This window comes from Seonamhaeicola sp. S2-3, assembly GCF_001971785.1.
In the GTDB taxonomy this organism is placed as follows: Bacteria; Bacteroidota; Bacteroidia; order Flavobacteriales; family Flavobacteriaceae; genus Seonamhaeicola.
Genome location: NZ_CP019389.1, coordinates 3133922 through 3191592, shown reverse-complemented (window position 1 = coordinate 3191592; position 57671 = coordinate 3133922). Strand labels below are relative to the sequence as shown.

Genomic DNA, 57671 nt, shown 5'->3' with positions numbered 1-57671 from the left:
ATAATTTCACTTTGGTTTGATGCTAAAGCCCCCAATTGGCTACCACGTGGTCTAGATTCAAAATAACCATCGCTTAAATTTTCAGCAATTTTTTCAGCCTTCCCTTTAATAATAATTTGACGTTCTGCACCATGCCAAAAAAACGATAAACAAACATTAGGATTTTGTTCTATTGCTCTTCCCTTTTCACTTAAATAATTGGTATAAAAAATAAAACCTTCATAGGTGTATTTCTTAAGCAATACTACCCTATTTTTGGGGTATCCATCAAGGCCAAAAGTAGAAATTGTCATGGCATTAGTTTCATCTTCTGTAAAAAACTTATCCACTTCAAAAAACCATTTTTGAAACAATTCCATAGGGTTTTCGGGTACTTCATTTAATAGTAACTCACCCTTTTCATAAGACTTTCTATAATTACTTAAATCTGTTTCCATAATAATACAAAATAACAAAAATTAAATGTCACATTAGCTATTAAATATTAAAGAACTTTATTAAGTTTGATGCCCCTAATAACTAATTATGAAATTTAAAAATTCTAAGTTTTTTAACACCCTTAAGCATGTTGAAATTGTAAAACCTTTTGGAAATTTTTATTTTTTTGAAAAATTTATCTTGTCTGAAGTAAACGAAGGATTTCATTTTGATTGGAAAATGATAAAAGAAGTTATGGAAGAGGCTGTTGCTTTTTATGGAAGTGACGTAAAATTAGGCTATATTTCTAACAGGGTAAACTCATACTCTATAAATCCTCAATCATGGAATATGGTTAAGGAAGAATATAATATGATTGCGGCAGGAGCTATTGTTACTTATAGCACCATGACTTTTATGAATGCTACAATAGAAAAACAGTTTTCTGAAAATAGTATAAAAAGATGTTTATCTTTAGATGAAGCAATAGATTGGATAGTTAAACTGAAGGAGTTAAATTAAACTTCAAAAGTTTTACCGTCTTCTGCTAATTCAACAGGCTCAAATACTTCTTGCGCTTCTGTTTTAAAGCCATTAAGGTCTTTATAACGCGTAGAATAGTGCCCTAATAACAACTTGCCTACATTTGCTTTTTTTGCAATGGTAGCGGCTTGTTTTGCAGTAGAATGCTTAGTTTTTGGGGCTAAATGTGCTTGAGTTTCTAAAAATGTAGATTCATGATATAATAAGTCTACATGTTTTATTAATGGCACAATGTCTTCTTTATACATAGTATCGCTACAAAAGGCATAACTTTTTGGCTTATCACCACGTTTTGTAACGGTTTCATTTTTTATGATTACTCCATCTTCATTTTCAACATCAAAACCTTGTGTTAGTTTTCTATAATAAGCTACATTAATATTAGCTTCTTCAACTTCCTTAATATTTAATTTTCGCTTTCCTTCTTTTTCTTTAAATAGAAAACCATTGGTATATATTCTATGATTTAAAGGAATGGTATGTACTTCTACCTTTTCATCTTCAAAAATTAATTCAGATTCTGTTGAAGTTAATTCATGAAAAATAAGATTATAATTAGTCCAGGAATCGGCTAATTTCATCTGTAATGTAATAACTTCTTTAATGCCTTTTGGACCGTAAATATGTAAATCTGCTTCTCTTGTAAGTAGTCTAAAAGTTGAAATTAAGCCAGCTAAACCAAAAAAATGATCACCATGTAAATGAGAAATAAATACGTGTTTAATTCTATTAAACTTTATTTTGTGTCTTCTTAGCTCTACTTGGGTACCTTCTCCACAATCAATTAAAAACATATGTCCTTGCACCTCTAAAACCTGAGATGTTGGATTGGTTAAAATTCTTGGTGTGGCACTATAACAGCCTAAAATGGTTAATTTCATTAATTGTTTTTGTTCATTTGTTTACTGTTTAGTTAATCTAACAGTTAACAAATTTATATTTTAAAGCCCTAAATCTCGTTCCATTTCTTCCATTTCAATAATATCATAGGCTTCTTGTATGGTAGGCACAACTATAATTTCATCTGGAACTTCTTCTAAATCTATTTTATTAGTAACTATTACAAAAGATTGTTTAGCTGCTCTATGTGTATTAGATAGTTGTAAAAACTCAACTATTTCTTCTAAACTAATTTTGTTTAGTGTTGTTAAATTAACTATAATATTATTGTTTTTATACTTTGGGTATAAAGCCTGAAGTTTTTTAACTAACTCTATAATTGTGGCTTTTTCTTGAGTTACAATGGTAATATTTCCGTCTTGATCAAAAATCATAATTTACTGTTTTATTTTTGATGCTAGTAAGTAAATAACAGCCATTCTTATTGCTACACCATTTTCTACTTGATCTAGAATAATTGACTGGTTAGAATCTGCTACATCACTAGTAATTTCTACACCTCTGTTAATTGGACCAGGGTGCATGATTGTTATTTCTTTATCTAAAGAGTTTAACAACTCTTTACTAACACCAAACTGTTGTGTGTACTCTCTTGTTGATGGAAAATAACTTATATCCATACGTTCATTTTGTACGCGTAACATATTGGCTACATCACACCAATTTAATGCTTTTCGCAAATTTGTTTCTACTTTAACCCCAAGTTTATCAATATATTTTGGTAATAAAGTTTTAGGGCCACAAACCATAACTTCTGCGCCTTGTAATTGCAACGCAAATATGTTTGATAATGCTACTCTACTGTGTAAAATATCTCCAACTATTACTATTTTTTTCCCCCCTACTTCACCTAGTTTTTCTCTTATAGAATAGGAATCTAATAGCGCTTGGGTTGGATGTTCATGCGCTCCATCGCCTGCATTTACAATACTTGCATTTACATGTTTTGATAAAAATATTCCTGCTCCTGGATTAGGATGACGCATAACAACCATATCTACTTTCATTGATAAAATGTTGTTAACGGTATCTATTAAAGTTTCTCCTTTTTTTACTGATGATTGTCCTGATGAAAAATTTATAACATCTGCAGACAAGCGTTTTTCGGCTAGTTCAAATGATAATTTTGTTCTTGTGGAATTTTCAAAAAATAAGTTGGCAATAGTAATATCTCTTAGCGAAGGTACTTTTTTAATAGATCTATTAATAACCTCTTTAAAATGATCGGCTGTTTCAAAAATAAGTTGAATATCTTTTTGGTTAAGATATTTAATTCCTAATAAGTGATTAACACTTAATTCGCTCATTGTTAAGTTTAAAGTTTAAAGTTTAAAAACTTTAGTTAATATTTATGTTTCAATTAAGTAAACAGCGTCTTCTTTATCATTTTCTTTCCAGTTTACTTTAACTCTTTCTTTGTTTATAGCATCTACTTGACGACCTCTGTAATTAGGTTGAATTGGCAAATGCCTACTAAAACGCCTGTCTATTAACGTTAAAAGTTCAATTTCATTGGGTCTACCAAATGATTGAATTGCTGTTAATGCAGACCGAATGCTTCTGCCTGTATATAAAACATCATCAATAAAAACCACGTTTTTATTTTCTACCAGAAAGTCAATTTCAGTAGTATTGGCTTCAAGAATTTTTTCTCCTCGTCTAAAATCGTCTCTAAAAAACGTAATATCTAGATGTCCTAATTGTATGTTCTTAACTTTATAGTCTTCGGTTAGCATTTTAGCCAAACGATTTGCCAAGTATTTACCTCTAGGCTGTATACCAATTAAAACTGTGTTAGAGAAATCATTATGGTTTTCAATAAGTTGACAAGCCAATCGGTGAAGAATGATGTTTACCTCTTTTGCGTTAAGTAAAACTTTTTGACTCATATACTATCCAAACGTATTTGGCTTACAAAGGTAATGCAAAAAATTAGAAGTTAAAACATAAAACATTAATGATATACCTTATAATTGAAAACAAAAAAAGCCTTCAATTTCTTGAAGGCTTTTTATTTATTTAGAATATCTTATTAAGATTTTCCGTCTAATTTATCTTTAAGCGCTTGTAAAGCATCATTAGCGTCTCCTAAAGTTGGTTTAGCTTCTGCCGCTGCTGCTGCTGCTTTTTTAGCTGCCGCTTTAACGTTTTTAGCTTCCTCTTCTTTAAAGATTGCTGTATGAGATGCTACAACACGTTTAAATTCTTTGCTAAACTCAATGATTTTAAATTCAGCTTCTTCACCTTTTTTAAGTTTGCTACCATCTTCTTTTTCTAAATGACGAGTAGGCACAAATGCTACGATATCATCATTAAATTTAACAGTAGCTCCTTTGTCAACTATTTCTTCAATAGTTGCTTTATGAGTTGTATCTATAGCAAATTCTGTTTCGTATTTATCCCAAGGATTTTCAGTAGTTTGTTTGTGACCTAAACTTAATTTACGTCCTTCAACATCTAATTCTAATACAATAACATCTAATTTATCTCCTACAGAACAGAACTCACTTGGGTGCTTAATTTTCTTAGTCCAAGATAAATCTGAGATATAAATTAACCCATCAATACCTTCTTCTAATTCTACAAAAACACCAAAGTTTGTAAAGTTACGTACAACACCTGTGTGCTTAGAACCTAATGGATATTTACCAGTAATATCTGTCCAAGGGTCTGGAGTTAATTGCTTAATACCTAAAGACATTTTTCTGTCTTCTCTATCAAGTGTTAAGATAACTGCTTCAACTTCATCACCTACAGAAACAAAATCTTGAGCAGAACGTAAATGCGTAGACCATGACATTTCAGAAACGTGAATTAATCCTTCAACACCATCAGCTACTTCAATAAACGCACCGTAATCTGCAATTACAACAACTTTACCTTTTACTTTATCACCTACTTTCACCTCTTCTGCAAGAGCTTCCCATGGGTGTTTGCTTAATTGTTTTAATCCTAATTGGATTCTTGATTTATCTTCATCAAAATCAAGGATTACAACATTAAGTTTTTGGTCTAATTCTACAATTTCGTTAGGGTGATTAATTCTAGACCAAGAAAGATCTGTAATATGAATTAATCCATCTACACCACCAAGATCAATAAATACACCGTAAGATGTTACGTTTTTAACAACACCTTCTAATACTTGACCTTTTTCTAACTGACCAATAATTTCTTTCTTTTGTTCTTCAATATCAGCTTCAATTAAAGCTTTATGAGAAACTACTACGTTTTTAAATTCGTGGTTAATTTTAACAACCTTGAATTCCATAGTTTTGTTAACATACTGGTCGTAATCTCTAATTGGTTTTACATCAATTTGAGATCCTGGTAAGAATGCTTCAATTCCAAAAACATCTACAATCATACCTCCTTTAGTTCTGCATTTAACAAAACCGTTAACAATTTCACCAGTTTCGTGTGCTTTATTTACACGATCCCATGCTTTAATTACTCTTGCTTTTCTGTGAGATAATACTAATTGCCCTGTAGCGTCTTCACGTACATCAATTAATACTTCTACTTTGTCTCCTACTTTTAAGTTTGGATTGTAGCGAAACTCATTTAAAGAAATAACACCTTCAGATTTTGCATTGATATCAATAATTGCATCTCTATCAGAAATGTGAACTACTGTACCTTCTACAACTTCATCATTTAAAGTGTCTACAAAGTTTTCTGCTACTAATTTTTCAAATTCTTCAAGTTGTTTATCATCAACTTCATCAATACCTTCTTGGTAATTGTGCCAGTTAAACTCTTTTAAGAATTTTTCAGGATTTGCTTGAGCTTCAGATACTACTGGAGCTTCTTTTTCTGTTGAATTTTCTTGTGCTTCAACTTCAGCTTGTTTTGCTTTTTCAGCCATTTAATAATTAAACAATGTTTGAATTTCCGCTTATATACGGAAAAGCAATTACATTGTGATTTGTATTCTGCATGCTTGGAAAGAATTAAGCAAATAACACACAGAAGTGTTAATTTTACTACTATTCCGTTCCCTTTGTCTTTCCATAATTCGCCAAAAGGAGCGCAAAAATACACATTATTGACTTAATTACCTAAAAATGAACAAACAATATTAAATGTGACTATTTAAAATATCTTGTGTCTTAATTAACAGAAACTTAAATTTTAATAAGGTATTACCTTAATAAATTCATTATATTTAACCTTAACATTAATATAAATTTTTAAAAATGGCAGTAAAAGCAAAATATCAAGACGTTTTAGATTTAGGAGAATCTTTAAATATTAAAAACGGTGATGTGCAAGTAGAAGGCGATATGCTTAAAGTATGGGGTACAGCAAATACCCAGTATGAAAAAAACCTAATTTGGGATAAAATAAAAGAAATTGGTGGTGAAAATCCATCTGATATTATGGCAGACATTAAGGTTGCAGACGAAAGTGTTTACCACAGACATGTTGTAAAAAGTGGTGAAACTTTAGGTAAAATAGCTAAACATTACTATGGAGATGCCATGAAATACAAAGAAATTTTTGAAGCAAATAGCGATACTTTAAAGAACCCAGATTTAATTTATCCAGATCAAGAACTAGTTATTCCAAATTTATAGAAAATTTAATCTATCTATTTATACTAAAGCGGCTTTATGCCGCTTTTTTTATTTAGTGTTTTTTACAGATATTTAAGGTATTAACTTAATTTTAGAAAAAAAACATCTGTTTTCAGAAAATCCTTATTTTAAAACTAAGTAATATGTGATAAGTTTGTTTTGTGACTCAAAAAGGCCTTCAAAAATATTTTATTTTAATAGTATTACTTCTTAATACTTTCTCATTCTTGGGTCAAAACCCAACATATAATTACCTGCAAAATAGTTCTTATTTACCCGATGTTGAGTTTTATGATGTTGTTGAAGACCAACAGCACTACATTTGGTTGGCTGCAGATAAAGGACTTTTTAGATATAATGGTAAAGAATATGAAGACTTTAATCATCCTGAACAAAAATCAAATTCACTTTTTCAATTAAAATTTGATGCCAATGGAAATCTTTGGTGTAACAATATCTATGGACAAATTTTTTATATCGAAGACGATAGCTTAAATTTATTTTATGATGCCAGTAAATTGGTTAAAGGCCAATTAGCTCCTTATGAAATTTTAGAAAATCATATCAGATTATTTACCATAAATGGCATTTACAATATTGACAAATCTACAAAAGAAGTTTCTAAGGTTTTTGAAGGTATGTGCATTAGTAATGCTAGTGATAATCAAATTAACTACACTTTTGTGATTAATTTTGAAGGAGATGTAGAACATCATTGTATCTATAAGTTTGAACAAGAAAAAACAACAAAGATTCTTGAAATCAATAGTTTAAAAAGAATACAATCGCCAAAATTATTTGCATTTAAAGATGTTGTGGTTTTTACATACAAAAGCGATTACGGCAATGTTATTTATCTCATAAATAGAGTTAATGACTTGGCAAAAAAAATACAACTTCCAAAACAGATACAAGAAGAAACTATTTATGGACTTCTGAATTTTAACAATGAATATTGGTTTTTAACTAGTTCGGGAGTATTTGTGTTTGATTTAAATCAAAATCAATTAATATTTAAAGAACAATTATTTGAATCAGAATCTATTACAGATGTTGAGGTAGATTTCAATAAAAACTATTGGTTTACCACATTAGATAATGGTGTGTTTGTGTCTCCAAACTTAAATATTAGACGTTTTACTTTAGATTTTATTGAAGCAAAAGTTACGGCATCTATTGGTTTAAAAAATAATGAGTTTGTATTAGCTACAAACAATGGAAAACTATTGTTTTACGACAATGATATTTTAGTGAAAACACTGCAATTGCCAGGGAAAAAGATAATTGGTAAACTGTATTATGATTCAAAGAATGAACGATTAATTGTTAGTATTAATGCATCAGAATCTTTTATAGTTGATTTAAAAACTGAAAAAATTACTGATGTAAACAACTTGTTTTCGGTTGCCAAAACATTTTCAAAAATAGACGACAACACGCTGTTTTACGGTAATTATCGTCAAGGTATTGTGTATAAAAATCCGTTTAATCATCATAAAACACAAATTCTTAAAGAAAGTCGTGTGAAATCTTCTGTTGTTTTAAACAATCAATTGTTTGTGGCTTATATTGACGGATTTTACAAATACAATACCCAAACATATAATGCAGAAGAAATCACGTTCAACTCTAAAAGTTTACTAGTTAATACACTAACAAAAACCAACGGAACGGTTTGGATTGCAACCCAACACAACGGATTATTAAAATACGAAAATAACACCCTAAAACCTTCAGGAATAAAACTTCCTGAAAACCTTCAAATTAATGCTATTCATGCCGATGGTTTAGTGCTTTGGATTTCAACAGATGAAGGTTTATTTCAGTATCAATTAAAAAGCAAAACGCTTAGATTATTAAGTGCTCAAGATGGTTTAAATACTGCGGTTAATGATTTTTTGGTACTTAAAGATCAAATTATTGTAATCTTACCAAAAGTATTTTACACACTTCCTAAAACAAAAACATTATTTAAAAGTTTTAAAACTGCTAAAGTTAAGGTAGAAACAATTTCTATAAACAATCGAGATACCTTGGTGCAACACCATTATAAATTGCCTTACAGTTTAAATAAAATAGATATAACATTTAACTCTAACGGTTTTCAATCCAATCAACACGTCAACTATCAATACCGTGTAAAACAGATTGATACTAGCTGGCAAAATATTCCATTAAATACACACTTTGTTAATTTTAATAGTTTGCCAAGTGGAACTTATAAGTTTGAGCTAAGAGCAAAAAATGTAAGTGCAAAACAGCCTGTTTTTGCAAGTCCGATTACTTTTAAAATAACAAAACCATTTTGGGAAACGTATTGGTTTTATGGTGTAGTTTTAGCCACATTTTTTGGAGGGATTTGGTTGTATTTTAGATGGCGATTACAACAAAAAGAAGCACAGCGTATTGCCGAAATAGACAAAATATTAATCGATAAAAAAATTGCGAATTTAAGACTAGAAAATTTGCGTTCACAAATGAATCCGCATTTTATTTTTAATGCTTTAAATTCTATTCAAGATTATATTATTTCGAATGAAAAAGAACTGGCAAGCTCGTATTTAGTGAAATTTAGCCGGTTAATTCGCATGTATTTAGATTATAGTCAGCAAAATGAAATCACTTTAGAAGAAGAATTAAACGCTTTAAAACTGTATTTAGAATTAGAAAAAGTGCGTTTTGAAGATGAATTAGAATATAATATTACCATTGATAAACGGTTAAATACGAAACAAATAAAAGTGCCGTCGTTGTTTATTCAACCCTATGTTGAAAATGCTTTAAAACACGGTTTATTGCACAAGTTAAACGACAGGCAATTAAAGGTTGAAGTTAAAACCATTCAGCAACATAAATTACAAATCACAGTTGAAGATAATGGTATAGGTAGAAAACAATCTGAAAAATTAAAACGCTCCAATAGAGAATATAAACCTTTTGCTACTAAGGCTAACGAAGAGCGTGTTCATTTATTAAAAAACAAATTAAAACGCGATATAGCCATTGAAATTGAAGATTTATATGATGAAAATCAAATAGCTTTAGGTACCAAAGTGGTTATAACAATGCCCATATAATACAACAATGAAAGCCATAATTATAGACGACGAAAAGCACGCAAGACATTTACTATCTAATATCATAACCGAGCATTGCCCTAATATTTCTGGTATAAAGGAGGCTCATGATTTGGCGTCTGGTGTAGATTTGATAAAAGTATCTAAACCAGATATCGTATTTTTAGATATTGAGATGCCAAATCAATCTGGATTAGACATTTTAGAATACTTCCCAAACCAAATCGATTTTAAAATCATATTTGTCACCGCGTATAACCAATATGCTATTGAAGCCTTTAAGTTATCTGCAGTAGATTATCTATTAAAACCAGTTGATATCAACGAATTAAAAGAAGCGATTACAAAAGCTAAAGATGCTATTAAAGCCAACAACTTAAACGACCAACTAAACAAATTGCGAGATTCGTTAAAGCGACTTTCAATAGATAAAATTGCCTTAGAAATTCCTAAAGGCATCATGTTTGCCTCTCATAATGATATCTTATTTTTTGAAGCCGATGGGATGTACACCAACGTACAGCTGGTAAACGGAAAGCAGAAAACTATTTGCAAACCTCTAAAGCATTTTGTAGAGCAGTTAGAAAATAAAGCTTTGTTCTTTAAGTGTCATCGGTCTTACTTAATCAACCTAAAATACGTAGACGAATTAGTAAAAGAAGATGGCGATTATCTATTGATGACGAATAAAAAACGAATACCTATTTCAAAATCTAAACGCGATCAGTTTTTAGAAGTCATTAAGGAAACCTTTTTGTGATATTAGCTTAAAATTTCGTTTTCATTCAGAAAAAAAATCCACAGCTTTAGAAAAATCACTATTAAGAATGGTGGTTTAGTTACTTCTTTTGAAGTCTATTAAACACAATTCTTATGAAAAAAATAATTCTATTATTAGTTTTAGCATTATGCTACAATACATCCCATGCACAATTGGGCAAAATGCTAAAGAAGAAAGCCAAAGCTGCCGTAGAGAAGAAGCTGAAAAACAAAGAGGAGGCAAGCTCATCTTCAAAATCCGATAATGCTACAGGAATGGTTGGTAATACTTCAACTTCCAATCAAAATTCATCTACAACCGAATATACCGATGAAGAATTTAAAGCAGAATTAGCCAAAAAATACCCTAACGACCAAGCGAAGCAAGATTTATACTATCAAAAATATCTTGAGAAAAAACAACAGGAAGCCGACGCTAATAAACCTAAAACAGCCTCTAATATAAGTGATGACTTTTTATACATGTCTTATCCTTTTGCAATGACTAAAGGGATGAGTGCTGTTGGTGTAGACCGTGTAAAATTAAGACGTCAGATGACTGATATGGGCGATAATATCGATGTGTTACCAGCCCAAGATCCTGATTATGCCTGGTTACGTTTTTTAACAACTCCAGAGTTAGAAGCCATGTCGCCGGAAGGTTATATAGGTTACGAGCTTGTTTCAGGGATGTTTACCACCAAAGTAGGTGCAGACCGTTCACAAACGCTCGAGCTTGGTACAGGTATGCCAATATTGGTAAGAGGAATGCTTATTGCAGACGATGTGTTTGTTATTTACGCGGCATCGCATCAAGGTGGTCATGCGTTTAATGTACCATCGTATATGCATCAAAAAGATATTACCATTTTAAATGTAATTGGTAAAGGTGAGCAGCAATTTCATTTAGATTGGTTAGAAAAAGCAAAACCTATTGTGCAAGAATTTGAAGCGACCTTAAAAGCTAATTATGATGCCGCAGCAAAATCTACTATGGCGGCTATAAAAATGCCAAAAGCAGGCGCAATGAATAGTAACACATCATTAGTACGCTTTGCTAAACAAAATGTGTCTAAAACGATAGAAAAAGATGGCGCGCAACTTTTGAAGTTAAATATAGAATCTAACGATTGGAGTGTGGTTAAAAACAAATACACAGGTCACATTTTGTACCGTTGGATTAAAGGGGCATTTACCGAAAAAAATAAAAATAACGACTGCTACTTACAAGGCTTTTTAATTAAGCAGTACTATGATGGTTCTGGCTATGGTAGTTCTCAATTTGGTGGAATTATACACGGTCAAATGCCTTACGGTCAAAAAATGAACTGCGAGTAAAAGGAGTTATCATTTTTATGGGGCATTAAAGTCTGTTTATCAAAACAGGCTTTTTTTATGAGCTATAATGTAGGTATAAACTTTCGGTTTCATTTAGAAAGAAATTTCAGTTATTCAGAAAAAAGCAAATTGAAAACCTAATGTGTTGTTATTCTTTTGCTTCTAATTAATCATATTAAATCTCAACTACAATGAAAAAAACATTACTTCTATTTACAACCTGTTTATGTTTTGGTTTGTTTTCGGCTTTTGCTCAAAACGTATACATTCAAGATGATAATTTTAAAGCATATCTTGTTGGAAATACAGCTATTAACACAAATGGTGATACTGAAATTTCCGTGGCAGAAGCGCAAGCTTTTACAGGTGAATTATTAATTAATGGTTTGTCCATTTCAACTTTAAAAGGTATTGAAAAATTTGTCAATATTACACGTTTAGATTGCTATAACAATAATTTAACGTCTTTAGATGTAAGTAAAAACCTTGCATTAACGCGTTTACACTGTTCTGATAATCAAATAGAAACATTAGATATTAGTGCAAATACGCAAATTACAGATATTCAATGTCATAATAATGGCGTTTTAAGTGAGTTAAACATTGCCAATGGTAATAACAGCAATTTCACCTACATGAAAGCCTATGGTAATCCAAGTTTAACATGTATTCGAGTTGATGAAGGCTTTTCACCACCAGCAAACAGTGGTCAGTATAATGTAGGTTGGACTATAGATAATCAAACAAGTTATAGTGAAAATTGTATACCAGCAGTGTATTATGTAGATGCCAATGCAACAGGTGCCAACGATGGTAGCTCATGGACAGATGCTTTTACAAACGTAACAGACGCTTTAGCACTTACCAGTTTAAATGATGCTGTTTGGGTAGCAAAAGGCACGTATACATTGGCAGATAAAAACACGCCAATAAGCGTTAATACAAACGAAGTAGATATTATTGGAGGTTTTGCAGGAACCGAAACAACCATAGCAGATAGAGACTTTACAGCTATTCATACTACAAATGCAACCATTTTTACAGGTGATATTAATGGTGATGATATTGATGGTGATTTCTCTTCGAATAAAACCGATAATGCAGAGCGTTTATTTGAAGTAACAGCTAGTGATGTGACTTTTGATGGGATTATTTTTGAAAATATTTATGACACATCACAATCTGGTGGTGTTAATGAAAACGGCGTAATCTTTATTCCTAATAGTTCAAGTATTAATAACCTAAAAATTAAAAATTCGGTATTTAAAAATAACTATTCTAACGGTTATTTACTTAAAATGAGAACATTAAACGGAGGGTTGCTTGTTGAAAACACCAAGTTTATAAATAACACCATTGTTAATATGGGATTGGTTTACGTACAATCTGACAGCACAAACGGTTATATTTTTACACGATGGGCAAATGTTTTGGTGGCAGATAATGATATTAATCTTTCAGCATTAAACATTTATAGAGAAGGCTGGAATAATGGTAATACTTTAGATGTAGTAATAAATAACAGTACATTTGTTAATAATGATTATAATGGTACTTATGGTAATTCTATTACGGCATCAGGAGATGGAAATGTCAACCTAAATGTTAATAATTCTATCTTTTGGCAGAATACTGTTAATGGTTCAGCAGCTACTAGAGATATTTCTAAGGGTATTACGGCTAATTATAATGTGTTTATTAAAAATACTATTGCAGCAGTACCTTCAAACGCTGGAACTTACGGAACGTTTTCTACTACTAACTTAACAACTTTAGATCCAGCAACAGATAACTTAAATTTAGATGCTGATTACAAACCAACATCAGCTTCAACTTATATCATAGACGAAGGAGATAATTCACTTTATGATGTAGCTTTATTCGGTGATTTAGATTTATCAGGTAACAATAGAACCTTTAATACTACTATTGATTTAGGGGCTTACGAGTATAATTCTACCTTAGGAATTGATGATGTGTCTTTAAATACAAATTCAGTAAAACTATACCCTAATCCTGTAAGTGATAGATTATTTATTAAATCTACAGAACAAATTGAAAGCGTTACTATTTACAACATTAATGGTCAGCTTATAAAACAAGCTATTGAAGCTACAAACGGTGTTGATATATCTCAGTTACCAAACGGTTTATATATGGTACAAATACAAACCAATGCCAATACTATAACTCAAAAATTCCTTAAAAAATAAGTTTATAATTTAATATTTATATCAAAAGGCTCATCGTAAAAAGTGGGCCTTTTCTAACTTTTAAAATTTCTTATATATGAAAAATATACAACGTCTTGCATTAGCAATTTTAGTTATTTTAAGTGTGTCTTGTTCATCCGATGATGATAATTCAGGTTCTAACAACGAAAACAATATTACAGTAGGGGAATCAGTTTATGAAATGAAAACGGTAACTGTAGAGCCTTCAATAGGTAATACTGTATATTTAAGTTTAACCAATAGCACTGAGGCAGAAATAGTAGCCGCTTCTGATGGTACTACATTGAGTAATGTAGATTTGTTTACAGCACGAATTAATGCACCTAATCTTACGCCTAATGGAACTTATAATCTATCAGAAATTTCAAGTTTAGAGTTTGTAGTTAATGGTAATTTTATTAATGCTGAATTTGAAAACGGTTTTAGTCAATTTTACAAAAGCGGAAGTAATGCTGATTTAGAAGTTACTTCTGGTAGTATTACTGTTACAGATTACGATGTGGATGCTATTAGTTTATCGTTTAGCTTTACACGAGCAGATGGTGAAGAAATTACAGGAACTTATGAAGGTGCTTATTTATATCTGAGTTCAGATGATGAATAGGTTTTTCTTAAAAGCTATAATGTTAAGGCTCATCCATCAGTGATGAGCCTTTTTTTATGAATGAAAAAAGCACCACTATTATGGTGCGACTAATTAATTTAATTTAATCATTTTTGCTACTAACCCCAATACCTTATCATATTGTTCTTGTAGTGATAAATTAGAATTATCAATTTCTATAGCATCGTCTGCTTTTACCAAAGGAGAATCTTCGCGAGTAGAATCTAAATGATCGCGTTCTTGAACGTTTTTTAAAACATTTTCATACACAACATCATCACCTCTATTTATTAACTCTTTAAAGCGTCTTTCGGCTCTGGTTTCGGCTGAGGCTGTCATAAATATTTTAAGTTCTGCATTAGGAAAAACCACAGTACCAATATCTCTACCATCCATAACCACACCTTTGTTATTTCCTATTTGTTGCTGTATGGCTACTAGTTTTTTTCGTACTTCAGGTACTGCTGCTACTTTACTAACAAACCCTGAAACTTCTAAAGTTCTAATGGCTTTTTCCACATTTTCATCATTCAAATAAACTTCAGCAAATCCCAAACTTTCATTAAATTTAAAACTAATATTAATCTTATTTAATTGATTAATAAGCGCTTCAACATTAAAATCATCTTCATTAATTAAACCCTGTTTCATAGCATACAAGGTTACAGCTCTGTACATGGCACCAGAGTCTACATAAACATAACCTAATTTGTTTGCTATTTGTTTTGCAATAGTACTTTTTCCTGTAGAAGAAAACCCATCTATGGCAATTGTAATTTTATTATTCATTTACTGTAAATCTATTTGTAATCCGAAAAAGTTTGAGTTAGCAGCACTGGTATATTTGGCATGCGTATAACTAAATCGCATTTTATTCATTTTAATTGAAATACCCGCTGAAAGACCTGAGAAATTTCTTTGGTCTACAATTCTTAACTCCTCGCCTCTTCTAAAATTATAACCTAATCTAATATTAAATCCGCCTTCTGGAAATATTTCGGCACCTAAAATGGTATGCCTAATTACTTGACCTAAAAAACCTATTTTTTCACTAGTTTGGTTACCGCTTAAATCGCTAGTGGTTCTTGCTGGGTTTGGACTAGCAATAGGCCATTCTTGAAGGTTTTCAAAAGTAACATGCCAACGAATTGGAACATTTTCTAAACGTTGAGACATTCCGAAACTAACCTCAAAAGGTAAACTTTCATGAAGCCCTGCATAAGTTGTTATTTGAGTTCCCAAATTTCTTATAACCAAAGCTGCATTAAAATCTAAATAATCATTAATATACAACAATCCTACATCAACGGCAGCTCCAAATGAGGTGTATTGCTCTAATTTAGAGCTTATAAATTTTAAATTTCCACCTAAATAAAAATCAGAATACCCTATTTGGCGTGCATACCCAAAAGATAATGCGGTTTCGCCACCAGAAAAAGTTCCTGTAGAGTTACCATCTTCATCATAACCATCAAAAGAACCGTAGTTAATATAGGTTATGCCTGCGTGAAACGTTTGAGTTCTTCTATCTATTGTATATGCATATGAAGCTGTACCGTAACTAATCCCCCCTAAATAACTTGTATAGTTTAAAGCTAATTGGTTATCCATTTCAACATTAATGGTTGCTGGATTAAACATACCTTGAGTTACATCGTAATCAACGTTAGTAAGCACTTTGCCACCTAAAGCTGCTTGTCTGGGAGAAGAAATTAAGTTGAGAAACTGGTAGGTGTGCTCCCCTCCTAATTGCGCAAAGATTGAAGCACTAAAACACAGACAAAATAAAGAAATGATTTTTCTTAGCATATTTAGGTACAAAGAAAGTAAATCTATCTTAAAACGATAGTAAGTATCTTTTATTTTACATTATAAAAAAACCTGACTAAAATATAGTTAATCTGTTAGCCTAAAAATAAACTCAGACAGACAAACATTAATTTTTTAGTCAGGTCTCTTTTTATAACTTTTTAGCGTTTTTTACTTTCTGATTAGTTAATGCTATTTTAATAACATCACTCATGTCTGTAACGTAATGAAATGTTAGGCCTTTTAAATACTCTGGTTTTATTTCATCAATATCTCGTTTGTTTTCTTCACAAAGTAATATTTCTTTAATTTTGGCACGTTTAGCCGCTAGAATCTTTTCTTTTATACCGCCTACAGGAAGCACTTTTCCTCTTAGCGTAATTTCACCTGTCATGGCTAAACTTTTCTTTACTTTTCTTTGAGTGAATAAAGATACCAATGATGTTAACATGGTTACACCAGCGCTAGGTCCGTCTTTTGGAGTAGCTCCTTCTGGCACATGAATATGTACGTTGTATTTTCCAAATATTTCTGGATCTATACCAAACGCATCTGCATTAGATTTAATATACTCCATAGCAATGGTAGCAGACTCTTTCATTACAGTACCTAGGTTTCCTGTAATGGTTAGGGCTCCTTTTCCTTTTGATAAAATAGATTCTATAAACAGAATATCGCCACCAACACGAGTCCATGCTAAACCTGTAACTACCCCAGCTACGTTGTTGTTTTCATATTTATCGCGCTCTAATTTAGGACTTCCTAATACTTCAATAATATCTTCATTAGATACTTTAATGTTGTATTCTTCTTCCATAGCAATATTTTTGGCAGCATAACGTACCATTTTTGCTATTTGTTTTTCTAAACCACGAACACCAGACTCACGCGTGTAGCCTTCTACAATTTTTTCTAACTGAGGCTTTGCTATTTTTAAATCTTTAGTTGTTAAACCATGTTCTTTTAATTGCTTTGGAAGTAAATGACGTTTGGCAATTTCAACTTTTTCTTCAATAGTATAACCTGTTACGTTTATTATTTCCATGCGGTCTAACAATGCTGGTTGAATGGTAGACAAGCTGTTTGAAGTGGCTATAAACATAACTTTAGAGAGGTCATACCCCATTTCTAAAAAGTTATCATAAAACTCACTGTTTTGCTCTGGATCTAATACTTCTAACATAGCTGAAGAAGGATCTCCTTGATGTGAATTAGATAGTTTATCTATTTCATCTAAAACAAAAACGGGGTTTGAGGTACCTGCCTTTTTTAAACTCTGAATAATACGCCCAGGCATAGCACCTATATAGGTTTTTCTATGTCCTCTAATTTCAGCTTCATCACGTAAACCACCTAATGAAATTCTAACGTATTCTCTACCCAAAGCCTCTGCTACAGATTTACCTAACGATGTTTTACCAACTCCTGGTGGACCGTATAAACATAGTATAGGCGATTTCATATCATTACGAATTTTCAGTACTGCCAAATACTCTATAATTCTTCGTTTAACATCATCTAAACCGTAATGATCTCTATCTAGTATTTTTTTAGCACGTTTTAAATCGAATTTATCTTCGCTAAACTCATTCCAAGGTAAATCTAAAAATAACTCTAAATAATTACGCTGTATAGAGTATTCTGCTACTTGCGGATTCATACGCTGTAGCTTTGCTATTTCTTTATTGAAATGCTTAGCAACTTTTTCATCCCAAAGCTTTTCTTTTGCTTTGGCTTTCATTTCTTCAATTTCTTCATCATGACTTACCCCACCTAATTCTTCTTGAATGGTTTTCATTTGCTGATGCAAGAAATACTCGCGCTGTTGCTGGCTCATATCCATTTGAACCTTAGACTGAATATCATTTTTAAGTTCTAATTTTTGATACTCAAGATTCATATATTTAAGAGTAGTTAAAGCACGCTCTTTAAGGTCATCCATTTCTAAAAGTGATTGTTTTTCTGCAACACTTAAATTCATGTTAGACGACACAAAATTTATTAAGAATGAACTACTCTCTATATTTTTAATTGCAAAAGATGCTTCACTAGGAATGTTTGGATTTCCCTTAATAATCTCTAGAGCTAAATCTTTAATAGATTCTATTATAGCTTTAAACTCATCATTATCGAGAGTTGGTTTAACCTCGGGCAAATCTCTTATAGTAGCAGTCATGTATGGTTCTTCTGTAAGAACTTCGGCTACTTTAAAGCGTTTTTTACCTTGAATAATAACGGTTACATTGCCGTCTGGCATTTTTAAAACCCTCAAAATTCTAGCTACAGTACCTGTTTCATTAATTTCTTTGGCTGTAGGGTTTTCAATGGCTTCATCTTTTTGAGCTACTACACCAATGACTTTACTACCTTTATTAGCATCATTTATTAATTTAACAGATTTATTGCGTCCTGCTGTAATTGGAATTACTACACCAGGAAATAACACAGTGTTTCTTAATGAAAGAATTGGTAATGTTTCGGGTAGTGCTTCGTTATTCATTTCTTCCTCATCTTCGGGAGTCATTAAAGGAATTAACTCTGCGTTTTCGTCAAATTCCTGTAATGACAAACTGTCAAACGTTATAAAATTAGATTTCTTCATATATATAATTAAGTCAATCTGTCATTTAAAACAAATCAACTGTTCTACTTTATAGTATTAATAAATTTTAATTATTTGATTATCAATAAGTTAACAAAACCTAAAAGATAAATCACTTAAATAAAGTCAATAGGTGTGCCACAACTATGTTTATAGAGAAAAATTATATTTTTCCAGCCTTTCTTAAAATAAACAAGAGTATAATAGGTACTGCTAGAAGCCCTACCATAAGTAGGTTTCTTTCAAATATCCAAGTGGCTAAAAACAAGGTAATAACATAACCACCTATGGCACCACCAAAATGCGCATCGTGACCTATATTACCTATGCGTTTTTTCATTCCGTAAATAGAATATAATAAATACCCAATACCAAAAACATAAGCTGGCATAGGTACAAAAAACACAAGTAAATTCATCTCTGGCCTTAACAAAATGGCAGAATACAAAATTCCTGTAACGGCTCCACTAGCCCCTACTGCACTGTAGTGGTATTCATTTTTATGAAAATAAAGTGATAGTAAATTACCTAATAGCAAACTCCCTATATAAACTGCTACAAAACCTGCATTACCCAAATAATCTATCACAATATTTGCAAAGAAAAACAAGGTAATCATGTTAAATAATAAATGTTGCATATCTATATGCAGAAACCCTGAACTGAAAAGTCTTATTTTTTCACCTCTTTGAACTCCGCCTACATGAAACTTATACTTATCTAAAAAGCCATAGTCATTAAAGCCTTTTAATGAGACTAATACATTTGCTGCTATAATTACAATGGTTATTGCATCTAAATCACCCATAAGGTATTAACGTTTAAAATCAAATTAATATATATTTGCTGTTACAAATCTAAAATTAATTCATGCAATTACTAACTTATATTATTGTTTATCCGTTTTTATGGTGTATTTCTAAACTTCCGTTTAAATTGCTTTACTTAATTTCAGATGGTGTTTACTTACTTCTCTATTATATTATAGGGTATAGAAAAAAAGTAGTTACTAGTAATTTACAGCTTGTTTTTCCTAATAAATCTGAAAAAGAAATTATTTCTTTAAGAAAAAAATTCTACAAACATTTATGCGATATGTTTTTAGAAATGATTAAAACCGTGTCTATTTCTGAAAAAGAACTTAAAAAACGGTTTTTAATTACAAACCCTGAAGAATTTAAACGACTAGAAACTTTAAACAAAAGTATTATTTTAATATTTGGGCATTATGCCAGTTGGGAATGGGCTATAGTAGTACAGTGCTATATTAATTTTAAAGGATTAGGAGTTTATAAAAAATTACGAAATAAACATTTTGATAAGCTAGTTAGAAATATACGATCTAAATTTAATACTGAATTAATAAGTACTAAGGAAACCATTAACACCATAACTAATTATGAAACTTCTGGAATAAAAACTATTACAGGTTTTTTAAGTGACCAGTCACCTAAAATAAAAAAAGAAGTTTATTGGGGCAAATTTATGGGCATTGAAGTACCATGTTTTACAGGAGCCGAACGGTTAGCTAAAAAATTAGATTTTTCTACAGCGTATTTAAAAATAAACAAAGTTAAGCGTGGTTATTACCAAGCTGAAATAATAACTTTAGCAGAAAACTCTAATATTTATAAAGATTACGAGTTAACAGATATGTTTCTTAAAGAACTAGAGAAACAAATTTACGAAACCCCAGAGTACTACTTCTGGACCCATAAACGATGGAAACACCGCAACAAGAAACCTAATTAATTAGCTATTTCTTTAATTTCTGCAATAAATTTGTCTGCCAAATTGTTAGCTTCTTCTTGTGATTTTGCCTCGGTATAAATTCTTATAATGGGTTCTGTATTACTTTTACGTAAATGCACCCAATTTTCTGGAAAATCTATTTTTACACCATCAATAGTTGTTAACTGCTCGTTTTTGTAACGATTTTCTATTTCTTTTAAAATACCATCAACATCTAAATCTGGTGTTAATTGTATTTTCTTTTTACTCATAAAATAGTTAGGGTATGTCTTTCTAAGCTCACTAACAGACATATTTTTATCGGCTAGTAAACTTAAAAATAATGCTACACCAACAAGTGCATCACGGCCGTAGTGTGCTTCTGGGTAAATAATACCTCCATTACCTTCACCACCAATTACTACTTTATTTTTCTTCATAAGTTTAACCACGTTAACCTCGCCTACAGCACTAGCTTCATAAGTACCTCCATATTTCTCTGTAACGTCTCTTAAAGCTCTAGTAGAACTCATATTACTTACAGTGTTTCCTGGAGTTCTACTCAAAACATAGTCGGCACAGGCTACTAGGGTGTATTCTTCACCAAACATTTCACCATTTTCATCCATAAAAGCAAGTCTGTCTACATCTGGATCTACTACAATACCAAAATCTGCTTTGTGTTTTTTAACAGCTTCAGACAAATCTGTTAAGTGTTCTTTTAAAGGCTCTGGATTGTGTGGAAAATGTCCGTTAGGTTCGCAATGAATTTTAATAACATCAACTCCTAATCGCTCTAAAAGTAATGGAATAGCAATACCTCCAGTAGAATTTACACCATCTACCACTACTCTAAATTTAGCGTTTTCAATAGGCTTTACTGTTACTAAAGGTAAATCTAAAACTTCAATAATATGTAAATCTATATACGCATCATTTTTAGTTATTTTTCCTAAGCTATCTACATCTGCAAAATCAATATCACTACTTTCTGCTATTTCTAAAATTTTAGCGCCTTCAACAGCATCTAAAAACTCTCCTTTTTCATTTAATAATTTTAAAGCATTCCACTGTTTAGGGTTATGACTAGCTGTTAAAATAATTCCACCATCGGCATGTTCCATAGGTACTGCAACTTCAACTGTTGGTGTAGTTGAAAGCCCAATATTTATAACATTAATACCTTGACCAATTAACGTATTCATAACCAAATTCTGAATCATTTTACCAGAAATGCGTGCATCTCTACCTACAACTACTCGGTAGTTTTCTTTATTTGGTCTATTTTGTTTTAACCAAACACCATAAGCAGCTGCAAATTTTACGGCATCAATTGGGGTTAAATTATCTCCTACTTGACCACCGATGGTTCCTCTAATTCCTGAAATTGATTTTATAAGTGTCATATAATTTTATTCTTTATACAAACGTACATATTTTTTTTTAGCTTACATTTCAACATAACTTAAAATCAATTTGTAAATTTCACAAATGAACTACTTAGCACACATATATCTTTCTGGAGATAATAAATTAGTAACTATTGGCAATTTTATTGCAGATGGAATTAAGGGAAGTAATTACAAAAAATATCAGAAAGATATACAGGTAGGAATCCTACTCCATAGACATATTGATACTTTTACAGATGCCCATAAAACAGTTAGAATTAGCACCAAACGTTTACATGAAAAATATGGGCATTACTCTGGTGTTATTGTAGATATTCTTTATGACCATTTTCTAGCCAAAAACTGGAGTTCTTATTCTAAAATACCATTACATATTTATGTTGATGATTTTTATGATTCGTTAGAAGACAATTTTGAAATTTTGCCTCTAAGAATTAAAAAAATGATGCCTTACATGATTACTGATAACTGGTTACTAAGTTACGCTTCAATCAAAGGCATTTCTAGAGTTTTAGATGGTATGAATAGGCGTACAAAAAACAGATCTAGCATGAATGAAGCTGTACACGAACTAGAAGCGTTTTATAATGAATTTGAAAACGAATTCACTTCTTTTTTTGATGAACTCATTAATTTTTCAAGTATAAAACTAAAAGAACTAAATGCAATAGTAGTTTGACCAAATACAAGTTTAATAGATTACCTAAAACTTAGTATGCAGATTATCGAGAAGTAATTCACACTATCGGTTTTTAGTAATTTTCTTTCAGTAACTAAATTCTATTTAATAATTTTAACAATCAAAACACTCTAAAAAACAACATTTTGAAGCCAAAAAAAATATTAAAAATAATTCTTGGTACTGTTATTTTTTTAACCCTACCAAGCCTATTATTTTTTGGCTTTCTCTATTTTAAATATAACGAAGGTTTACCACAAGGAACAGAAGGAAAACAAGCAGATGCAGTAGCTACCAAAATGCTAATTGCCCTAAATTATGAGGCTTTTGTAAGTACCGAAGTTTTTGAATGGACGTATAAAAAAAGACATCATTATAAATGGGAAAAATCTAAAAACACTTGTGATGTTTACTGGAAACAGTATAAAGTTAATCTAGATTTAAAAGACAAAAATAACCATCAAGCATTTGTACACAGCTTTCAGGTTGATGGCGATTTAGCCGAAGAACTCATAGAAAAAGCCATAAAATATTATGAAAATGACTCTTTTTGGGTGTTTGCACCTTTCAGAATTTTTAATCAAAATGTAAAACGAGCACTTGTAGGTAATGATTTACTAGTAACCTATTCTAATGGCAATTCTTACTTATGGCAATTAGATGATAATGGCAAACCACATAGTTTTAAAATGTGGACATCAGAATTACCAATTAAGGGGTTAGAAGCCTCTTGGACAGATTGGACACATACAGAAACAGGCGTTTACCTGCCTACATTTCATAAAATTTTGTTTTTTGGAATGGAAATATCAGATATTAAAGTTACAGATTAACCTATTTAATATCTTATTTACTTCTTTGCCCAACAAAATTATGAGATTTAGACTTAAACAATACATTAAAACTGGTTAAACTGCCATAAATTCTAGTAATATATTGCTGTAAATCAATCTTTCCCTGTTCATCTAAATCACTAGCATTAATACGCTGTTCCATAACACGCAACCTATCTCTTACCATAATAATTTTATGAAAAAACTTATCAATAGGTAACTCATAAGGTTTTAAACTTTCATCCGCTGGTTGTAAAATTAACTTTCCGCCTTTATATTTATCTGCAATGGGTACAATTTCGCTAACATCACTCCATTTCTTCAAAATATTTACCAAACTAGTTTCTACATCATAAAAACTCACTGCATCAACATCATCATAAGCAGCCTCTATAACATCAAATTTACTGTCTAAATATATAGTTTCTAAACCTTTATCTATAAAAGTAACCCAATAATGTTGTGAGGTTACGTTGGTAATTACGCCTTTACCGTATTCATTATGATTAATTCTAGAACCTATTCCTAATAATTTCATTATTTACATTTTTATTAATTCTACCTACAATTATAATAAATCCGAAAGAAATCTTCACAGAAAATTAACAACTAAAATTGTAACTTTGCTCTTTTGCCAATTTATGAGCCAATTTGACGAATTTATTGAAGTAAAGGGTGCCAGAGTGCATAACCTTAAAAACATTGATGTATCTATACCTAGAGAAAAACTTGTTGTTATTACAGGACTTTCTGGTAGTGGAAAATCGTCATTAGCTTTTGATACTATTTATGCCGAAGGACAACGTAGGTATATTGAAACTTTTTCTGCCTATGCACGTCAGTTTCTAGGCGGATTAGAAAGACCTGATGTTGATAAAATTGACGGCTTGTCGCCCGTAATTGCCATTGAGCAAAAAACCACCAGCAAATCGCCACGTTCTACCGTAGGCACCATTACTGAAATTTACGATTTTTTGCGTTTATTATTTGCTCGTGCTAGTGATGCTTATAGCTATAATACTGGAGACAAAATGATTAGTTACAGTGATGAGCAAATAAAAGAACTCATTATAAAAGATTTTAACGGTAAGCGTATTAATATTTTGGCACCCGTTGTACGCTCTAGAAAAGGGCATTACCGTGAGTTATTTGAGCAAATTGCTAAACAAGGCTTTGTTAAGGTACGTACCGATGGCGAAATTCGGGATATTGTAAAAGGTATGAAACTAGACCGTTACAAAACCCACGATATTGAAATTGTTATTGATAGGCTAGTTATAAATAACTCTGCTGATAACGATAAAAGACTCACAGAAACTATTAATACTGCCATGTATCATGGTGAAGATGTTTTATTAGTAATAGACCAAGACACTGGTAATGCACGTTATTTTAGCAGAAATTTAATGTGTCCTTCCTCTGGCATTTCATACCCAAACCCAGAACCCAATAATTTCTCATTTAATTCACCCAAAGGTGCCTGTACAAACTGTAACGGTATTGGAGAACTTTACAAAGTAAACGTTAATAAAATTATTCCAGATGATTCCCTTTCTATTGCAAACGGAGCTTTAGCTCCACATGGCCCCAAAAAAAATAGTTGGATTTTTAAGCAGTTTGAAACCATTGCACAACGTTTCAATTTTAAATTAACAGACCCCTACAAAAGCATTCCTAAAGAAGCTAAAGACATGATTCTTTTTGGCGGCAATGAAAAATTTTCTATTGAAAGTAAAACTCTTGGGGTAACTAGAAATTATAATATTGATTTTGAAGGTGTTGCTAACTTTATTGAAAACCAATACAAAACAGCCGAATCTACTGCATTAAAACGATGGGCCAAAAGTTATATGGACAAAATTAAATGTCCTGAATGTAACGGCAGCAGACTTAAAAAAGAATCGCTTTACTTCAAAATAAACAACAAAAACATTGCAGAACTTGCTAATACAGATATTACTGAATTAGCAGATTGGTTTAATAATTTAAACGAACATTTATCTGATAAACAGTTTAAAATAGCTGAAGAAATTTTAAAAGAAATTAAATCAAGACTTCAGTTTTTATTAGATGTAGGCTTAGGATATCTGTCTTTAAACCGAAGTTCTAAATCCTTATCAGGAGGTGAAGCACAACGTATTAGGTTAGCCACACAAATTGGTTCTCAACTAGTGGGAGTACTTTATATTTTAGATGAACCAAGCATAGGTTTGCATCAACGTGATAATGAAAAACTTATAAATTCTTTAGTTGCGCTTCGTGATATTGGTAATTCTGTTATTGTTGTAGAGCATGACAAAGACATGATAGAACGTGCCGATTATGTGATTGACATTGGTCCCAAAGCCGGAAAATACGGAGGAGAAATAATAAGCACCGGCAATGTAAAAGAATTAAAAACACATAATACACTAACTGCAGATTACCTTAATGGGAATAAAGAAATTGAAATTCCTAAAAAAAGAAGAAAAGGCAACGGAAAATTTTTAGAACTTAGTGGTTGCACTGGTAACAACCTTAAAAATGTATCGGTTAAATTTCCTTTAGGTAAAATGATTGGGGTTACTGGTGTTTCGGGTAGCGGAAAATCTACCTTAATTAATGAAACCCTCTACCCTATTTTAAATGCTCATTATTTTAATGGGGTAAAAAAACCCATGCCTTATAAAAGTATTAAAGGTTTAGAGCATATTGATAAAGTAATCGATATAAACCAGTCTCCAATAGGAAGAACTCCAAGAAGCAACCCGGTAACATACACAGGTACTTTTAGTGAAATAAGAGCTTTATTTGCCAAAATTCCAGAAGCCATGATTCGTGGCTACAAACCCGGACGTTTTAGCTTTAATGTTAAAGGCGGACGTTGTGAAACTTGTCAAGGCGGTGGTTTACGCGTTATAGAGATGAACTTTCTACCCGATGTTTATGTAGAATGCGAAACCTGTCAAGGTAAACGTTTTAATAGAGAAACACTAGAAATTCGGTATAAAGGCAAATCTATTAGTGATGTTTTAAACATGACAATTAATGAAGCTGTAGATTTCTTTGAACATATTCCTAAAATTTACAAAAAACTTAAAACCATACAAGATGTAGGTTTGGGTTACATTACTTTAGGTCAACAAAGTACCACTCTTTCTGGTGGCGAAGCACAACGCATTAAACTAGCTACAGAATTAAGCAAAAGAGATACAGGTAACACCTTCTATATATTAGATGAACCCACTACAGGACTGCATTTTGAAGATATTAGGGTGCTTATGCAAGTACTCAATAAACTAGCCGATAAAGGCAACACAGTATTAATTATAGAACACAATTTAGATGTTATTAAAACCGTTGATCATATTATTGATATTGGTTATGAAGGTGGCAGAGGTGGTGGCCAAATAATAGTTGAAGGTACACCTGAAGAGGTTATTAAACATAAAAAAAGTCACACAGCTAAATTTTTAAGAAAAGAAATACTTTAAATAAAAAATTTAAATAAATGAGAAAAGAACTGCATCACAAAGGATGGAATGAAATTAAAACTAACGACTCTTGGGCAATTTTTAAAATTATGGGAGAGTTTGTTAGTGGTTTTGAGAAAATGAGTAAAATAGGACCTTGTGTATCAATTTTTGGATCAGCAAGAACTAAACCCGAAGATAAATATTATAAACTTACCGAACAGATTGCTCAAAATATTGTGCAAGCTGGTTATGGTGTAATAACAGGTGGTGGTCCTGGAATTATGGAAGCAGGTAACAAAGGGGCTCACCTTGGTGGAGGAACTTCGGTAGGACTTAATATTGAATTACCCTTTGAACAACATGACAACCCGTACATAGACCATGATAAAAATTTAGATTTCGACTACTTTTTTGTTCGTAAGGTTATGTTTGTAAAGTATGCACAGGGTTTTGTTGTTATGCCTGGTGGATTTGGTACTTTAGATGAATTTTTTGAAGCTCTTACATTAATACAAACACATAAAATTGGAAAATTTCCAATAATTCTTGTTGGAACAGACTTTTGGAAAGGCCTAATAGATTGGATTAAACAAACACTTTTAAACGGTTTTGGTAATATTAGTCCAAAAGACTTGGACTTAATTCATTTAGTTGATACCCCTGAGGAAGTTACTGAGATTCTTGATGGATTCTATGAAGAATCACAATTAACTCCTAATTTTTAGTTAGGTTTTTAACAGTTTCATCTGTTATATAATTATCTAAAGCATTGTAATACTTTATAATATCATATTTTATATATTGCACTGCCTTAAAAAAAAGAATTGTAACCTTAATTAATGTTTTGACTATAATTTGAATTTTCGCTTTCTAAATTTTATACTATATTGTTTTATTAGCATATATAGCTTGGGTCAAAATAAAATTGACCTAAAAGCTGTATTTGATGTTGAAAGCAAGAAAATTACAATTTCTCAAACTATACAATACCAAAACACATCAAAAGATACCCTATCTGTAGTTTATCTTAACAATTGGGCCAATAGCTACGCTACTAAAACCACCTCTTTAGCTAAGCGAATTGCAGAAGAATATATAAATGATTTTCATTTAGCTAAAAATGAAGACAGAGGGTATTCTATAGTTACATCTATCAAACAAAACAATGAAAATTTGTTTTATTGTGAGCTAGAAAAATCACCAGATGTCGTTAAAGTAAATTTAAACAAGCCACTACTTCCTGGAGAATTTTATAATTTAAAACTAGAGAATATAGTACAAATACCAAATTCTAAATTCACACAGTATGGTATTACCGAAACTGGAGATATTAATTTAAGATACTGGTATATAACACCTGCAGTTTATAATGGCGAATGGCAATATTACAGTAACAAAGATTTAGATGATTTATATATTCCTAAAGCCGATGTTTCACTTAGTATTCAATACCCAAAAGGATACTTTATTTTCTCTGAATTAAATACAAAAAAACAATATCAAGATACTTTAAATCAATATATTGAACTAACAGGAAAGAACAGATTAAATACCAAATTGTTTTTAAGAAAAAACAAAGACTTTACAACTATTAAAAATAAAAACTTATCACTAGTATCTAGTATTGCAGACGAAGATTTACAAGTTATAGATAAGGTTTTAATTACTGAAAAAGTGCTGGATTTTCTAGAAACCAATCTGGGAAAATATCCACATGAAAAATTATTACTTTCCCAAATTGATTATGATAAAGATCCCATTTATGGCTTAAATTTTTTACCAAAATTCCTTAAACCATATCCCAACCATTTTCAATATGAACTCAAGCTTTTAAAAGTTGCCATTCATAATTATTTAGAAAACACCATACTGCTTAATCCCAGAAAAGAACAATGGCTTTTAGATGGTATTTTGGTATATTATTTAATGAAATATGTTGACGTACACTACCCCAACATGAAGTTTTTAGGATCTTTTGCAGATATTTGGGGAGTGCGTTCATTTCATGCAGCAGACATGAAGTTTAATGACAAGTATATTCTTGTTTTTATGCTTATGGCAAGAACCAATAGAGACCAAAAGCTAACTATGGCAAAAGATTCTCTTTTAAAGTTCAATGCACATATAGCAAACAAATACAAGGCAGGCATTGGGTTTAGGTATCTTGATGATTTTGTAAATCATGATGTGGTAGAAAACAGCTTATCGTCTTTCATTAAGCAGCAAAAATTAAACGAAACTTCTGCTAAAGACTTTGAAACCTTTATAAAATCTAAAACAAATAAAAATATAGATTGGTTTTTTAATGATTATCTAGCTACCAGAAAAAAAATAGATTTTAAAATTAAAAAAGTAAGAAAAACTGAAGATTCTGTAACCCTAACAATTAAAAACAAACGAGACAACAGCATGCCAGTGTCTTTATACACACTAAAAGACGATAGTATAATTTCTAAGACCTGGATTGAGAATATATCTAATAGCAAAACACTAACTATTCCCAGAAATGATGCAAATAAACTTGTTTTAAACTACAATAAAGTTATACCAGAAATTAATATTAGAGATAACTGGAAATCTCTAAAAGGCTTCTTTTTTAACAATAAACCACTTCAATTTAGGCTGTTTCAAGATATTGAAGACCCTAATTATAATCAAGTATTCTTTATGCCTATTGCAGAGTTTAATAATATTTATGATGGCTTTACTTTAGGAGCAAGAGTGTATAATAAAACAGTACTTCGTAAGCTTTTTAATTATAAATTTGAGCCTCAATATGCTTTAAAATCTAGAACTTTAACAGGTTCTGCATCAATATCTAAAATTCATTATTTTGAAAATTCAGACCTTTATTATTTAAGTTATGGTATTGGTGCTGGTTATTCATCATACGCTCCAGATTTATTTGTAAGGCAAATAACACCTTCATTAACTTTTCAGTTTAGAGAAGACAATGATTTTAGATCAAAAAAAAGGCAATCATTTATTTTTAGATACGTAGACATCAACAGAGATAAAGATATAAATAACATCTTAACTTCAAATGAGCCTAACTACGGTGTTTTTAATGCCCGCTATATTAACTCTAATGATAACTTAATAAACTTTAATAAATGGTACATAGATTTACAGTTAGCCGATAAGTTTAGCAAAGTAGCTTTTAATTATGAGTACAGAAAACTTTTTGAAAGCAACAGACAACTTAATTTAAGGTTATTTACAGGAGTATTTCTAAAAAATAATACCGATTTAAACGCTAACTATTTTAGTTTTGCACTGGATAGACCAACAGACTACTTGTTTGATTACGCGTATTTGGGACGCTCTGAATCTTCAGGTATTTTTAGTCAACAATACATAACTGCAGAAGGAGGCTTTAAATCTAAATTAAACACACCATTTGCTAATCAATGGATGTCTACCCTTAACACCAGTACCACCCTTTGGAAATACATATTAGCTTATGGAGATGTAGGATTGGTTAAAAACAAATATAATAGCACAAAGTTTTTGTATGATTCTGGCATTAGATTAAACCTAGTTACAGATTACTTCGAAATATATTTTCCAGTATATTCAAATTTAGGCTGGGAAATTGGGCAACCTAACTACGATCAAAAGATAAGATTTAAATTTACAGCAGATCCACAAGCACTACTGGGGCTTTTTAGAAGACGCTGGTTTTAAGGATTCTCATCAAAATCAATATTTTAATATAAATTTATTAGTATTTTTAGCTTTTTTGAGTTTTTTTTAAATAATTCATAAAAACATAAAGCATACTATAATTGCAAAAAAGATAAACATTAAGTACTTTTGTAAAAGCTAAACCGCCTTAGTATGCAAAGTATCCCTGACTTAAAAAACATATCGTTTGAAGACTTTAAAACAGAAGTTATTAATGATTATAAAATAGCTGTAAGAAGTAGAGAATGTAGTTTATTAGGAAGGCGCGAAGTACTTACAGGAAAAGCTAAATTTGGAATTTTTGGAGACGGTAAAGAAGTACCTCAATTAGCCATGGCAAAAGCCTTTAAAAAAGGCGACTGGAGATCTGGCTATTACAGAGATCAAACCTTTATGATGGCTATAGGCGCTCTTAATATTGAGCAATTTTTTGCAGGCTTATATGCTAATACAGATATTAAGCAAGAACCTATGTCTGCTGGCAGGCAAATGGGAGGGCATTTTGTAACGCATAGTTTAGACGAAAATGGCAACTGGAAAGATCTTACAAAACAATATAATTCTAGTGCCGATATTTCCTGTACCGCAGGTCAAATGCCTCGTTTACTTGGTCTTGCCCAAGCATCTAAAATATATAGACATGTTGAAGGTGTAAAAACCAACAACTTTTCGGTTAACGGAAATGAAGTTGCCTGGGGAACCATTGGTAACGCTAGTACAAGCGAAGGCTTATTTTTTGAAACCATTAATGCCGCTGGTGTTCTTCAAGTTCCTATGGTAATTAGCATTTGGGATGATGAATACGGAATTTCTGTTCACGCTAAACACCAAACTACTAAAGAAAATATTTCTGAAATATTAAAAGGTTTTCAACGCGATGATGAAAATAAAGGTTATGAAATTTTACGCGTAAAAGGTTGGGATTATGCAAACTTGGTTGAAACCTATCAAGAAGCCGGTGCTATTGCAAGAGAAGAGCATGTTCCTGTTTTAATTCATGTTACAGAACTTACACAACCTCAAGGACATTCAACATCTGGCTCTCACGAACGTTATAAAAACGCTGAGCGTTTAGAATGGGAAAGACAACATGATTGTAACCTTAAAATGCGTAATTGGATTATTGAAAGTGGCATTGCTACAAATGAAGATTTAACAGAAATTGAACGCACCATAAAAAGAGAGGTTAGAGAAGCTAAAAAGAATGCGTGGAATAGATTTTTAAATCCTATAGTTAAAGAGAAAAATGAATTAATTGCTCTTCTAACCCAAATAGCTCAAAAGTCAACCAATGGTGTTTTTATAAAAAAAATAAAAGATAGCCTTACTACTGTTGATGAACCCACCAGAAAAGATATTCTATCGCATGCCAGAAAAGCCTTAAGACTGTTATTAGGTGAATCTTCAAAAGAAAAACAAAATCTAAGAAATTGGATTAATACAATAATTGAAAATACCGAACCTAAATTTAGCTCGCATTTATATTCAGAAACGGCACATTCTAATACACGAATTAAAGAAGTTAAACCAACTTATGATGATAATGCACAAACTGTAGATGGCAGAATAATACTAAGAGATAATTTTGATGTTATTTTTAATAACAACCCTAACACATTAGTATTTGGCGAAGATACCGGAAACATTGGAGATGTAAACCAAGGACTTGAGGGTTTACAAGATAAATATGGTGAACTTAGAGTTGCAGACACTGGTATTAGAGAAGCCACCATTGTAGGGCAAGGTATTGGCATGGCTTTACGCGGATTACGTCCAATTGCAGAAATACAATACTTAGACTATATTCTTTACGCAATACAAACTATTAGCGATGATATTGCAACTACACACTACCGCACAAAAGGAAAACAAAAAGTACCTTTAATTATTAGAACCAGAGGACACAGACTTGAAGGTATTTGGCATTCTGGATCTCCAATGGGCGGACTTCTTAGTTTAGCTAGAGGTGTTAACATATTGGTACCAAGAAACATGACCAAAGCCGCTGGTTTCTATAATACGCTTTTACAAGGAGATGACCCTGCTATAGTTATAGAATGCCTTAACGGTTACAGATTAAAAGAAAAAATGCCCAATAACTTAGGCGAACTAAAAACACCAATTGGTGTTGTTGAAACTGTTAAGGAAGGAACAGACATCACTTTAGTATCTTATGGTTCTACATTAAGATTAGTTGAAAAAACAGCTAAGGATTTATTATCGGTAGGCATTGATGCCGAAGTTATTGATGTGCAATCACTGCTACCTTTCGATTTAAATCATGACATCGTTAAAAGCATTGCTAAAACAAATAGAGTGATGATTATTGATGAAGACGTACCAGGAGGTGCTTCTGCATATATTTTAGATGAATTATTGAGCAATCAAAAAGCTTTTCAATATTTAGATTCTGAACCTAAAACACTTACTGCAAAACCTCATAGACCCGCTTATGGTAATGATGGTGACTATTTTTCTAAACCCTCTGCCGAAGATATTTTTGAAGCTGTTTATGACGTTATGCATGAACTCAATCCCTCAAATTATCCTAAACTTAGGTAAGCATTAAGTAAACCCTATACATTTTCAAGTATTTAATATGATAACTAAAAATTTTAATAATCTGGCATTGTTAATTCTAAGGTTAGGAGCTGGAGGTCTTATGTTAACTCACGGTATACCCAAAATATCAAAACTTTTTGAGTCTCCTATAAAATTTGCAGACCCAATTGGTATAGGAGAAACGCCTTCACTTATATTAACTTTAATAGCAGAAGTTATTGCTCCTGTACTAGTTATAATTGGTTTTAAAACTAAAATAGCCTCTATCCCTGTAATAATAACAATGATAGTGGCTGCCTTTGTTGTACACCTCAATGACCCTATTGGTACAAAAGAAAAGGCTATACTCTACCTTATGTGCTATTTAGTTTTATTCTTAACGGGCCCGGGTAAATTCGCTATAGATAAAACTAATTAAATTAGCTAAAGTTCTTAATGTATTCTTTTTCAAGTTCTCTTAAAGACTTTATCTTTATAGTCTAATCAATATATTTAATGGATAAAGAATCGCATCTTATAACTAGAGACTGGTTAGCTATAGAAAGAACTAAATTAGCTAACGAAAGAACTTTTTTAGCTTATTTCAGAACCTTTATTGTGTTTTTAGGAACCGGATTAACCATTTTAAAATTAGAGTTTTTTTCTGAAATGGAATCTTTTGGTATTATACTATTAATTATTTCACCAATAATTTTAGTTATTGGTTTAATACGGTTGTTTTATGTTAAAAAATTAATTAAGAAACACTATAAAATAAAATGAAAGCCGTATCGCAAAAAGAAATCAAGCAAGAATTAAATACGCTTTCACATAAAGAAATTCAAGATATTTGCTTAAGATTAGCAAGGTTTAAAAAAGAAAACAAAGAACTACTCACCTATTTACTTTTTGAATCACAAAATGAAACTGGTTATATTGCAAGTGTTAAAGCTTATATTGATGAAGAATTCACCTTAATTAACACAGACAGCTACTATTACATTAGAAAAAGTGTTAGAAAAATTTTAAGAAACATTAAAAAGTTTGTACGCTATTCACAAAACAAAGAAACCGAAGTAGAACTACTACTCTACTTTTGTGAAAAATTAAAACACTTTAAGCCTAGTATTAACAGAAGTACTCAACTTCAAAATATGTATAATAGGCAATTGCAATTAGCTAAAAAACATATCGCCACTTTTCATGAAGATTTACAATACGATTATAATTTAATTTTAGAAGAATTATTGTAAATATTTAAAATATAATTTGTGATTAATTTTATTAATCGTAATATTGCAATATACAAATACAACAAAGATGGGATTAGCCAAAACAGAAATATTCACAGATCAGCAAAATAAAATTGCATTATTTGCAAAAGCCTTTGGGCACCCAGCAAGAGTAGCTATTTTGCAACAACTATTTAAAACAGATAGCTGTTACTGTGGCAACCTTGTTGATGAAATTGGTTTAGCTCAACCTACCATTTCTCAACATTTAAAAGAATTAAAACTTTTAGGCTTAATAAAAGGAAATGTAGAGGGCACAAGCGTTTGTTATTGTATTGATGAAGAAATTTGGACTGAAATGAAAATTATTATGGAAGATTTCTTAAATCAAGACTTAGTTAACAAACAAGATTGCTGCTAAAAAAATTTAAAATCATTAATCGTAAAATTACAATAAACAAAACATCATATCATGAAATTATCAGAAGTTAAATTAATTTTAGGAGAATTAGATACTATTGGGTTTCAATTACCTAACGGAGAATTAGTTCCAAGTCATTTTCACGTTACCGAAGTTGGTAAAATAACCAAACATTTTATTGACTGTGGAGGCACTGTTAGAAACGAAGAAGTTGTAAACTTTCAACTTTGGAATGCCAATGATTACGACCATAGATTACATCCAGAAAAATTATTAAGCATCATAGAGCTATCTGAAAAAGTGTTAAATATTGGCGATTTAGAGGTTGAAGTTGAATACCAAGGAAATACTATTGAAAAATTTGGGATAGATTTCGATGGCAAATATTTCCTATTAACAACCAAGCAAACCGATTGTTTAGCCAAAGACAAATGCGGAATTCCAACAGAAAAACCAAAAGTGAGATTATCAGATTTAAATGATGAACCTTGTTGTTCTCCAGATGGAAACTGTTGTTAACTATTATACCATTTAAAAAATAAAAAAATGATAACTACACAATCAAACGTATTTTCTGAAATAGAAAATTTAATCAAAACCTTAGAACCAAATTCTATTTCAGAAGAACGTAAAACCGTTTTACAACCTTTAACAGATTTCATTCAGAAAAAAGTATCAAATAATGAAGATATTCGTATCAATTTTATTTGTACACATAATTCTAGAAGAAGTCATTTATCACAGGTTTGGGCACAAACTATGGCACATTATTTTAATATAAAAAACGTATTTTGTTATTCTGGAGGTACAGAAGCAACTGCACTTTTCCCTATGGTTGCAGAAACGCTTCAAAACTCAGGTTTTACAGTAAAAACCTTGTCTAAAAACAACAACCCTGTGTACAGTATTAAATACGCAGATAATGCGCATCCTGTTATTGGTTTTTCTAAAAAATTAGATGATGATTTTAATCCAAAATCGGCTTTTGCAGCTATCATGACATGTGATTCAGCTAATGAAGCTTGCCCATTTGTACCTGGAGCTGAAAAAAGAATTCCAATAACTTTTGAAGACCCTAAAGCCTTTGATGGTACACCACAACAGGCCGAAAAATATAATGAACGAAGTCTTCAAATCGCAACCGAATTATTTTACGTTTTTTCTCAAATCAATCAATAAATCATGGCAATAAAAAAATTAAGTTTTTTAGACAGAAATTTAACGCTTTGGATTTTTGTAGCAATGGCTATTGGGGTTGGGCTTGGTTATTTTTTTCCAACCTTTCCAAACGTTATAAATTCATTTAATAGTGGTACTACAAATGTTCCCATAGCCATTGGGTTAATTTTAATGATGTATCCGCCATTAGCAAAGGTTAATTACTCACTTTTACCAAAAGTATTCCGTAATGTGAAAATTTTATCAATTTCACTGGTATTAAATTGGATTATTGGTCCCGTTTTAATGTTTATTTTAGCCATTACTTTCCTTAGAGATTATCCCGAATACATGGTAGGCCTCATTTTAATTGGTCTAGCGCGGTGTATTGCCATGGTTTTAGTATGGAATGACCTTGCTGAAGGCAGCAGCGAATACGGTGCTGGTTTGGTTGCTTTAAATAGTATTTTTCAAGTGTTTGCTTATAGTTTCTATGCTTGGATATTTATTACTGTGCTTCCTCCCTATTTTGGTTTTGAAGGTGCTATAGTTGATATTTCTATTGCAACCATTGCCGAAAGTGTAGCTATTTATTTAGGTATTCCTTTCCTTTTAGGAATTTTAAGTCGCGTTATATTAGTAAAACTAAAAGGTGAAGAATGGTACACCAAAAAATTTATTCCTACCATTTCACCTTTAACACTAATTGCTCTGTTATTTACCATTATTGTAATGTTTTCTCTAAAAGGAGAACTTATTGTTGAAATACCAATGGACGTACTCATTATTGCTGTACCGTTATTAGTATATTTTACTTTAATGTTCATTATAGGGTTCTTCTTTTCTAAAGCAATGGGTGCAGAATATGATAAAACAGCTTCAGTAGCTTTTACTGCTGCTGGTAATAATTTTGAATTAGCCATTGCGGTTGCTATAGCGGTTTTTGGCTTAAACTCAGGACAAGCCTTTGCAGGTGTAATTGGTCCTTTAGTAGAAGTACCAGCACTTATTTTATTAGTTAGGGTATCATTTTGGCTTAGAAAAAAATATTTCAAAACAGCCTTAAGCTAATAAAACACACTTAAAATATTTAATAAACATAACGTAATCAAGGGTTTAAACATAATTCAAACCCTTTTTTTATATTTATTTGTCTATAAATTAAAATACTAAATCTAACTTCAAATCCATACACTTTATTTGAATGCTAGTGTCAATAGTTTTATATTTGCTGCTTTAAACAGAAGTACGTTTTATGAAGATTTCATACAATTGGTTAAAGCAATTTATTAAAATAGATTGGTCACCCGAAAAAACCGGGGAACTATTAACAGATTTAGGGCTTGAGGTAGAAGGAATAGAAACCTATCAATCTGTAAAAGGAGGTTTAAAAGGTGTTGTAGTTGGAGAGGTATTAACCTGTACCAAACACCCAAATGCAGACAAACTAAAAATAACCACAGTTAATATTGGAGCAGAAACTCCGCTACAAATAGTTTGTGGAGCTCCAAATGTAGCAACGGGCCAAAAAGTACCTGTTGCAACTATTGGTACTACTTTATATACTCCAGAAGGCGAAAGCTGGAAAATTAAAAAAGGGAAAATTAGAGGTGAAGAAAGCCACGGAATGATTTGTGCCGAAGACGAATTAGGTTTAGGTCAATCTCATGATGGCATTATGGTTTTAGATGAAGCTTTGGAAGTTGGAACTCCCTGTGCCGATATTTTTGATATTGAAAACGACCATGTTTTTGAAATAGGCTTAACACCAAACAGAGCCGATGCCATGAGTCATCTAGGTACTGCCAGAGATTTAAAAGCGGGCTTATTACAAAAAGATATTAGTTTAGAATTAATTACTCCGTCAGTTAGTGCATTTCATGTTGAAAACAGAACTTTAAAAATTGATGTTAACGTCATTAATAAGGAACTGGCTCCTAGATATTGCGGACTAACAATCTCAGGACTAAAAGTAAAAGAATCTCCTGCTTGGTTACAAAATAGATTAAAGGCTATTGGTTTAACACCTATTAATAATGTTGTAGATGCTACTAATTATGTGTTACATGACTTAGGGCAACCACTACACGCTTTTGATGCTGTAAAAATTGCAGGCAATAAAATTGAAGTTAAAACTCTTGAAAAAGGAACTAAATTTGTAACTCTAGATGGTGTTGAACGCGAATTACATGAAGATGACCTCATGATTTGCGATGCCGAAAAACCCATGTGTATTGCTGGTATTTTTGGTGGTGAATATTCTGGAGTTACCGAAAATACAACAAGTATCTTTTTAGAAAGTGCTTATTTTAACCCTGTTTCTATAAGAAAATCAGCAAAACGCCACGGGTTAAATACCGATGCTTCTTTTAGATTTGAACGTGGTATAGACCCCAATATTACAGAATATGCTTTAAAACGTGCCGCTTTGCTAATTCAAGAACTTGCTGGCGGTGAAATAACAAGTGATATAGTTGATTTATACCCAAAAAAAATTGAAGATTTCCAAGTTCGTCTAAGCTTTGAAAATGCTAAAAAACTTATTGGCGAAGAAATATCTAAAGAAACCATAAAAAGCATTCTTACCTCTTTAGAAATTAAAGTAAATAGTGTTACAGAAGCTGGTTTAGGTTTAACCGTTCCTGCATATAGAAATGATGTACAACGAGAGGCTGATATTATTGAAGAAGTGCTTCGTGTGTATGGTTATAACAATATTAAAACCACAGAAAAACTTAATGCTTCTATTTCAAGTACATCAAAATTTGATGATTACAGAATCCAAAATGTAGTTGGTAATCAGCTAGTTGCTCAGGGGTTTTATGAAATTATGGCTAACTCGTTAACAACACCTAAATATGTTGAGTTAACCAATATGTTAAAAGAAGAACACAACGTGAGCATGTTAAATCCTTTAAGTAGTGATTTAGGTGTTATGCGTCAAAGTTTACTCTTCTCTGGTTTAGAAGCTGTTAGCTACAACATTAACCGTAAACAAGATAATTTAAAGTTATTTGAATTTGGTAAAACTTACCATCAATATGGTGAAAACAGAGAAGAATTTAAACATTTATCTGTATTTGTAACAGGAAACAGAAATCAAGAACGATGGACTCATAGTGTTCAAAAAAGTGATTTCTTCTTCTTAAAAGGAACTATTGCAAGTGTTTTAGAAAGACTCGGTTTATCTCGTTATAAAGTATCTCCTGTTAAAAACGATGTGTTTAGTGAAGGCATTAGCTTGTATTTAGGAAAAAACAAATTAGTTGATTTTGGTTTAGTGAAAAAATCTGTTTTAAAACATTTTGGAATTTCTCAAAACGTGTTATATGCAGATTTTAATTGGGACACTATTTTAGATATGGCTAAACACAATAAAGTGAAGTTTAAAGATATACCTAAATACCCAGCTGTAAGACGTGATTTTGCTTTACTTTTAGATGAATCTGTTTCTTTTGAAGATATTGATAAAATAGCCTCTCAAACAGAAAAACAACTGCTAAAAGATGTTGATTTGTTTGATGTTTATCAAGGTAAAAACTTACCAGAAGGTAAAAAGAGTTATGCCGTTAGTTTTACATTACAAGACGAAAACAAAACACTAACAGATAAGCAAATTGACAAAATAATGAATAAGCTTCAAGCTAATTTTGAAAAGCAATTAGGAGCAGAATTAAGGTAATTATGCCGTTTAAATACGTTTTTATTCTGTTTTGTTATTGTGTTTTACAAAGCAGTACTTTGTTTTGTCAAAATGAGCTTTATAAAATAGACCAAGATAGTTCTTCAACCTGGACGCTATTTAAGTATGATGTAAATACCACATGGCAAGGGGTGAAATATTCATTCACCAAACCATTAGATTGGAAAGGTAAAGATTTTGCCAAATTAGGTGGATTAATTATAGGAACTGCTACCCTATCTTTAGCAGATGAAGAAGGTAAACGCTTTTTTGATCGTCAACAAGAAGATTTCCCAAGCTTAATTAGAGATTTTGGATGGTACTTTGGTAGTCCTCAAAACTATTTTATGGCCAATGCAGGTATATATGGTTTTGGGTTACTAACTAAAAATGAAAAAGTAAGACGCACCAGTGTTTTAATTATTACATCTTCTATAACTAGCGGATTTATTCAAACTATAGCTAAAAATGGCTTTGGAAGAGCTAGACCTGGTACGGGTTTAGGTCCCTATTACTTTAAACCATTTTCTAAAGAAGCAGGACACCACGCTTTTCCTTCTGGTCATACCATTTTATCTGTTACTATGGCTCATGCCATTGCAAAACAGTTAAACAATACATGGGCTAAAATTGGAGTTTATACTATTGGTGCTATACCACCCATTTCTAGATTGGTTGATGGCGCCCATTGGTTAACAGATGTGGCTTTTAGCGCTGCTTTAAGCATAATTGTAGTTGATAGTGTTGATAAATTCTTATTTAAAAATGAATCTCACGGTATATCTAACCCAAAGCTAAACAAAAGAATTACTTGGAATATGTCTTTTGGAGCTAATAAAATTGGGGTTATAGGTACTTTTTAATGTATTCCTGCTGTGCATAGTAAACGTTTCTTATTTACTATGATAATAGCGCTATTTTTTGTATATTTAAAAGAACCTAAAAACTGGGTATTATGACAAATTCTAACTATATAAAAGTCTTTACGGGTAATTTAATTATTACAGAACGTGTTATTCAAAGCTTAAAAGATTCAAATATCAATGCTATTATTAAAGAGCAAAATGAATCTGGTCTAGACCCTAAAATTTATGGTGGTCATTTACTTCAAGAGATTTATGTTCATAAAGATGAACTTAATAAAGCCATTCCTATCATTGAAGAAATAAATGCCTCTTTAAAAGCCTAAGTTTTTGCGTTAGGGATTGAAGCTAGTTACCGTGTAACGCGGAAAGCCCGCCCAAGCCTTAGCTTGGGAACGCCCTAAAAACACAATTAAACTGTTTGCCCATACATTTTATTGCGTAATTCTTTAATTTTTGGGTCTTGCATATACTCATCAAAAGTAGTATATCTGTCTATAACGCCATTAGGTGTTAGCTCTACTACTCTATTGGCTACTGTTTGTGCAAACTCATGGTCATGCGTTGTAAATAAAATGGTGCCTTTAAAGTTTTTGAGCGAATTGTTAAAAGCCGTAATACTTTCTAAATCTAGGTGATTGGTAGGTTCATCTAACATTAAAACATTGGCTCTAATCATCATCATTCTACTTAACATACATCTAACTTTTTCACCTCCAGATAGTACATTACATTTTTTTAAAGCTTCTTCGCCACTAAAAATCATTTTTCCTAAAAAGCCTCGAATGTTAACTTCTTCACGTTCTTCTTCGGTTTTTGCCCATTGGCGTAACCAATCTACAAGTGATAAATCGTTATTAAAAAATTCGCTATTATCTAATGGTAAGTAAGATTGTGTTGTTGTAATTCCCCAAGAAAACTTACCAGAATCGGCTTTGTCGTTATTATTTACTATTTGGTAAAAAGCTGTTGTAGCTCTAGAATCTCTAGAAAACACAACTACTTTATCGCCTTTAGCTAAGTTTAAATCTATGTTTTTAAACAAAATTTCACCGTCTATTGAGGCTGAAAGTCCTTCAACATTTAAAATTTGATCACCTGCTTCTCTTTCTTGTTCAAAAATAATAGCTGGATAACGACGGCTAGTAGGTCTAATATCTTCAATGTTGAGTTTTTCAATCATCTTTTTTCTACTAGTTGCTTGTTTACTTTTTGCAACATTGGCAGAAAAACGACGGATAAATTCTTCTAATTCCTTTTTCTTTTCTTCGGCTTTTTTGTTTTGTTGTGCACGTTGGCGCGCCGCTAATTGAGAAGACTCATACCAGAAAGTGTAGTTACCAGAATAGTGGTTAATTTTACCAAAATCTATATCAGAAATATGGGTACAAACGGCATCTAGAAAGTGACGGTCATGAGATACCACAATAACACAGTTATCATAATTAGCCAAAAAGTTTTCTAACCAACTAATAGTTTCATAATCTAAATCGTTGGTAGGCTCATCCATAATTAACACATCTGGATTTCCAAAAAGAGCTTGAGCTAATAGCACACGTACTTTTTGTTTACCATCTAGGTCACCCATTAAGGTATAGTGTAAATCTTCTTTTATACCTAAGTTAGATAACATTGCGGCAGCATCACTATCGGCATTCCAACCATTCATTTCTTCAAATTGAACTTGAAGCTCCCCTATTTTTTCGGCATTTTCATCAGAATAATCAGCATATAAAGCATCTATTTCAGTTTTAATTTTAAATAATGGTTTATTTCCCATTAAAACGGTTTCTAAAACTGTATGCTCATCATATAAATTATGATTTTGCTCTAATACAGACATACGTTTACCAGATTCTAACGATACATGTCCTGAGGTAGGCTCCATTTTTCCTGAAATAATCTTTAAGAATGTAGATTTACCAGAACCATTGGCGCCAATAATACCGTAGCAGTTACCTTGGGTAAATGTGGTATTTACTTCATCAAAAAGAATACGTTTTCCAAACTGAACGGAAAGATTTGATACTGATAACATATGCTTGTTTTAAATTTTTGGCAAAAGTAGAAAAATGAATTGGTAAGTGGAAACTTAAATCTTTTAATTTTAATCAATAATTAAAGCTTTAATGCTTCTAAATAACTTAATAAATTCAACTTTTAACAACGCATTAACAACAATTTTTAAATACAAGGCATATTTTTGTAAGACTAATGGTAACCCTAAAGGGATTCATGAAATTATATTTTCCAGCAATATTAATCTTGTTTGTTATTTTTAGCTGCAATGATGATAGAGCTAATTCAAAAATGGATTACGCCTATTTTGGAGGCGAAATAATTAATCCATACTCTAAGTTTATTATTCTTGAAAAAAACGAAAAAATAGCCGATACTATTAGGTTAGACGGTAGAAATCGTTTTATTCATAGAGTAGATAATTTACAAAAAGGATTATATACGTTTAGACATGGTGGTGAATACCAGCTTATTTTGTTAGAACCAAAAGATAGTGTACTCTTTAGATTAAATACCTTAGAGTTTGATGAATCGTTAGTTTATACAGGTAGAGGTGCAAAAAAGAATAACTACTTTATTAATGAGTTTTTAGAAAATGAAAAACAAGAAAAGTATATTCTTAAACTATGCCAATTAAATCCTAAATCATATCAAAAACATATAGATTCATTACGAGCTAAAAAGTTGAAAAAACTTGAGCGTTTTAATAAAAAATTTAAAGGGTCTCAACTATTTAATAAAATAGCTAAAGCTAATATTGATTATAGCTACTACTCTAGTAAAGAGGTGTATCCGTTTATTCATTATGGTAGAAATAAAGGGCGCTTTTTAAAATCTTTACCAAAAGATTTTTATAGCTACAGAAAGCAAATTAACTACAATGATACTTTCTTTAAAAATTACCCTATATATCAAACATTTTTAAGGCATAATATTAATACTGTTTCTCTTGAAGCGCACTCTAATCATTCTAACGAAAAAGGGTTTAGTTGGGGGAATTTATGCTATAATTTAGATAGATTACAGCTGGTTGACAGTTTAATTAAAAACGATGACATAAAAAACCTATTGCTGCATCATTATGCTTTAAAATATATTTCTTTAAGTAATAACAAAGAAAATAATAGTACAATTTTACAATCATACATTAATAAATCTACCGACAACAAAGCCAAAACAACCTTAACCAATTACGCTAACTCCTTAAAAAAGTTAGAAAGAGGGTCTACATTACCTAGTTTTAAGGTTTTAGATTATAACAATAAAGAGTTTGAAATAAATTCTTTAGTAAAATCTCCTACAGTAGTAAGTTTTTGGTCTCATGTCTACTATGATCACTTTAAAAAAAGCCAGCGTAAAATAAAAGAACTTAAAAAGAAATATCCTGAAGTTAAGTTTATTACTATAAATATTGATAATATTGATGCTGAAAAACCAAAACAAACTTTAAAAGAATGTAGGTTTAAATATAACGACCAATATTTATTTAAAAACCCTAAGGAAACAACAGAAATGTTGGCTGTTTACCCAATGACAAAAACTATTCTTATAGATGAAGATAAAAAAATAGTAAGTCCTAACTCAAATATGTTTACTAGACATTTTGAGCAACAATTATTGGGTTTAATAAACCGGTAATTATATTACAACCAAAGTATAAACCCTAGAAGTGTTATTAGAGCACAATGGGTCGTGGCATTTTTCTCTTTCATCAAATTCATCATAGTAACACTCATTAATAGCTTCTACATATAAAGATACTCTTATAGTAAAGCTTCCAGATTTTTTAGGTTTACCCTCTATAATTACTTCTCTGTAGTCATAAAAAATCTCAATACCTTCGGGTATATCACCTGAAACCGTAAAATAATAATCATAACCATTATCATATGGTTCGTTTTTAATCTCAGCAGATATGGTTTCATAATAATGTTGGTCTACATGAGCATGCTCTAAAGATTTATTGGCTAATTCTGGTCTAACATTAATTATACACTCTAATATATCGGCACAAGAGGATAATAAAAATAAGAATAGGAAAAATGTTAAAGAAAGATATCTATTCATTGTTTAAATTTTAAAAACAATGACATCAAATAACGTACCAATAAATTAAAGCTTGTAATGGTTTATTAAGAGTTTTTCATAAACCTTATCTGGTAAAATACACTTTAGTATAATAGAAAACTTCTGCATAAACTCTCCTACTTTATAATGAATTTTTGGTTCTTTGGTATTAATAATTTTATAAACTGCCTGTGCCATTAAGTTAGGATTGCTACCAGCATCTACATGTTGGTTCATTAAATCTAAAGTTTTTCCGTATGCTTTTTTATAAGGCGACTCTTTTAAAAGAGGCGCATGATACCTACCTGCAGCAATATTAGTTGCAAAATCACCGGGAGCTACATTAGTCATTTTAATGTTAAAGTCTTTAATCTCCATTCTAAAGGCTTCGGTAATTAATTCTAAAGCACCTTTACTTGCGCTATAAACACCCCGGTAAGGTAATCCCATATACCCAGCAATAGAAGTAACATTTATAATTAAGCCACTTTGCTGTTTACGCATTTGTGGTAAAACAGATTTAATAACATTTATAGGGCCAAAAAAGTTGGTATCAAAGTTATTCTTTATTTCAGATTCTGGTATTTCCTCTATAGGCCCGGTAATACCAGCACCAGCATTATTAATTAGTACATCTAGTTTACCTTCTTTTTCTATTACCGTTTCAACAGTTTTACGTATTGTGGTAATGTTTTTAACATCTAATTCTAAAATAGGAAATTTACTGTTTTTATAGTTATTTGGGTTTCTACTAGTACCATAAACAATAAACCCTTTGTTAACTAAAAACTCGCCAATAGATTTACCTATTCCGGAAGAACCTCCTGTAATTAAAACAACTTTAGACATAACTATAAATTTCAAAAAAATAATGCACCAAATTACAACATAGAAAAAGCAAAAAGAAATTTAATTTTAGTGCATAAAAAAAGGCAAGCTACCTACATCACACCGCTACAACCGTATACCTTTGCTGCGTTCCCGCCCTGGAGGATTCTACAGGAGCTGGTTGTGTAGGACTTGCCGGGTGCAAAGATACAATCTTTTAATTTTTTTACAATGTTTTTTCTTATATGATTTTAAATAAATATCTTGCTTCAAATTAAAATAAAACCATGTCTAAACTCAAGTATCTATTAATCATATTTTTATGCGGTTTAATCATTTCTTGTGGTTCTAACTCAGGAAATAAAAAAAATGAATTTGCAATACAAACCAATGCCGAAAAAGGTAATATTTCTATTGGTGAAACGCTAAAACTATCGTTAATAAATAAAAAAAATCATACGGTAGATTCTGTTATTCATACTTTAAATAAAAAAATAATTACAGATAATACACCATTAATAGACTTTAAATTAGGAAAACAAACAATTGAGTCTAAAGTTTATTTTGAAAATAAGGTAGAAACTATTAATACACCTATAACCCTACTCAATAATGTGGCTCCTAAAATTTTTAAGTATAAAATAATTAATGAGTATCCGCATGATATAACGTCATATACACAAGGGTTAGAATTTCATAATGGCTATTTATACGAAAGCACTGGGCAATATAAAGAATCTAAACTTCGTAAAATTGACTATAAAACAGGTAAAGTTTTAAAAGAAATAGCCCTTGCCGATGAATATTTTGGAGAAGGATTAACCATATTAAACAATAAAGTATACCAGTTAACATGGCGCCAAGGAACTGGTTTTGTTTATAATGTAGATACGCTTGAAAAACTAAGTAGTTTTAAATATGGAAACAGTAAAGAAGGATGGGGTTTATGTAACCATAACAACATTATTTATAAAAGCGATGGTACAGAAAAAATATGGACGCTTAATCCAGAAACATTAGTTGAAGAAGATTACATACAAGTATTTACCAATAAAGGTAAAATAATTGAAATTAACGAAATGGAATGGGTTGATGGTAAAATTTTTGCCAACCGTTACCAAAAAGATGGCGTAGCTATTATAAACCCTAAAAATGGTGGTGTTATTGGAGTGCTAGATTTTTCGCCTCTTAAAAAATTAGTAACCCAACATGAAAAACTTGATGTTTTAAATGGCATTGCTTACAATCCTGATACTAAAACCATTTTTGTTACCGGAAAACGTTGGGACAAACTATTTGAGGTTGAAATTATTGAGTAGTTAATCTAATTTTTTTATTTGGATATATTTACACTAATCCTATAGTCGGGTGTAGATTTCTTGTTAAATGTCAATATATCACCTACTGTATAAGTTAAAGTTAATATAAAAATATAGAGGGCTGTAACCCTCTATATTTTAAACCTTACACTCTGGTTTATTTATTATTTCTGTGAGTCCTAACATTGTTATACCAAAATTAGATTTTTGCCTCTCCAGCGTGCGCCAACAACATTGCCCACTTTACCAGAAAAGCCTCCTAAAATGCCTTTTTCAAAAGTCGCCATAAGTTTATGGTTTTTGGGGTTAATAATGCCTCCAAGATATAACGCCTTAAAAATAGTATCCAAATTATGACACGTATTGACTGCTTTTGACATCAATTGACTACTATTGACACCAATTGACACCAATTGACACCTATTGACACTTATTGACATCTATTGACTACTATTGACACCTATTGACTACTATTGACCTATTTTTAGCAAATTTTAGGGGTTTTGTTCGAGTTTTGTTCGAGGATTGTTCGTCTCAGCTAGGGGTTTATTTTTTTAAAATCGATTTTTGAGGGAGAAAGATGGGAGAAAACTACTCCCTAATCATTGCGAACCTTTCGACGGGGCTCAAGACAAGCTGTAGTGAAGCAATCTCTATGTCGTTTAGGCTATATATTAATGAGACTGCTTCGTCGTGCCTCCTCGCAGTGACGGGATGGGTAATAACATTCCTGTACTAAATCAATAAAGCCTCTCCCCCGTCAGTTCGCGTTTCGATACATTTTTGCTACTGCTACCGTGTAGCAAAAACACTCAACATGACGATTTGCGACGCAGGAGCAAATTGTATCGAGAACTCGTCATGTCTTCTTGTAATAGAGTTTATTACCCACAACATACAGTATCCCGTTTTGCAAACGCTTCCCTTCTACTAATTACATACCATCGTCTACTGTTAATTGCACCTTTTCATTTCTTTTTTTATATTTGGTCGAGTCTACATAAGCTCCTCAGGAAACATACATATTATGTATAACGAATGAGGCTCCATTATGGCTATCTGTGAGGTGTCTCGCTATGCTGTATATAGTAGATGTTGTGTGTAATTATGAAAACCAACAATGAGTAAAACTTACAGACTTTCATTTTTAGGAATTTCATTCATTACCTTAATAATTTTAGGGTATCTATTGACCGGTAGTTGTGATTTTCTTTTAAATCATTTTTGGTTTACATCTGGATTGCTTCTTTTAATACTTCTTTCACTAATTGACCAACCACATTTTTCCAAAGATTCAAACATTTTTATAAATTCAATAACTGCTGGAATTTCATTGTTAATCGTAGATGAGAATAATAGAGATTTTATTTTTTGGGTTTTTCTATCAATAATTGTTTATCTAACTGTAAGTAGTTATGCACTGCTTTGGCTAAGACAGAAAAGTCTTGGTTTAGAAAATAAGTTTATTCGACTTATTGCCAGAGTGAATAGAGAAATTGGAAAGCCTGAGGCACTTTTTTCTAGCTTTTTTATTTGGGGAGTTTACAAACAGTTTGGAACAGGTAACAATCAGTTTAATGGTTTGTTATTGTTCTGGGCAATTTTTATAATTTTAAATATTCCCTCTTTAGCTAAATCAATAGAAGATTTGTTTGCTATAGGCAAGGATAAAAGCAATAAACTTGCACTTGGGCAAATATTTGGTGTTCAATCAAAAAATACTTTCCTAATTCGGCTATATGATTCATCACAGAGAATTGTAAACACAAAAATATTTGACTTCGTTGAATTTAAATATTCGACAGATAAAAAGGTTAGAAAGGGCTTATTATTAGATACATATTTATTAAACCAACAACAATGGGTTAAAGTATTATCTAACAATGAAATCGAGAAAATTTTTGACAAGAATATATTTGAAAATCACAAATCGGATGTTGTTTACAAAATTGATAATATTCCCGAAAATGATTATCTAAAAAGATTTGTTGGAATCGTAACAGAAAACAGTACTATTTTTAAAATACGTTTCATTTACAATTCAAAAATAAAAATTAGTGAGGGACAGCTTTTAGAAGTTTCAATTCAAGGACAAAAAGTTCTTTATCAAATAATAGAAGGAATTACGAAAATTGAACAACTAGAAAACAAAAATCAAACTGGATTAATTGTTGGTGAAGCTATACAATTAGGAACTTGGGATACTGAAAAATTTCAATTTGAACAATTTGGATGGGTTCCAGAAGTAAATACACCTATTTATATTGCATCACCTATTTCAGAGCCAACAATTGAAGAAAATGAATATCAAATTGGTTCAATTCCTAATACAAATTACCCTGTTGTTTTAGATAAAGACACTGCTATTTCTCATCATATGGCGGTAGTCGGTGTTACTGGAACAGGGAAGTCCGTTTTTTCAAGAAATCTTATAAGACAATATCTAGAAGATGAAAACACAAAAGTAATTTGTATAGACTTTACAGGTGAATATATAGGTAAATTTAACGACCTACATCCTGTAAAAACAATTGATGATGCTGTTGGAGAACAATTATTTAAAGACATAGATTATATTGAGCAAGAAATTGCGAATAACTACAATAAAGATAACGATAATTCAAGAAAAAGAAAAAAAGAAGTATCAACCAAAATACACGAACAATTAGAAGGTTTTCTAAAAAGTGATAATCAACTATCAATATTTGAACTTCCACACGTTGCTAATACATCTGGTGTTTTAACTTATACTAAAACTTTTTTTAGGCTTTTATTTCACATTGCTAAAACAGAAAATAATTTTGGAAAAAGAATTTGTATTGTATTAGAAGAAGCTCATACCGTAATTCCAGAATGGAATTTTTCGGGTGTATCTGACAAAGTATCTCAACCTTTATTGAATAGTATTGCTCAAATTGCTCTACAAGGAAGAAAATACAATGTTGGATTGTTAGTTATTGCTCAAAGAACAGCCAATGTTTCGAAAACAATATTGACTCAATGTAATACAATTGTTTCTTTTCAAGAATTTGATAAAACTAGTAGCGACTTTTTATCAAACTATTTTGGACAAGAAATTGTAAAATCACTTCCTAAATTAAAATTTAGACAGGCGATTGTAGCAGGAAAAGCATTAAAATCGAATGTGCCAATGATATTTGAAGTTCCAAATATAGTGGAAGAATAAAATAACTACGGATAACAAAGGTAACCGTTGCACAACCCTGAATTTCTGAAAAACTGGTTTCATATAAGCTTACAAAACCAACAAGCTGAAGCAATCTCTAAGTCATTTAGGCTATGTATTAATGAGACTGCTTCGTCGTGCCTCCTCGCAGTGACGGGATGGGTAATAACATTCCTGTACTAAATCAATAAAGCCTCTCCCCATCAGTTCAAGTGAATAAAACCTATACCGTCAGTTCGAGTGATTTGCGACGCAGGAGCAAATTGTATCGAGAACCCCGCCAGTTCGCGTCTCGATACATTTTCACTGCTTAATATCGTGCAGCGAAAACACTCGACGTGACGATTTGTGAGGTACGAACAAATTGTATCGAGAACTCAACGTGACGGCTGGGTCATTGCAAACCTTTCAACTAACGTTCAAAACAAGCTAAGGTAAAGCAATCTACTCCTCCAAAGAGATTGAGTAGGTTTGGTTTCCTTATAACATAAATTTATCAAATAACCTTATATTTACAAGCCAAACAGAAATTTCATACTTTAGGGAAATCATGCCATATGCTCTTAAAAACTGGTTTCGCATTTCTATTTTGCTGCACTTTTTACTATTGCTTTTTTGTTGTGCCCAACTTTCGGCACAAAAGGTAATGATGGAAAAATACACCATGGAAGACGGATTAGCCACCAATCCGGTTCACGGTATATTTCAGGATTCCAAAGGGTTTATGTGGTTTTTTACCCGCTATGGCTTAAGCCGTTATGATGGTGTACGCTTTACTAATTTTACCAAACAAAACGGTTTGGCCTCAAGCTATGTATCGGCTATGTTTGAAGATAAAAATAACATTTTGCACATAGCTTCAAACTACCAACTACAACAACTAAAAAATGGCCGCTTTACCCCTAATATTCTCAAAGATTCACTTATTATTCTAGGTTTTTACAAAGAACCCAACGGTTCGCAAATTATTGCTTCAGATGGTGATGGTATCGTAAAGTATTCCAAAGAAAAAATAACACCTATCACCCAACCCTATTTTGGCCCAAATATTTCACTTGTAAAAACAAAAAAAGGAAACTTACTGGTTGGCGGCTCTTATTTCGAAAACGACACTTACATCACCTCGTTAAAATTGTTCAATGCCAAAGGTGTAAAACTAACACAAACACCCTCGGAAACCCTTGGGATAGTGCATAAATTGTATGCAGACGGTAAAGGTAATATCTGGGTTTGTACTGTAAACGGATTAGGCTTGCTTTCTGAAGAGGACGTAGATAAAGGACATTTAAATTTTAAGCCTTTACCTTTTGAAAATCCCCTATTAAACAGCGATGTTACCGATATGCTTCAAGACCACCACGGTAATTACTGGATTGCCACTCTTGAAGGTTTGATAAGAATTACTTCGAGCGGTCAAATTACAGTGTTTACCGAAGATGATGGCATGACATCAAACAAAATAACCTGTCTTTTTAAAGACCATCAAAATAACCTATGGGCAGGAACTGTTAAAGGTATTACCAAAATTTCAATGGGCGGGCATCTCCAGTATTTTACCACAGATAATGGCCTAGGGAGCAATGAATTGCAAAGTGTTTTTACTAATAACGAAAATGAAATTTACCTAACCACAGTAAGCGGTCATATTCAAAAATTCAACCCAGAAACACTAGAAACTAAAACCTTAACAAAACAAAAACAGGGTGGTTTTTTAAAACTTTTAAAAACCCGTAGTAACAAGCTGTTTGTAGGATACAACCCTGATTACCGCTGGACAGCCAAAGACCTTTACCATTTTAACCCCAAAACTGGCTTGGGTGAAAAAATCCTGCATCATGACCGTTCGTTTTTTTGCGTAGAAACCGATGATTACGGCAACTATTTTTTGGCAGGGAATTACGGACTGTACGTTTACAACTCCAAAACCGAAAACAAGTACATTATTGCCAATCTAACCGAACGCATCAACCAAATTGTATACGACCCCGAAGGCTATTTGTGGGCAAGCACTTGGGCGGGAAAGCTTTTTCGCATAGCACTTGATTACAGCGAAGCTGAAGTTATCGCAACTAAAACAAATATGAGCCATTTGTTAAACGGCGCCTGTGCGGGATTGCTATTTGTAGATTCCAAAGGAAACATTTGGGCTGGTAGTCGTGATAAAGGTGTTATCAAGATTTCAAAAAGTGCCAACGGCAAATATTCTACACTTCACATAACGCCTAAAGAAGGTTTAATGTCGGCTTCCTGCTATGTTTCTGCTGAAGATGACGAAGGTGGAATTTTTATTTCTTCGCTTTTGGGAATAGACAAACTTATTCCTAAAGGAGATACATACAAGGTTTTAAATTTTAGTAAAGAAAACGGGTTTTACGATGAAATTTGGGATGTTGAACTCACCCAAAATGGTACTTTTTGGGTGGCCACGGCTTCGGGCTTAGCACAGTTTACCGACCCCCACACCGAAACCTTGCCACCGCCCAAAGTATTTATTACCAACATTTTGAATAAAACCGAAAGCGAAACCCTAACCTTTCAACCTTCTGAAAAAAACGTCATACTGCCCCACAATCGGGGTAATCTTCAACTAGATTTTGCTGCCCCTTATTTTATAAACGAAAATGCCGTTCGCTACAGTTACCGCCTGCTAGGTGCTACAGACGAAAGTTGGAGTCCACCATCAAACGACCCCACAGTTTCCTTTGCCGGATTACAACCCAACAACTACCGCTTTGAAGTAAAAACCCTAACATGGAACGGCAGTTCGGGCAAACCTACTGTTTTTGAATTCAAGATAAATCCCCCTTGGTGGCAAACTTGGTGGTTTCAATTTCTGTTTATTTTAACAATGGCTGTCACAGTATTTTATTTTATGAAGCGACGCATCAAAACCATTCGCTATAAGGCCGAAATAGCGCAAAAAATAGCTGAAACCGAGCTGAAAGCCCTACGAGCACAAATGAACCCGCATTTTATTTTTAACTGCATTAACAACATCGATGCTTTTGTGCAAAACAATGACCGGCATAATGCCACAGTCTATCTAAACAAATTTGCCAAATTGCTGCGCAACGTACTTGATAGTTCCCGCCAAAAAAAAGTATCTTTAACCAAAGATTTAGATACCCTTAAATTGTATGTTGATTTGGAACAATTGCGTGACCAAGACAAATACAAAGTGGTATTCAACATCGATAAAGATTTAAAAAACGCCGATTACCAAGTGCCACCACTCATTGTACAACCCTTTGTTGAAAACGCCATCATACACGGGTTACGAAAAAAACAAGGTTTGGGTGGTATATTGAGTATTTCTGTAAGCAAACAGATGCCATACATAAAATACGTGATAGAAGACAACGGTGTAGGTATAAAAGCGGCAAAAGAAAATGTTTCAAGAAAGGGAACATCATATGGCAGTCAAATGAGTCGAGACCGCATTAAATTTTTCAATAATGAGGAAGAAGCTTCGGTTGTTATAACCAATTTGAAAGAAAATAATAAATCAACAGGAACCAAAGTAGAGGTTTTATTAAAAATGGAATAAATAATTTTGATAACTGCTATCATCATAGACGACGAAGAAATGGGCCGTGTAGCCCTCTACAAGAAACTGGCCAACTACTGTCCAGAAGTAGAAGTATTGGGTAATGCTAAAGACGGAACGGATGGATTAAAACTCATAGAAACCTTAAAGCCCGATGTGGTATTTCTCGACATCGAAATGCCTGGCATGGGCGGTTTTGAAATGCTCAATAAACTGCCCCAACAGGATTTTCATCTCATCTTTACCACCGCTTACGACCACTATGCCATAAAGGCCATACGATTTGCTGCCTTAGACTACCTGCTAAAACCCATTGATGTTGACGAACTAAAGCAGGCCGTAAGCCGCATTGCTAAACTGCCAAACAAAGATACCAAACAAAAACTGGAAGTGCTTCAACAAAACTTAATGCCCAATAACCTAATTGATAAGATAGCAATTCCCTCTCTGGAAGGATTACTATTTTTAGGTACCCAAGACATCCTACATATTGAAGCCGATGGTAACTACAGTACCCTTTACCTTGCCGATGGCAACAAACAAGTAGTATGTCGTGCCTTAAAGGATTTTGAAGACTTGCTTTCTTCCACTATGTTTTTTCGCTGCCACCATTCTCACCTCATCAATTTAAAGGCCATAAAACGCTATATTAAGAGCGACGGTGGCCTAATAGAACTTGAAAACGGCCAAACCATCCCTGTTTCCCGAAGGAAAAAAGACGACTTTTTAAAGAAAATAAGAACGCTATAGCCTCCCTACCCCATGAGGAACTCTTACTCTTAGCGTAATTTTTGAACGTCGTTCAAAAACAAAAATTCCCGTATGTGGTTAAGGAACTCCCACTTACACACCCACCCCCGCCACTTACACATTCCCACATACAGGTAACGGTTTTCAAAGATATATTTACCTAAAAATCAAATCATTATGAAAACCCCAAATTTCAAGTCGCTAGCAAAAGTTAAAGCGACAATTATGAAAAATAAAACACTAAAATTACTAAGCATTTTATTCTCCATAATGCTTGCATCTAGCTGCAGTAGCGACGACGAAGGCTCAGAAATGGTAGCAGAGCTAATCACAGACGAAGATTGGTATCTAGAAAGTTTTGGAGATTTTGTCTTGGGCGATTGCGACAAACAGAGTATTTATAATTTTACTATGAATGAAGGCCTTGTAATAGACGCCTATGGTTATGACGGTGAATTTAATTGCAATTTTATAGGTAACAACAACCTTTCTTGGGAATTGCTTTCTGACACAGAATTTATTATAACCGAAGACGGTGAAGATTTGATGTGTATAATCATCACATTAACAGAAGACGAATTTGTGTTTGACGTAGGAGAAGACTCGTTTAGATACGTTTTAGACAAAAACCCTGGAGATGGGTAAAGTATAGTATGGTAAGGCTTGTCGTTTGGTAGTCGGTCTTACCATGAAACCAAAAGAAGCATCAGGATAGTTGGATAGTTAAAACAATTCAATTGTAATGTAAAACACACTACAAGACTACAAACAAACATCATGAAAACACATCAAATTTTAACAAGCATTTTACTAGCACTCGCCTTTTTAGCGCCCGTACAACAGGCCGAAGCTCAATTTCTTAAAAAACTAGGTAAAAAGGCCAAGGAAGCCGCCAGCCGTGGCGTGGAAAACACTGTAGAACGCAAGACCGAGCAAAAGGCCGAAGAAAAAACAGACCAAGTTATAGAAAGCGTGTTCGGCATACCAAAAAAAGTGAGCAATAAAGACGAATCCGCATCAGAAGCCAACAACCTTGAAGGCACTTGGTATTATAAAAAATTGGAAGGCATACCCGGTTACGAAAATCTGAACGATTGTGGCATGAAGTCTAACATTATCTATACCGGCAATACTTACCGCACCCAATTTTATGACAACGACTGTAACTTACTTACCAACAGTGGCGGCAGTTACAAACTGGATGGCAACATAATGACCGTAAAAGCAGAAGCTCAAGACGAGGTAAGCACTACCAAAATAACCACCACCCAAACCATTTTAGAACATACCGAAAACAAACTCATTATTCGTGATGATATGACAGGCGCGGTTGTAACCTTGGTACGTAAGGACCAATAACTATTAAAAACACTTTATGAAAACCACATACACATCTACCCTTATTGTATGGGCCGTTTTACTAACAGCCTGTGGCTATTTAGAGAAAAAAGAAGTTAAGGCAACTTCCGAGGAAACAAAAACCAAAACAGTAGAACCTTCTAAACAAAAAGGTATCAACCTCAAGCAAACCGGTGATTATACCCAGCTCTATACAGAAAGTGAGGACTGTAAACTTACTGCATCACAAATGGCTGAAGCTCTTAGGTATGACAAAAGCAGTGTAAAACAAGATATATTTAATAACAGTTGCAGGTATATTGTTAACCACCCTAGTGGTTTTACCGCATCCTATTATATAAGAAATGAAAAATGGCCGAAAAATATCGTAGAAGATCAAATAAAAAGCGGACTAAAAAACGATTTAATTGATGTTCAGGTAAGTGAATCTGGAGATACTTATATAACAAGACATCCGGCACAAGGCTTCCTATTATTACTGAACACCAATTATGAAAACCCTATAAAAATTAGTTACAGTTACTTAAACCCCAACGGCCCCAAGCTGACCAATGCCCAAAAAGAAGAACGCAAACAAAATACCTATAAAATAGCCAACTACCTTATTAACCACTACAAAAAATAACGCAATGCTCTCTCCAAAAAACATACTACTTATTTTATTTATAGGTTTGGGATATACCGGATTTTCCCAGCCCTTTACACTCAATGACAAGATAAAACCCATAGAGCTAAAACTACAAGAAGATACCCGTAAAGGCCACGAAGGTGAATTGTTTATAGCAACCATTAGTTATGTAGATACAACAAAATACTACTATGTAAGTGGCCATTCCATGTTTCAGGATATCGATGTCATTGTAACCAACTTTAATAAATCTAAACCCCTAGAAGTTGAATTGGCCAACAACAGCTGGGGAGATGTAGTCAAAAAACAATCAACAGCAAAAGCCAAAAACGGCATTATCAACTTTAAGGTCAAGACATTCAACAAATTTGGGATTAAGGTGATTTCACCTACATCTGAAGAAGTAAAATTTACCATAGCGGTACATGCCAACCCTGAACAAAAAAATTACCTAGGCAATCCATTTACAAAAATCAGTAAAAAAGAAATGAAAGAAGGTCGAGCTTCAACAAACACTTCTTCTGGAGGAGACCATAGCGGCAGTAATATATGGCTCTACATTTTATTGGGTGTAGTTCTATTGATAATTGGTCTGCTAATAGGTAAGCTTGTGGGTAAAAAATCGGCTTCTGTCATTCTTTTATTGGTGTCAACTTCATTTGCTTTACAGGCTCAGAATTCAGGGACAGACAGGTTTTATATACCCAGAGAGTTTGATTCTTATATGGACGATGTACAAGAGTTGATGGAAGACTACAAAGGATATAATGATAAGTTTGACAAGTTTAAAGAGACCTTTGATAAATTCAAGGATTTTAATGATCAATACGAAAACCTGACCGATTGCATGAAAACAGCTCCTTTACCTGGCGAACCACGTATTCCGTCTTTTTGTGATATTCCAGTAACAGATGCGGGTTGGGATACCAATGAGAGTTGTGCCGATTGTTTTAAAGAGGCTCGAAAGAACTTTAACGAAACACGTTATCTCTTTACACAACTTGCCACTATTTATCGGTGTACCAAAGATTTTTCTGAAGCTGCCATTGCTTTTGGTGATAACGTTTCGGGTTACCATGGGGTATCTGGTATGGCTTGGCAAACACAAAAAAGGAACATTGAAAAATCTGTTATAGAACTGCAGCAGGCTTATGACAATAAATACAATCAATTAGTGCAAAGCCTTTACAACAATTTGGTAGAATTAAGTAAATGCGAAGCCCGCTACGGTACAGACGATTGGTACGACCGCTTTGGCTATATGTATTTTGAATTTATGCGGGATAAATACAAACGAACAGACTAAAATGAAAACAATAACATACATCTTATTGCTTGCCCTTTTTACTGCTTGTAAAACCTCCTCTACCGGATCGATGATTTCTTCACCTACTATTGACCAGGACATTA

At 32.2% G+C, this 57671-nt stretch carries 50 protein-coding genes and 1 other RNA gene (2 of these 51 running past the window's edge); 34 read left to right on the top strand and 17 right to left on the bottom strand.

Annotation, left to right across the window (positions count from 1 at the left end):
* Positions 1–437, bottom strand: the 5' portion of a protein-coding gene (gene pdxH, locus BWZ22_RS13955) for a pyridoxamine 5'-phosphate oxidase (protein ID WP_076701018.1). Its footprint begins 211 nt before the window's first position; 437 of the gene's 648 nt are visible here — the first part of the coding sequence; its start codon is at positions 435–437; its stop codon lies beyond the left edge, outside the window.
* Between the two features lie 88 nt (positions 438–525).
* Between pdxH and BWZ22_RS13950 the strand changes: the two genes are divergently transcribed.
* Positions 526–939 (top strand): hypothetical protein, encoded by a 414-nt coding sequence (locus BWZ22_RS13950; RefSeq protein ID WP_076701016.1) that lies wholly within the window; start codon positions 526–528, stop codon positions 937–939.
* Here the strand turns inward: BWZ22_RS13950 and BWZ22_RS13945 are convergent.
* The 5 genes from BWZ22_RS13945 to rpsA form a co-directional block, all read right to left on the bottom strand.
* Complete coding sequence (locus BWZ22_RS13945) at positions 936–1841, bottom strand: ribonuclease Z (RefSeq protein ID WP_076701013.1); 906 nt, start codon at positions 1839–1841, stop codon at positions 936–938. The genes BWZ22_RS13950 and BWZ22_RS13945 overlap by 4 nt on opposite strands.
* Before the next feature lie 60 nt (positions 1842–1901).
* Positions 1902–2234 carry a ribonuclease Z gene (locus BWZ22_RS13940; RefSeq protein ID WP_076701011.1) on the bottom strand — a complete coding sequence of 111 codons (333 nt, stop codon included), beginning with the start codon at positions 2232–2234 and terminating at the stop codon, positions 1902–1904.
* Between the two features lie 3 nt (positions 2235–2237).
* Positions 2238–3167 (bottom strand): aspartate carbamoyltransferase catalytic subunit, encoded by a 930-nt coding sequence (locus BWZ22_RS13935; protein ID WP_076701008.1) that lies wholly within the window; start codon positions 3165–3167, stop codon positions 2238–2240.
* 42 nt (positions 3168–3209) lie between these two features.
* Complete coding sequence (gene pyrR / locus BWZ22_RS13930) at positions 3210–3749, bottom strand: bifunctional pyr operon transcriptional regulator/uracil phosphoribosyltransferase PyrR (protein WP_076701006.1); 540 nt, start codon at positions 3747–3749, stop codon at positions 3210–3212.
* Positions 3750–3892: 143 nt separating this feature from the next.
* Complete coding sequence (gene rpsA, locus BWZ22_RS13925) at positions 3893–5728, bottom strand: 30S ribosomal protein S1 (RefSeq protein ID WP_076701003.1); 1836 nt, start codon at positions 5726–5728, stop codon at positions 3893–3895.
* A 331-nt stretch (positions 5729–6059) separates the two neighbouring features.
* Here rpsA and BWZ22_RS13920 point away from each other — a divergent pair, with 331 nt between their 5' ends.
* The 6 genes from BWZ22_RS13920 (at position 6060) to BWZ22_RS13895 (ending at position 14452) form a co-directional block, all read left to right on the top strand.
* A complete protein-coding gene (locus BWZ22_RS13920) occupies positions 6060–6440 on the top strand; it encodes a LysM peptidoglycan-binding domain-containing protein (RefSeq protein WP_076701001.1) in 381 nt (126 codons plus the stop codon).
* A 227-nt stretch (positions 6441–6667) separates the two neighbouring features.
* Positions 6668–9517: a sensor histidine kinase gene (locus BWZ22_RS13915; RefSeq protein ID WP_232225181.1), complete on the top strand. Its 2850-nt coding sequence runs from the start codon at positions 6668–6670 to the stop codon at positions 9515–9517.
* Between the two features lie 7 nt (positions 9518–9524).
* A complete protein-coding gene (locus BWZ22_RS13910) occupies positions 9525–10277 on the top strand; it encodes a LytTR family DNA-binding domain-containing protein (protein WP_076700995.1) in 753 nt (250 codons plus the stop codon).
* 113 nt (positions 10278–10390) lie between these two features.
* Positions 10391–11614, top strand: coding sequence for a hypothetical protein (locus tag BWZ22_RS13905; protein WP_076700992.1), 1224 nt, complete (start codon positions 10391–10393; stop codon positions 11612–11614).
* A gap of 191 nt (positions 11615–11805) precedes the next feature.
* Positions 11806–13827, top strand: a complete 2022-nt coding sequence (locus BWZ22_RS13900) for a T9SS type A sorting domain-containing protein (protein ID WP_076700990.1) — start codon at positions 11806–11808, stop codon at positions 13825–13827.
* Between the two features lie 76 nt (positions 13828–13903).
* The gene (locus BWZ22_RS13895) at positions 13904–14452 is read left to right on the top strand and encodes a hypothetical protein (protein WP_076700988.1); all 549 of its coding nucleotides are present in this window, start codon (positions 13904–13906) and stop codon (positions 14450–14452) included.
* 93 nt (positions 14453–14545) lie between these two features.
* Here BWZ22_RS13895 and cmk read toward each other — a convergent pair whose 3' ends face one another.
* From cmk to BWZ22_RS13875, 4 genes are all read right to left on the bottom strand, one after another.
* Positions 14546–15241 carry a (d)CMP kinase gene (cmk, locus tag BWZ22_RS13890; protein ID WP_076700986.1) on the bottom strand — a complete coding sequence of 232 codons (696 nt, stop codon included), beginning with the start codon at positions 15239–15241 and terminating at the stop codon, positions 14546–14548.
* Entirely contained in the window at positions 15242–16261 is a 1020-nt protein-coding gene (porQ, locus tag BWZ22_RS13885) for a type IX secretion system protein PorQ (RefSeq protein WP_076700983.1), read from the bottom strand.
* A gap of 151 nt (positions 16262–16412) precedes the next feature.
* Positions 16413–18863 carry an endopeptidase La gene (gene lon, locus BWZ22_RS13880; protein ID WP_076700980.1) on the bottom strand — a complete coding sequence of 817 codons (2451 nt, stop codon included), beginning with the start codon at positions 18861–18863 and terminating at the stop codon, positions 16413–16415.
* A 163-nt stretch (positions 18864–19026) separates the two neighbouring features.
* On the bottom strand, positions 19027–19671 hold the full coding sequence (locus BWZ22_RS13875) for a rhomboid family intramembrane serine protease (RefSeq protein ID WP_076700978.1): 645 nt from the start codon (positions 19669–19671) through the stop codon (positions 19027–19029).
* A gap of 62 nt (positions 19672–19733) precedes the next feature.
* Between BWZ22_RS13875 and BWZ22_RS13870 the strand changes: the two genes are divergently transcribed.
* Positions 19734–20615, top strand: coding sequence for a lysophospholipid acyltransferase family protein (locus tag BWZ22_RS13870; RefSeq protein ID WP_076700975.1), 882 nt, complete (start codon positions 19734–19736; stop codon positions 20613–20615).
* Here the strand turns inward: BWZ22_RS13870 and glmM are convergent.
* A complete protein-coding gene (glmM, locus tag BWZ22_RS13865; protein WP_076700973.1) occupies positions 20612–22000 on the bottom strand; it encodes a phosphoglucosamine mutase in 1389 nt (462 codons plus the stop codon). The two genes, BWZ22_RS13870 and glmM, sit on opposite strands and share 4 nt — an antisense overlap.
* Positions 22001–22085: 85 nt before the next feature.
* Between glmM and BWZ22_RS13860 the strand changes: the two genes are divergently transcribed.
* Complete coding sequence (locus tag BWZ22_RS13860) at positions 22086–22685, top strand: ACP phosphodiesterase (protein WP_076700970.1); 600 nt, start codon at positions 22086–22088, stop codon at positions 22683–22685.
* A 146-nt stretch (positions 22686–22831) separates the two neighbouring features.
* The gene (locus BWZ22_RS13855) at positions 22832–23518 is read left to right on the top strand and encodes a hypothetical protein (protein ID WP_076700967.1); all 687 of its coding nucleotides are present in this window, start codon (positions 22832–22834) and stop codon (positions 23516–23518) included.
* A 13-nt stretch (positions 23519–23531) separates the two neighbouring features.
* On the opposite strand, the gene BWZ22_RS13850 is transcribed toward BWZ22_RS13855, so the two are convergent.
* On the bottom strand, positions 23532–24056 hold the full coding sequence (locus BWZ22_RS13850) for a hypothetical protein (RefSeq protein WP_076700965.1): 525 nt from the start codon (positions 24054–24056) through the stop codon (positions 23532–23534).
* Positions 24057–24159: 103 nt separating this feature from the next.
* Here BWZ22_RS13850 and uvrA point away from each other — a divergent pair, with 103 nt between their 5' ends.
* The 14 genes from uvrA to BWZ22_RS13780 all read left to right on the top strand — a co-directional run bounded on the left by uvrA (position 24160) and on the right by BWZ22_RS13780 (position 40883).
* Positions 24160–26991 (top strand): excinuclease ABC subunit UvrA, encoded by a 2832-nt coding sequence (uvrA, locus tag BWZ22_RS13845; RefSeq protein WP_076700962.1) that lies wholly within the window; start codon positions 24160–24162, stop codon positions 26989–26991.
* Between the two features lie 17 nt (positions 26992–27008).
* Positions 27009–27698 (top strand): TIGR00730 family Rossman fold protein, encoded by a 690-nt coding sequence (locus BWZ22_RS13840; protein WP_076700960.1) that lies wholly within the window; start codon positions 27009–27011, stop codon positions 27696–27698.
* A gap of 184 nt (positions 27699–27882) precedes the next feature.
* Positions 27883–30660 carry a metalloprotease gene (locus tag BWZ22_RS13835; protein ID WP_232225179.1) on the top strand — a complete coding sequence of 926 codons (2778 nt, stop codon included), beginning with the start codon at positions 27883–27885 and terminating at the stop codon, positions 30658–30660.
* A 153-nt stretch (positions 30661–30813) separates the two neighbouring features.
* The gene (locus tag BWZ22_RS13830; protein WP_076700955.1) at positions 30814–33222 is read left to right on the top strand and encodes a thiamine pyrophosphate-dependent enzyme; all 2409 of its coding nucleotides are present in this window, start codon (positions 30814–30816) and stop codon (positions 33220–33222) included.
* A gap of 37 nt (positions 33223–33259) precedes the next feature.
* Positions 33260–33640 carry a DoxX family protein gene (locus BWZ22_RS13825; RefSeq protein WP_076700952.1) on the top strand — a complete coding sequence of 127 codons (381 nt, stop codon included), beginning with the start codon at positions 33260–33262 and terminating at the stop codon, positions 33638–33640.
* A gap of 77 nt (positions 33641–33717) precedes the next feature.
* Positions 33718–33984, top strand: a complete 267-nt coding sequence (locus tag BWZ22_RS13820; protein ID WP_076700950.1) for a DUF202 domain-containing protein — start codon at positions 33718–33720, stop codon at positions 33982–33984.
* Positions 33981–34454: a hypothetical protein gene (locus BWZ22_RS13815; RefSeq protein ID WP_076700947.1), complete on the top strand. Its 474-nt coding sequence runs from the start codon at positions 33981–33983 to the stop codon at positions 34452–34454. Before BWZ22_RS13820 ends, BWZ22_RS13815 begins: the two co-directional genes overlap by 4 nt.
* A gap of 67 nt (positions 34455–34521) precedes the next feature.
* Positions 34522–34854, top strand: coding sequence for a helix-turn-helix transcriptional regulator (locus tag BWZ22_RS13810; RefSeq protein ID WP_076700945.1), 333 nt, complete (start codon positions 34522–34524; stop codon positions 34852–34854).
* Between the two features lie 51 nt (positions 34855–34905).
* Positions 34906–35373 (top strand): DUF6428 family protein, encoded by a 468-nt coding sequence (locus tag BWZ22_RS13805; protein WP_076700942.1) that lies wholly within the window; start codon positions 34906–34908, stop codon positions 35371–35373.
* 27 nt (positions 35374–35400) lie between these two features.
* Positions 35401–36033, top strand: a complete 633-nt coding sequence (locus BWZ22_RS13800) for a low molecular weight phosphatase family protein (protein ID WP_076700940.1) — start codon at positions 35401–35403, stop codon at positions 36031–36033.
* A gap of 3 nt (positions 36034–36036) precedes the next feature.
* Entirely contained in the window at positions 36037–37083 is a 1047-nt protein-coding gene (arsB, locus tag BWZ22_RS13795) for an ACR3 family arsenite efflux transporter (RefSeq protein ID WP_076700937.1), read from the top strand.
* 184 nt (positions 37084–37267) lie between these two features.
* On the top strand, positions 37268–39694 hold the full coding sequence (gene pheT / locus BWZ22_RS13790) for a phenylalanine--tRNA ligase subunit beta (RefSeq protein ID WP_076700935.1): 2427 nt from the start codon (positions 37268–37270) through the stop codon (positions 39692–39694).
* Between the two features lie 59 nt (positions 39695–39753).
* Positions 39754–40557, top strand: coding sequence for a phosphatase PAP2 family protein (locus tag BWZ22_RS13785; RefSeq protein WP_198027624.1), 804 nt, complete (start codon positions 39754–39756; stop codon positions 40555–40557).
* Positions 40558–40649: 92 nt separating this feature from the next.
* Positions 40650–40883: a hypothetical protein gene (locus BWZ22_RS13780; RefSeq protein WP_076700930.1), complete on the top strand. Its 234-nt coding sequence runs from the start codon at positions 40650–40652 to the stop codon at positions 40881–40883.
* 86 nt (positions 40884–40969) lie between these two features.
* On the opposite strand, the gene BWZ22_RS13775 is transcribed toward BWZ22_RS13780, so the two are convergent.
* A complete protein-coding gene (locus BWZ22_RS13775; protein ID WP_076700928.1) occupies positions 40970–42595 on the bottom strand; it encodes an ABC-F family ATP-binding cassette domain-containing protein in 1626 nt (541 codons plus the stop codon).
* Between the two features lie 197 nt (positions 42596–42792).
* Between BWZ22_RS13775 and BWZ22_RS13770 the strand changes: the two genes are divergently transcribed.
* The gene (locus BWZ22_RS13770) at positions 42793–44214 is read left to right on the top strand and encodes a hypothetical protein (RefSeq protein WP_083692369.1); all 1422 of its coding nucleotides are present in this window, start codon (positions 42793–42795) and stop codon (positions 44212–44214) included.
* Here BWZ22_RS13770 and BWZ22_RS13765 read toward each other — a convergent pair whose 3' ends face one another.
* From BWZ22_RS13765 to ffs, 3 genes are all read right to left on the bottom strand, one after another.
* The gene (locus tag BWZ22_RS13765; protein ID WP_076700926.1) at positions 44215–44643 is read right to left on the bottom strand and encodes a hypothetical protein; all 429 of its coding nucleotides are present in this window, start codon (positions 44641–44643) and stop codon (positions 44215–44217) included.
* 45 nt (positions 44644–44688) lie between these two features.
* A complete protein-coding gene (locus BWZ22_RS13760) occupies positions 44689–45492 on the bottom strand; it encodes an SDR family oxidoreductase (RefSeq protein WP_076700923.1) in 804 nt (267 codons plus the stop codon).
* A gap of 78 nt (positions 45493–45570) precedes the next feature.
* An RNA gene (ffs, locus tag BWZ22_RS13755) (signal recognition particle sRNA small type) lies at positions 45571–45669 on the bottom strand.
* An 89-nt stretch (positions 45670–45758) separates the two neighbouring features.
* On the opposite strand from ffs, the gene BWZ22_RS13750 reads away from it, so the two are divergent.
* Positions 45759–46790, top strand: a complete 1032-nt coding sequence (locus BWZ22_RS13750; RefSeq protein WP_076700920.1) for a glutaminyl-peptide cyclotransferase — start codon at positions 45759–45761, stop codon at positions 46788–46790.
* A gap of 188 nt (positions 46791–46978) precedes the next feature.
* Here BWZ22_RS13750 and BWZ22_RS13745 read toward each other — a convergent pair whose 3' ends face one another.
* The gene (locus BWZ22_RS13745; protein WP_157607981.1) at positions 46979–47170 is read right to left on the bottom strand and encodes a hypothetical protein; all 192 of its coding nucleotides are present in this window, start codon (positions 47168–47170) and stop codon (positions 46979–46981) included.
* A 740-nt stretch (positions 47171–47910) separates the two neighbouring features.
* On the opposite strand from BWZ22_RS13745, the gene BWZ22_RS13740 reads away from it, so the two are divergent.
* The 8 genes from BWZ22_RS13740 to BWZ22_RS13705 form a co-directional block, all read left to right on the top strand.
* Positions 47911–49977: an ATP-binding protein gene (locus tag BWZ22_RS13740; RefSeq protein ID WP_076700915.1), complete on the top strand. Its 2067-nt coding sequence runs from the start codon at positions 47911–47913 to the stop codon at positions 49975–49977.
* 649 nt (positions 49978–50626) lie between these two features.
* The gene (locus tag BWZ22_RS13735) at positions 50627–53524 is read left to right on the top strand and encodes a sensor histidine kinase (protein ID WP_076700913.1); all 2898 of its coding nucleotides are present in this window, start codon (positions 50627–50629) and stop codon (positions 53522–53524) included.
* Between the two features lie 6 nt (positions 53525–53530).
* Positions 53531–54274, top strand: coding sequence for a LytTR family DNA-binding domain-containing protein (locus tag BWZ22_RS13730; RefSeq protein ID WP_076700910.1), 744 nt, complete (start codon positions 53531–53533; stop codon positions 54272–54274).
* Positions 54275–54499: 225 nt separating this feature from the next.
* Positions 54500–54919: a lipocalin family protein gene (locus tag BWZ22_RS13725; RefSeq protein WP_198027623.1), complete on the top strand. Its 420-nt coding sequence runs from the start codon at positions 54500–54502 to the stop codon at positions 54917–54919.
* Between the two features lie 132 nt (positions 54920–55051).
* On the top strand, positions 55052–55633 hold the full coding sequence (locus BWZ22_RS13720; RefSeq protein ID WP_076700905.1) for a lipocalin family protein: 582 nt from the start codon (positions 55052–55054) through the stop codon (positions 55631–55633).
* Positions 55634–55649: 16 nt separating this feature from the next.
* Positions 55650–56258: a hypothetical protein gene (locus tag BWZ22_RS13715; protein WP_076700903.1), complete on the top strand. Its 609-nt coding sequence runs from the start codon at positions 55650–55652 to the stop codon at positions 56256–56258.
* Between the two features lie 4 nt (positions 56259–56262).
* The gene (locus BWZ22_RS13710) at positions 56263–57567 is read left to right on the top strand and encodes a hypothetical protein (protein ID WP_076700900.1); all 1305 of its coding nucleotides are present in this window, start codon (positions 56263–56265) and stop codon (positions 57565–57567) included.
* Between the two features lie 103 nt (positions 57568–57670).
* Position 57671 carries a 1-nt sliver of a hypothetical protein gene (locus tag BWZ22_RS13705; protein WP_157607980.1) on the top strand. The gene runs 293 nt beyond the window's last position, so only 1 of the gene's 294 nt is visible here; its start codon straddles the right edge of the window (only 1 of its three bases is visible, at position 57671); its stop codon lies off the right edge, out of view.

Bases quoted from the DNA above. Each gene is read 5' to 3' on its own strand.
- BWZ22_RS13950 (WP_076701016.1), top strand. From the start codon at position 526: ATGAAATTTAAAAATTCTAAGTTTTTTAACACCCTTAAGCATGTTGAA.
- BWZ22_RS13945 (WP_076701013.1), bottom strand. From the start codon at position 1,841: ATGAAATTAACCATTTTAGGCTGTTATAGTGCCACACCAAGAATTTTA.
- BWZ22_RS13940 (WP_076701011.1), bottom strand. From the start codon at position 2,234: ATGATTTTTGATCAAGACGGAAATATTACCATTGTAACTCAAGAAAAA.
- BWZ22_RS13935 (WP_076701008.1), bottom strand. From the start codon at position 3,167: ATGAGCGAATTAAGTGTTAATCACTTATTAGGAATTAAATATCTTAAC.
- pyrR (WP_076701006.1), bottom strand. From the start codon at position 3,749: ATGAGTCAAAAAGTTTTACTTAACGCAAAAGAGGTAAACATCATTCTT.
- rpsA (WP_076701003.1), bottom strand. From the start codon at position 5,728: ATGGCTGAAAAAGCAAAACAAGCTGAAGTTGAAGCACAAGAAAATTCA.
- BWZ22_RS13920 (WP_076701001.1), top strand. From the start codon at position 6,060: ATGGCAGTAAAAGCAAAATATCAAGACGTTTTAGATTTAGGAGAATCT.
- BWZ22_RS13910 (WP_076700995.1), top strand. From the start codon at position 9,525: ATGAAAGCCATAATTATAGACGACGAAAAGCACGCAAGACATTTACTA.
- BWZ22_RS13905 (WP_076700992.1), top strand. From the start codon at position 10,391: ATGAAAAAAATAATTCTATTATTAGTTTTAGCATTATGCTACAATACA.
- BWZ22_RS13900 (WP_076700990.1), top strand. From the start codon at position 11,806: ATGAAAAAAACATTACTTCTATTTACAACCTGTTTATGTTTTGGTTTG.
- BWZ22_RS13895 (WP_076700988.1), top strand. From the start codon at position 13,904: ATGAAAAATATACAACGTCTTGCATTAGCAATTTTAGTTATTTTAAGT.
- cmk (WP_076700986.1), bottom strand. From the start codon at position 15,241: ATGAATAATAAAATTACAATTGCCATAGATGGGTTTTCTTCTACAGGA.
- porQ (WP_076700983.1), bottom strand. From the start codon at position 16,261: ATGCTAAGAAAAATCATTTCTTTATTTTGTCTGTGTTTTAGTGCTTCA.
- lon (WP_076700980.1), bottom strand. From the start codon at position 18,863: ATGAAGAAATCTAATTTTATAACGTTTGACAGTTTGTCATTACAGGAA.
- BWZ22_RS13875 (WP_076700978.1), bottom strand. From the start codon at position 19,671: ATGGGTGATTTAGATGCAATAACCATTGTAATTATAGCAGCAAATGTA.
- BWZ22_RS13870 (WP_076700975.1), top strand. From the start codon at position 19,734: ATGCAATTACTAACTTATATTATTGTTTATCCGTTTTTATGGTGTATT.
- glmM (WP_076700973.1), bottom strand. From the start codon at position 22,000: ATGACACTTATAAAATCAATTTCAGGAATTAGAGGAACCATCGGTGGT.
- BWZ22_RS13860 (WP_076700970.1), top strand. From the start codon at position 22,086: ATGAACTACTTAGCACACATATATCTTTCTGGAGATAATAAATTAGTA.
- BWZ22_RS13850 (WP_076700965.1), bottom strand. From the start codon at position 24,056: ATGAAATTATTAGGAATAGGTTCTAGAATTAATCATAATGAATACGGT.
- uvrA (WP_076700962.1), top strand. From the start codon at position 24,160: ATGAGCCAATTTGACGAATTTATTGAAGTAAAGGGTGCCAGAGTGCAT.
- BWZ22_RS13840 (WP_076700960.1), top strand. From the start codon at position 27,009: ATGAGAAAAGAACTGCATCACAAAGGATGGAATGAAATTAAAACTAAC.
- BWZ22_RS13830 (WP_076700955.1), top strand. From the start codon at position 30,814: ATGCAAAGTATCCCTGACTTAAAAAACATATCGTTTGAAGACTTTAAA.
- BWZ22_RS13825 (WP_076700952.1), top strand. From the start codon at position 33,260: ATGATAACTAAAAATTTTAATAATCTGGCATTGTTAATTCTAAGGTTA.
- BWZ22_RS13820 (WP_076700950.1), top strand. From the start codon at position 33,718: ATGGATAAAGAATCGCATCTTATAACTAGAGACTGGTTAGCTATAGAA.
- BWZ22_RS13815 (WP_076700947.1), top strand. From the start codon at position 33,981: ATGAAAGCCGTATCGCAAAAAGAAATCAAGCAAGAATTAAATACGCTT.
- BWZ22_RS13810 (WP_076700945.1), top strand. From the start codon at position 34,522: ATGGGATTAGCCAAAACAGAAATATTCACAGATCAGCAAAATAAAATT.
- BWZ22_RS13805 (WP_076700942.1), top strand. From the start codon at position 34,906: ATGAAATTATCAGAAGTTAAATTAATTTTAGGAGAATTAGATACTATT.
- BWZ22_RS13800 (WP_076700940.1), top strand. From the start codon at position 35,401: ATGATAACTACACAATCAAACGTATTTTCTGAAATAGAAAATTTAATC.
- arsB (WP_076700937.1), top strand. From the start codon at position 36,037: ATGGCAATAAAAAAATTAAGTTTTTTAGACAGAAATTTAACGCTTTGG.
- pheT (WP_076700935.1), top strand. From the start codon at position 37,268: ATGAAGATTTCATACAATTGGTTAAAGCAATTTATTAAAATAGATTGG.
- BWZ22_RS13780 (WP_076700930.1), top strand. From the start codon at position 40,650: ATGACAAATTCTAACTATATAAAAGTCTTTACGGGTAATTTAATTATT.
- BWZ22_RS13775 (WP_076700928.1), bottom strand. From the start codon at position 42,595: ATGTTATCAGTATCAAATCTTTCCGTTCAGTTTGGAAAACGTATTCTT.
- BWZ22_RS13770 (WP_083692369.1), top strand. From the start codon at position 42,793: ATGAAATTATATTTTCCAGCAATATTAATCTTGTTTGTTATTTTTAGC.
- BWZ22_RS13765 (WP_076700926.1), bottom strand. From the start codon at position 44,643: ATGAATAGATATCTTTCTTTAACATTTTTCCTATTCTTATTTTTATTA.
- BWZ22_RS13760 (WP_076700923.1), bottom strand. From the start codon at position 45,492: ATGTCTAAAGTTGTTTTAATTACAGGAGGTTCTTCCGGAATAGGTAAA.
- BWZ22_RS13750 (WP_076700920.1), top strand. From the start codon at position 45,759: ATGTCTAAACTCAAGTATCTATTAATCATATTTTTATGCGGTTTAATC.
- BWZ22_RS13745 (WP_157607981.1), bottom strand. From the start codon at position 47,170: ATGTCAAAAGCAGTCAATACGTGTCATAATTTGGATACTATTTTTAAG.
- BWZ22_RS13740 (WP_076700915.1), top strand. From the start codon at position 47,911: ATGAGTAAAACTTACAGACTTTCATTTTTAGGAATTTCATTCATTACC.
- BWZ22_RS13735 (WP_076700913.1), top strand. From the start codon at position 50,627: ATGGAAAAATACACCATGGAAGACGGATTAGCCACCAATCCGGTTCAC.
- BWZ22_RS13725 (WP_198027623.1), top strand. From the start codon at position 54,500: ATGAAAAATAAAACACTAAAATTACTAAGCATTTTATTCTCCATAATG.
- BWZ22_RS13720 (WP_076700905.1), top strand. From the start codon at position 55,052: ATGAAAACACATCAAATTTTAACAAGCATTTTACTAGCACTCGCCTTT.
- BWZ22_RS13715 (WP_076700903.1), top strand. From the start codon at position 55,650: ATGAAAACCACATACACATCTACCCTTATTGTATGGGCCGTTTTACTA.
- BWZ22_RS13710 (WP_076700900.1), top strand. From the start codon at position 56,263: ATGCTCTCTCCAAAAAACATACTACTTATTTTATTTATAGGTTTGGGA.